Annotated in this window: 74 protein-coding genes, 2 tRNA genes and 1 other annotated feature (2 of these 77 only partly in view); of the genes, 2 read left to right on the top strand and 74 right to left on the bottom strand. The window is 32.9% G+C overall.

The window, feature by feature from the left end:
* From EBB51_RS12095 to ptsP, 4 genes are all read right to left on the bottom strand, one after another.
* Nucleotides 1–768, bottom strand: the 5' portion of a protein-coding gene (locus EBB51_RS12095; RefSeq protein ID WP_123054687.1) for an NAD(P)/FAD-dependent oxidoreductase. Its footprint begins 96 nt before the window's first position; 768 of the gene's 864 nt are visible here — the first part of the coding sequence; it begins with the start codon at nt 766–768; its stop codon lies off the left edge, out of view.
* 11 nt (nt 769–779) lie between these two features.
* Nucleotides 780–1097, bottom strand: coding sequence for a thioredoxin (trxA, locus tag EBB51_RS12100; RefSeq protein WP_123054688.1), 318 nt, complete (start codon nt 1095–1097; stop codon nt 780–782).
* 118 nt (nt 1098–1215) lie between these two features.
* A complete protein-coding gene (locus EBB51_RS12105; RefSeq protein WP_123054689.1) occupies nt 1216–2448 on the bottom strand; it encodes a tetratricopeptide repeat protein in 1233 nt (410 codons plus the stop codon).
* A 607-nt stretch (nt 2449–3055) separates the two neighbouring features.
* A complete protein-coding gene (gene ptsP / locus EBB51_RS12110; RefSeq protein ID WP_190285283.1) occupies nt 3056–4672 on the bottom strand; it encodes a phosphoenolpyruvate--protein phosphotransferase in 1617 nt (538 codons plus the stop codon).
* Between the two features lie 526 nt (nt 4673–5198).
* On the opposite strand from ptsP, the gene EBB51_RS12115 reads away from it, so the two are divergent.
* Nucleotides 5199–7223, top strand: coding sequence for a sigma 54-interacting transcriptional regulator (locus tag EBB51_RS12115; RefSeq protein WP_123054691.1), 2025 nt, complete (start codon nt 5199–5201; stop codon nt 7221–7223).
* A 221-nt stretch (nt 7224–7444) separates the two neighbouring features.
* Here the strand turns inward: EBB51_RS12115 and EBB51_RS12120 are convergent, their stop codons facing one another.
* The 69 genes from EBB51_RS12120 to EBB51_RS13720 all read right to left on the bottom strand — a co-directional run bounded on the left by EBB51_RS12120 (nt 7445) and on the right by EBB51_RS13720 (nt 56235).
* Nucleotides 7445–8164 (bottom strand): hypothetical protein, encoded by a 720-nt coding sequence (locus tag EBB51_RS12120; RefSeq protein ID WP_123054692.1) that lies wholly within the window; start codon nt 8162–8164, stop codon nt 7445–7447.
* 100 nt (nt 8165–8264) lie between these two features.
* Entirely contained in the window at nt 8265–8822 is a 558-nt protein-coding gene (locus EBB51_RS12125) for a Fe-S-containing hydro-lyase (protein WP_123054693.1), read from the bottom strand.
* A gap of 20 nt (nt 8823–8842) precedes the next feature.
* On the bottom strand, nt 8843–9685 hold the full coding sequence (locus tag EBB51_RS12130; protein ID WP_123054694.1) for a fumarate hydratase: 843 nt from the start codon (nt 9683–9685) through the stop codon (nt 8843–8845).
* A 158-nt stretch (nt 9686–9843) separates the two neighbouring features.
* Nucleotides 9844–10803, bottom strand: coding sequence for a GntR family transcriptional regulator (locus EBB51_RS12135; protein ID WP_190285368.1), 960 nt, complete (start codon nt 10801–10803; stop codon nt 9844–9846).
* A 107-nt stretch (nt 10804–10910) separates the two neighbouring features.
* A complete protein-coding gene (gene cwlD / locus EBB51_RS12140; RefSeq protein WP_123054696.1) occupies nt 10911–11621 on the bottom strand; it encodes an N-acetylmuramoyl-L-alanine amidase CwlD in 711 nt (236 codons plus the stop codon).
* A 110-nt stretch (nt 11622–11731) separates the two neighbouring features.
* Nucleotides 11732–12124, bottom strand: a complete 393-nt coding sequence (rpsI, locus tag EBB51_RS12145; RefSeq protein WP_123054697.1) for a 30S ribosomal protein S9 — start codon at nt 12122–12124, stop codon at nt 11732–11734.
* 27 nt (nt 12125–12151) lie between these two features.
* Entirely contained in the window at nt 12152–12586 is a 435-nt protein-coding gene (gene rplM, locus EBB51_RS12150) for a 50S ribosomal protein L13 (RefSeq protein ID WP_123054698.1), read from the bottom strand.
* A 155-nt stretch (nt 12587–12741) separates the two neighbouring features.
* On the bottom strand, nt 12742–13476 hold the full coding sequence (gene truA, locus EBB51_RS12155; protein WP_123054699.1) for a tRNA pseudouridine(38-40) synthase TruA: 735 nt from the start codon (nt 13474–13476) through the stop codon (nt 12742–12744).
* Nucleotides 13476–14282 carry an energy-coupling factor transporter transmembrane component T gene (locus EBB51_RS12160; protein WP_123054700.1) on the bottom strand — a complete coding sequence of 269 codons (807 nt, stop codon included), beginning with the start codon at nt 14280–14282 and terminating at the stop codon, nt 13476–13478. The genes truA and EBB51_RS12160 overlap by 1 nt, the downstream gene beginning before the upstream one ends.
* A complete protein-coding gene (locus EBB51_RS12165; RefSeq protein ID WP_123054701.1) occupies nt 14275–15147 on the bottom strand; it encodes an energy-coupling factor transporter ATPase in 873 nt (290 codons plus the stop codon). The genes EBB51_RS12160 and EBB51_RS12165 overlap by 8 nt, the downstream gene beginning before the upstream one ends.
* On the bottom strand, nt 15132–15977 hold the full coding sequence (locus EBB51_RS12170; protein WP_123054702.1) for an energy-coupling factor transporter ATPase: 846 nt from the start codon (nt 15975–15977) through the stop codon (nt 15132–15134). The genes EBB51_RS12165 and EBB51_RS12170 overlap by 16 nt, the downstream gene beginning before the upstream one ends.
* Nucleotides 15978–16122: 145 nt before the next feature.
* A complete protein-coding gene (gene rplQ / locus EBB51_RS12175) occupies nt 16123–16464 on the bottom strand; it encodes a 50S ribosomal protein L17 (RefSeq protein WP_123054703.1) in 342 nt (113 codons plus the stop codon).
* Between the two features lie 51 nt (nt 16465–16515).
* Nucleotides 16516–17463 (bottom strand): DNA-directed RNA polymerase subunit alpha, encoded by a 948-nt coding sequence (locus tag EBB51_RS12180; protein ID WP_123054704.1) that lies wholly within the window; start codon nt 17461–17463, stop codon nt 16516–16518.
* Between the two features lie 60 nt (nt 17464–17523).
* Entirely contained in the window at nt 17524–18144 is a 621-nt protein-coding gene (gene rpsD, locus EBB51_RS12185; RefSeq protein WP_123054705.1) for a 30S ribosomal protein S4, read from the bottom strand.
* Between the two features lie 20 nt (nt 18145–18164).
* Entirely contained in the window at nt 18165–18563 is a 399-nt protein-coding gene (gene rpsK / locus EBB51_RS12190; RefSeq protein WP_123054706.1) for a 30S ribosomal protein S11, read from the bottom strand.
* A 23-nt stretch (nt 18564–18586) separates the two neighbouring features.
* Nucleotides 18587–18958 carry a 30S ribosomal protein S13 gene (gene rpsM, locus EBB51_RS12195; RefSeq protein WP_123054707.1) on the bottom strand — a complete coding sequence of 124 codons (372 nt, stop codon included), beginning with the start codon at nt 18956–18958 and terminating at the stop codon, nt 18587–18589.
* A 118-nt stretch (nt 18959–19076) separates the two neighbouring features.
* Entirely contained in the window at nt 19077–19190 is a 114-nt protein-coding gene (gene rpmJ, locus EBB51_RS12200; protein WP_007062395.1) for a 50S ribosomal protein L36, read from the bottom strand.
* 16 nt (nt 19191–19206) lie between these two features.
* Entirely contained in the window at nt 19207–19425 is a 219-nt protein-coding gene (gene infA / locus EBB51_RS12205) for a translation initiation factor IF-1 (protein WP_119969985.1), read from the bottom strand.
* Between the two features lie 7 nt (nt 19426–19432).
* Nucleotides 19433–19720, bottom strand: coding sequence for a KOW domain-containing RNA-binding protein (locus tag EBB51_RS12210; RefSeq protein ID WP_123054708.1), 288 nt, complete (start codon nt 19718–19720; stop codon nt 19433–19435).
* A complete protein-coding gene (locus EBB51_RS13715) occupies nt 19693–19845 on the bottom strand; it encodes a hypothetical protein (protein WP_190285284.1) in 153 nt (50 codons plus the stop codon). Before EBB51_RS13715 ends, EBB51_RS12210 begins: the two co-directional genes overlap by 28 nt.
* A complete protein-coding gene (locus EBB51_RS12215; RefSeq protein ID WP_123054709.1) occupies nt 19845–20495 on the bottom strand; it encodes an adenylate kinase in 651 nt (216 codons plus the stop codon). The genes EBB51_RS13715 and EBB51_RS12215 overlap by 1 nt, the downstream gene beginning before the upstream one ends.
* A 19-nt stretch (nt 20496–20514) precedes the next feature.
* On the bottom strand, nt 20515–21801 hold the full coding sequence (gene secY / locus EBB51_RS12220) for a preprotein translocase subunit SecY (protein ID WP_123054710.1): 1287 nt from the start codon (nt 21799–21801) through the stop codon (nt 20515–20517).
* A complete protein-coding gene (rplO, locus tag EBB51_RS12225) occupies nt 21802–22242 on the bottom strand; it encodes a 50S ribosomal protein L15 (RefSeq protein ID WP_123054711.1) in 441 nt (146 codons plus the stop codon).
* A gap of 23 nt (nt 22243–22265) precedes the next feature.
* Nucleotides 22266–22445 carry a 50S ribosomal protein L30 gene (gene rpmD / locus EBB51_RS12230; RefSeq protein WP_123054712.1) on the bottom strand — a complete coding sequence of 60 codons (180 nt, stop codon included), beginning with the start codon at nt 22443–22445 and terminating at the stop codon, nt 22266–22268.
* Between the two features lie 14 nt (nt 22446–22459).
* A complete protein-coding gene (gene rpsE / locus EBB51_RS12235; protein ID WP_123054713.1) occupies nt 22460–22957 on the bottom strand; it encodes a 30S ribosomal protein S5 in 498 nt (165 codons plus the stop codon).
* A gap of 16 nt (nt 22958–22973) precedes the next feature.
* Entirely contained in the window at nt 22974–23333 is a 360-nt protein-coding gene (gene rplR / locus EBB51_RS12240; RefSeq protein ID WP_123054714.1) for a 50S ribosomal protein L18, read from the bottom strand.
* Between the two features lie 20 nt (nt 23334–23353).
* On the bottom strand, nt 23354–23896 hold the full coding sequence (gene rplF / locus EBB51_RS12245; RefSeq protein ID WP_123054715.1) for a 50S ribosomal protein L6: 543 nt from the start codon (nt 23894–23896) through the stop codon (nt 23354–23356).
* Nucleotides 23897–23921: 25 nt separating this feature from the next.
* Entirely contained in the window at nt 23922–24320 is a 399-nt protein-coding gene (gene rpsH / locus EBB51_RS12250; RefSeq protein WP_123054716.1) for a 30S ribosomal protein S8, read from the bottom strand.
* A gap of 31 nt (nt 24321–24351) precedes the next feature.
* Nucleotides 24352–24537 carry a type Z 30S ribosomal protein S14 gene (locus EBB51_RS12255; RefSeq protein ID WP_123054717.1) on the bottom strand — a complete coding sequence of 62 codons (186 nt, stop codon included), beginning with the start codon at nt 24535–24537 and terminating at the stop codon, nt 24352–24354.
* A gap of 12 nt (nt 24538–24549) precedes the next feature.
* Nucleotides 24550–25095: a 50S ribosomal protein L5 gene (rplE, locus tag EBB51_RS12260; RefSeq protein WP_123054718.1), complete on the bottom strand. Its 546-nt coding sequence runs from the start codon at nt 25093–25095 to the stop codon at nt 24550–24552.
* Nucleotides 25096–25117: 22 nt separating this feature from the next.
* The gene (gene rplX, locus EBB51_RS12265) at nt 25118–25435 is read right to left on the bottom strand and encodes a 50S ribosomal protein L24 (protein WP_123055071.1); all 318 of its coding nucleotides are present in this window, start codon (nt 25433–25435) and stop codon (nt 25118–25120) included.
* 24 nt (nt 25436–25459) lie between these two features.
* Complete coding sequence (gene rplN, locus EBB51_RS12270; RefSeq protein WP_123054719.1) at nt 25460–25828, bottom strand: 50S ribosomal protein L14; 369 nt, start codon at nt 25826–25828, stop codon at nt 25460–25462.
* A 31-nt stretch (nt 25829–25859) separates the two neighbouring features.
* Complete coding sequence (gene rpsQ, locus EBB51_RS12275; protein WP_123054720.1) at nt 25860–26114, bottom strand: 30S ribosomal protein S17; 255 nt, start codon at nt 26112–26114, stop codon at nt 25860–25862.
* A gap of 25 nt (nt 26115–26139) precedes the next feature.
* Nucleotides 26140–26352: a 50S ribosomal protein L29 gene (gene rpmC, locus EBB51_RS12280; RefSeq protein WP_123054721.1), complete on the bottom strand. Its 213-nt coding sequence runs from the start codon at nt 26350–26352 to the stop codon at nt 26140–26142.
* Nucleotides 26342–26785: a 50S ribosomal protein L16 gene (rplP, locus tag EBB51_RS12285; protein WP_123054722.1), complete on the bottom strand. Its 444-nt coding sequence runs from the start codon at nt 26783–26785 to the stop codon at nt 26342–26344. The genes rpmC and rplP overlap by 11 nt, the downstream gene beginning before the upstream one ends.
* Nucleotides 26786–26802: 17 nt before the next feature.
* Nucleotides 26803–27474 (bottom strand): 30S ribosomal protein S3, encoded by a 672-nt coding sequence (gene rpsC / locus EBB51_RS12290; RefSeq protein ID WP_123054723.1) that lies wholly within the window; start codon nt 27472–27474, stop codon nt 26803–26805.
* Between the two features lie 17 nt (nt 27475–27491).
* Nucleotides 27492–27827 (bottom strand): 50S ribosomal protein L22, encoded by a 336-nt coding sequence (gene rplV / locus EBB51_RS12295; protein ID WP_123054724.1) that lies wholly within the window; start codon nt 27825–27827, stop codon nt 27492–27494.
* A gap of 22 nt (nt 27828–27849) precedes the next feature.
* Nucleotides 27850–28134, bottom strand: a complete 285-nt coding sequence (rpsS, locus tag EBB51_RS12300; protein WP_123054725.1) for a 30S ribosomal protein S19 — start codon at nt 28132–28134, stop codon at nt 27850–27852.
* A gap of 77 nt (nt 28135–28211) precedes the next feature.
* Entirely contained in the window at nt 28212–29045 is an 834-nt protein-coding gene (gene rplB / locus EBB51_RS12305; RefSeq protein ID WP_123054726.1) for a 50S ribosomal protein L2, read from the bottom strand.
* Between the two features lie 60 nt (nt 29046–29105).
* A complete protein-coding gene (gene rplW, locus EBB51_RS12310; RefSeq protein WP_123054727.1) occupies nt 29106–29399 on the bottom strand; it encodes a 50S ribosomal protein L23 in 294 nt (97 codons plus the stop codon).
* Nucleotides 29399–30019: a 50S ribosomal protein L4 gene (gene rplD / locus EBB51_RS12315; RefSeq protein ID WP_123054728.1), complete on the bottom strand. Its 621-nt coding sequence runs from the start codon at nt 30017–30019 to the stop codon at nt 29399–29401. The genes rplW and rplD overlap by 1 nt, the downstream gene beginning before the upstream one ends.
* 25 nt (nt 30020–30044) lie before the next feature.
* Nucleotides 30045–30674: a 50S ribosomal protein L3 gene (rplC, locus tag EBB51_RS12320; RefSeq protein WP_123054729.1), complete on the bottom strand. Its 630-nt coding sequence runs from the start codon at nt 30672–30674 to the stop codon at nt 30045–30047.
* An 88-nt stretch (nt 30675–30762) separates the two neighbouring features.
* Nucleotides 30763–31071, bottom strand: coding sequence for a 30S ribosomal protein S10 (rpsJ, locus tag EBB51_RS12325; protein WP_123054730.1), 309 nt, complete (start codon nt 31069–31071; stop codon nt 30763–30765).
* A gap of 371 nt (nt 31072–31442) precedes the next feature.
* Nucleotides 31443–32636, bottom strand: coding sequence for an elongation factor Tu (gene tuf, locus EBB51_RS12330; protein ID WP_123054731.1), 1194 nt, complete (start codon nt 32634–32636; stop codon nt 31443–31445).
* 51 nt (nt 32637–32687) lie between these two features.
* A complete protein-coding gene (fusA, locus tag EBB51_RS12335; RefSeq protein WP_123054732.1) occupies nt 32688–34757 on the bottom strand; it encodes an elongation factor G in 2070 nt (689 codons plus the stop codon).
* A gap of 83 nt (nt 34758–34840) precedes the next feature.
* Nucleotides 34841–35311 (bottom strand): 30S ribosomal protein S7, encoded by a 471-nt coding sequence (gene rpsG / locus EBB51_RS12340; protein WP_123054733.1) that lies wholly within the window; start codon nt 35309–35311, stop codon nt 34841–34843.
* Between the two features lie 156 nt (nt 35312–35467).
* Entirely contained in the window at nt 35468–35845 is a 378-nt protein-coding gene (rpsL, locus tag EBB51_RS12345; protein ID WP_123054734.1) for a 30S ribosomal protein S12, read from the bottom strand.
* A gap of 104 nt (nt 35846–35949) precedes the next feature.
* Nucleotides 35950–36189: a ribosomal L7Ae/L30e/S12e/Gadd45 family protein gene (locus EBB51_RS12350; RefSeq protein ID WP_123054735.1), complete on the bottom strand. Its 240-nt coding sequence runs from the start codon at nt 36187–36189 to the stop codon at nt 35950–35952.
* A 108-nt stretch (nt 36190–36297) separates the two neighbouring features.
* Nucleotides 36298–39834, bottom strand: a complete 3537-nt coding sequence (gene rpoC, locus EBB51_RS12355; RefSeq protein ID WP_123054736.1) for a DNA-directed RNA polymerase subunit beta' — start codon at nt 39832–39834, stop codon at nt 36298–36300.
* A 17-nt stretch (nt 39835–39851) separates the two neighbouring features.
* Nucleotides 39852–43562, bottom strand: coding sequence for a DNA-directed RNA polymerase subunit beta (gene rpoB, locus EBB51_RS12360; protein ID WP_123054737.1), 3711 nt, complete (start codon nt 43560–43562; stop codon nt 39852–39854).
* 331 nt (nt 43563–43893) lie between these two features.
* Nucleotides 43894–44262 (bottom strand): 50S ribosomal protein L7/L12, encoded by a 369-nt coding sequence (rplL, locus tag EBB51_RS12365; protein ID WP_123054738.1) that lies wholly within the window; start codon nt 44260–44262, stop codon nt 43894–43896.
* Nucleotides 44263–44304: 42 nt separating this feature from the next.
* Nucleotides 44305–44805, bottom strand: a complete 501-nt coding sequence (gene rplJ, locus EBB51_RS12370; RefSeq protein ID WP_123054739.1) for a 50S ribosomal protein L10 — start codon at nt 44803–44805, stop codon at nt 44305–44307.
* A gap of 34 nt (nt 44806–44839) precedes the next feature.
* Nucleotides 44840–44974, bottom strand: a sequence feature (ribosomal protein L10 leader region).
* A gap of 34 nt (nt 44975–45008) precedes the next feature.
* Entirely contained in the window at nt 45009–45698 is a 690-nt protein-coding gene (rplA, locus tag EBB51_RS12375; RefSeq protein ID WP_123054740.1) for a 50S ribosomal protein L1, read from the bottom strand.
* Between the two features lie 55 nt (nt 45699–45753).
* Entirely contained in the window at nt 45754–46179 is a 426-nt protein-coding gene (gene rplK, locus EBB51_RS12380; protein WP_123054741.1) for a 50S ribosomal protein L11, read from the bottom strand.
* A gap of 69 nt (nt 46180–46248) precedes the next feature.
* Complete coding sequence (nusG, locus tag EBB51_RS12385; RefSeq protein WP_190285286.1) at nt 46249–46770, bottom strand: transcription termination/antitermination protein NusG; 522 nt, start codon at nt 46768–46770, stop codon at nt 46249–46251.
* Between the two features lie 48 nt (nt 46771–46818).
* Nucleotides 46819–47049 (bottom strand): preprotein translocase subunit SecE, encoded by a 231-nt coding sequence (gene secE, locus EBB51_RS12390; protein WP_123054743.1) that lies wholly within the window; start codon nt 47047–47049, stop codon nt 46819–46821.
* A gap of 41 nt (nt 47050–47090) precedes the next feature.
* Nucleotides 47091–47240, bottom strand: a complete 150-nt coding sequence (rpmG, locus tag EBB51_RS12395; protein ID WP_119969949.1) for a 50S ribosomal protein L33 — start codon at nt 47238–47240, stop codon at nt 47091–47093.
* 316 nt (nt 47241–47556) lie between these two features.
* Nucleotides 47557–48750, bottom strand: a complete 1194-nt coding sequence (gene tuf / locus EBB51_RS12400; RefSeq protein WP_123054731.1) for an elongation factor Tu — start codon at nt 48748–48750, stop codon at nt 47557–47559.
* Nucleotides 48751–48823: 73 nt separating this feature from the next.
* A tRNA-Thr gene (locus EBB51_RS12405) sits at nt 48824–48899 on the bottom strand.
* Nucleotides 48900–48904: 5 nt separating this feature from the next.
* Nucleotides 48905–48979, bottom strand: a tRNA-Gly gene (locus EBB51_RS12410).
* A gap of 68 nt (nt 48980–49047) precedes the next feature.
* Entirely contained in the window at nt 49048–49692 is a 645-nt protein-coding gene (sigH, locus tag EBB51_RS12415; protein ID WP_123054744.1) for an RNA polymerase sporulation sigma factor SigH, read from the bottom strand.
* Nucleotides 49693–49768: 76 nt separating this feature from the next.
* A complete protein-coding gene (locus tag EBB51_RS12420) occupies nt 49769–50281 on the bottom strand; it encodes an NYN domain-containing protein (protein WP_123054745.1) in 513 nt (170 codons plus the stop codon).
* A 16-nt stretch (nt 50282–50297) separates the two neighbouring features.
* Nucleotides 50298–51023 (bottom strand): 23S rRNA (guanosine(2251)-2'-O)-methyltransferase RlmB, encoded by a 726-nt coding sequence (gene rlmB / locus EBB51_RS12425; protein WP_243103952.1) that lies wholly within the window; start codon nt 51021–51023, stop codon nt 50298–50300.
* 72 nt (nt 51024–51095) lie between these two features.
* Nucleotides 51096–51839: an FAD-dependent thymidylate synthase gene (gene thyX, locus EBB51_RS12430; RefSeq protein WP_123054747.1), complete on the bottom strand. Its 744-nt coding sequence runs from the start codon at nt 51837–51839 to the stop codon at nt 51096–51098.
* Nucleotides 51836–52264 carry a Mini-ribonuclease 3 gene (locus EBB51_RS12435; RefSeq protein WP_123054748.1) on the bottom strand — a complete coding sequence of 143 codons (429 nt, stop codon included), beginning with the start codon at nt 52262–52264 and terminating at the stop codon, nt 51836–51838. The genes thyX and EBB51_RS12435 overlap by 4 nt, the downstream gene beginning before the upstream one ends.
* Nucleotides 52265–52323: 59 nt before the next feature.
* A complete protein-coding gene (cysS, locus tag EBB51_RS12440; protein ID WP_123054749.1) occupies nt 52324–53721 on the bottom strand; it encodes a cysteine--tRNA ligase in 1398 nt (465 codons plus the stop codon).
* Nucleotides 53722–54109: 388 nt separating this feature from the next.
* Nucleotides 54110–54805 carry a 2-C-methyl-D-erythritol 4-phosphate cytidylyltransferase gene (gene ispD, locus EBB51_RS12445; RefSeq protein ID WP_123054750.1) on the bottom strand — a complete coding sequence of 232 codons (696 nt, stop codon included), beginning with the start codon at nt 54803–54805 and terminating at the stop codon, nt 54110–54112.
* 1 nt (nt 54806) lies between these two features.
* On the bottom strand, nt 54807–55913 hold the full coding sequence (locus EBB51_RS12450) for a PIN/TRAM domain-containing protein (protein ID WP_123054751.1): 1107 nt from the start codon (nt 55911–55913) through the stop codon (nt 54807–54809).
* Between the two features lie 181 nt (nt 55914–56094).
* Entirely contained in the window at nt 56095–56235 is a 141-nt protein-coding gene (locus EBB51_RS13720) for a hypothetical protein (RefSeq protein WP_190285287.1), read from the bottom strand.
* A 147-nt stretch (nt 56236–56382) separates the two neighbouring features.
* On the opposite strand from EBB51_RS13720, the gene EBB51_RS12455 reads away from it, so the two are divergent.
* The gene (locus tag EBB51_RS12455) at nt 56383–56796 is read left to right on the top strand and encodes a DUF1573 domain-containing protein (RefSeq protein ID WP_123054752.1); all 414 of its coding nucleotides are present in this window, start codon (nt 56383–56385) and stop codon (nt 56794–56796) included.
* A gap of 53 nt (nt 56797–56849) precedes the next feature.
* Here EBB51_RS12455 and disA read toward each other — a convergent pair whose 3' ends face one another.
* A protein-coding gene (gene disA, locus EBB51_RS12460; RefSeq protein ID WP_123054753.1) for a DNA integrity scanning diadenylate cyclase DisA crosses the window boundary here: on the bottom strand, nt 56850–56909 show its end. 999 nt of this gene lie beyond the right edge of the window; the window shows 60 of its 1059 coding nt (coding positions 1000–1059); its start codon lies off the right edge, out of view; it ends in the stop codon at nt 56850–56852.

Below are 56909 nucleotides of genomic sequence, written 5' to 3' on the forward strand. Positions count from 1 at the left end.
ATCGCCAGCAGCATAACAACCTCTTATACTAGTCTTCATATTTATGTCTACTTTTATGTGCCCTTTGTCGAGTTCTATTCCAGGAACAAGCTGGCCGGGAGATATACTGTCCTTCAATACAAAAATTCCATCTGTAATTATTTCTTTATTTTTTAATACAAGTTTTTCTACTTTATCTTTTCCAACTATCTCAAGCGGCATATCTAAAACTACTTCTATATTATCTTTTAAGCTATAATCTGCTTTATACCTTGGTATATAATATAACTTTGATGCTAGTTCACTTACAAAGTTTGCTTCTTGTTCTGCTTCCCTATTATACCCTATAATTGTTACAACTTTTCCTTTATACAGCGGTGCGTCGCAGGTTGCACAATATCCTACGCCTTTACCTAGAAGCTCTTGTTCACCTTTTAATGGACTCGTTTGTTCTATACCAGCTGCTATTATAACAGCCTTGGATTCATAGTTTTTTTGATTTACTGAGATTGTAAAATAGTCTCCCATGGCATATACGGCATTAACTCTTTCATATATAATATTTATATTCATGGCATCTATATGACCTTGAAACTCATTTTTTAAGTCCCTTCCCTTAATGTTATAAAATCCAAGATAATTTTTAATAAGTGGGGCTTTATTAAGTTTATGACTTAAATCTCTATTTCCAAATACTAAAATATTCTTATTTCTAATCTTTGCATTTACAGCTGCAGATAATCCAGCAGCTCCACTTCCAACTATAGCTATATCATATCTATTACTCACTATTTTCACCTCTAGATATAGTTTTCTATAACACCTTTTATTGCTTCTTTTGGTCTAAATCCAACAAGAGTTTTTGCTGGTTTTCCATCTTTAAATATAATAACTGTAGGTATACTTGCTACCTTGTATTCCATTGATGAAACTGGGTTTTCATCTACATTAAGCTTATAAAATTTAGCCTTTTCACCTATTTCACTTGAAATTTCATCAATGACAGGTCCAAGCATTTTGCATGGTCCGCACCAAGGTGCCCAAAAATCTACTACTACAGGAGATGCCTCTTTTTTAATAACTTTTGAAAAATCAGTATCTTTTATTTCACTTACCATAATTTGTTACCTCCTTATACCCTTATGGGGTATCTTTATATTTTTTATTTTATAATACTTAATGTATTCAGTCAATAGTTTTTAATACATTGCACTTTACACCCCTGGGGTGTAAAAATTACCAATTTATTATTGATTGAATTAAGGAGTTATTGTACATGGATGAAGAATAGTTATCTGCAAGTTTATTTGCATATGTTTTCGCTTTTGTTTTATCTATATCCTTATATATAACTGCTAAATTATATAATACTGTTTCTTCATAATCTCCACTTGGAAAGTTTTGATCATACTTTTCAAAGTACTTTATTGCATTTTCAACATCTTTTGAAGAATTATAACTAAGACCAAGCATATATATTATATGTGAATACAAATAACTTTGTGAGCCAAATTGATATGCTTTAAGTAAGCTATCATTTGCCTTAGAGTAATCTTTATTATTTATAAAATTACATCCATTTGTATAAAAGTATTGTACACCTTCATCGCTTGATAACATTTGTTCTGCACTTGAAATAAGTGCTTTATCATTTACTGATAAACTCTTATCCTTCCATTTAATAACGCAATCGTACATTGCATCAAAATTTTTATTATCAATATACGTATTTAAGCTCTCTTTTGGAAAAGTCTCCTGTTTTTTTGACACAGCAGTTTTCTTTTTTTCTGGAGTACTTTTCTTTATATTAGAGGCACTGCTTGAACTTTTATTATTACTTAGCTTTGCCATGTTTCTGTTTGTAAAACTTTTTACCGCAAAAAAAACTAACGCAAGCAAAATAATTATAAGCATAAAAATTCCAGCTGCCATACCTGCTCTTTTTAAGCTGTGCTTTTTTTCTACAACTCCATATTCTACAAGCATTTTCATATTATTTTTAGCTGTAGAATTATTTTTATCCAGCCTAAATACTTTATCTATACATTCTTGTGCTTTAGTATATTCTGCTTTCTTTATATAGCATATGGTCTTATAATTATTTACATTTATATAATTATAGTCACTTTCTGAACACACTTTAAGAAGCTCAAGTGCTTCATTTATTTTTAAGTTTTTTACTAAATTTACAGCATTCATATACCTTTCAAGATTGAGCTCATCTTTTTTACTATCTTCCAGATACTTTTTGGCAACCTTATCCTTGTTTACATGAGAATTTAACTTCCAAGTTTTTTGTGCACGATCAAGATCTCCATTTAGATAATACAGTAAGCCTTTTAAGTTTAAAGCAGCAATATTTCTAACATCGAGGCTTGTACTTTTGTCACACAAGCTAATTGCATTATAGATATAACCATGATTATATATTTTTAAAGCTTTTGCATACAGCCTTTTAGACCTATCCATGAGTATTTCTCCTTAGTTATTTTATTTTAACACTACTATTATATAACAATTAATCCTCACTTAACAAACTTAGATACAATTCGGCAGCTTATAATATGCGAAAAATACAAAGCATTTTTTTATAGGACGGGATTCAAAGTATAAAGGACAAAGGACAGAGGACAGAGAGGGTTGATTTTTTGCTAACGCAAAAGAATCTTTAAATTTATATAAATTAGCAATGTTTCGCTTTAGCGAAACGAGTTATCAAAAATTAAATTAGTTTTCTGACGTAAGGAAGAAAACTTACCTTCTCTGTCCTATGTCCTCTATTTTTTTGTTCTCTCAAAAATATTGCACTGCAGTTAGCTAAAAAAATAAGAGATTTTGATTATCTTAATATAAGTTAATCAAAATCTCTTATATCTATAATAAATTTATATAAGGCTTAAGTGAACTCACCCCCACTTACTTCGTTGAAGCGGCGGCTTCGTATTCAATACTCCCAACAGAGCAAGTTTACCTACGCTCCAAAGGCAGCACTAACCTTGAACAGTGCCAATTTGAGTTCTTAGCGAGAACCCACCGCACTAGGCGATTGTAATTGTTCTGAACATACCGATGTACATTAATTTTGCATTATAAGTTGTTTTGCTTTAAGTATCGAAGACGCACTCATTGAGAATTCATCTAATCCATACTTTACAAGTGTAGGCACAGATTTTTCATCACCTGCCATTTCTCCACACATTCCGCACCATTTTCCTTCTTTATGTGCAGCTTCTATAGTCATCTTTATAAGTCTAAGTACTGCTGGGTGCATTGGGTTGTAAAGATATGATACTCTCTCATTCATCCTATCTGCTGCTAAAGTATATTGTATTAAGTCATTAGTTCCTATACTAAAGAAATCAACATATTTTGCAAGCTCATCTGCATAAACAGCTGCTGCAGGTATTTCAACCATTATGCCGGTTTCTAAATTCTCGTTAAATGCTTTTCCTTCTTTTTTAAGTTCTCCCATGCACTCTTTTAGAACTTCTTTAGCTTGAAGGAATTCTTCTAATGAAGATATCATAGGAAACATTATCTTTAGATTTCCAAAAGCTGATGCTCTAAGTAATGCTCTTAATTGAACTTTAAATATATCTTTTCTATCAAGGCAAAGTCTTATAGCTCTATATCCTAAGAATGGATTCATTTCCTGAGGTAATGGAAGATATGGAAGCTTTTTATCTCCCCCTATATCCAAAGTTCTTATAACTACAGGTTTTCCATTCATTTTTTCAACTACATATTTATATGATTCAAACTGCTCATCTTCTCCAGGCATATCTTCTCTATCCATGTATAGGAATTCTGTTCTAAAGAGACCTACTCCATCTCCACCATTTTCTATAACTTGATTTATATCTTCTGCTTTTCCTATATTTCCTGAAACTTCTACTCTCTTGCCTGCTTTTGTAACAGTTTTAGTTTCTATAAGTTTTTTCAGTTCTTCTTTTTCTTCCATGTATTTTTGCTTTTTAATCTCATACTCTTTTATAGTATCCTCATCTGGATTTACTATTGCAATTCCCTCTACTCCGTCTACAATTACTGTATCTCCATTTTTAACTTCTTTTGTTATATCATTAAGTCCTACTACTGCTGGTATCTCTAAAGTTCTTGCCATAATAGCACTGTGGGAAGTTCTTCCTCCTATATTTGTAAGGAAAGCTGTTACTTTGCTCTTATCTAACTGTGCAGTATCGGATGGAGTTAAGTCATTTGCAACTATTACTGTATTTTCCTCTATATTATCAGATAACACAGAAACCTTTCCAGCAAGGTTAGCCATTATCCTCTTTCCAACATCTTTTACATCTGCTCCTCTTTCTCTCATGTACTCATCTTCCATTGCTGCAAATATACCTTCATACATTTTAACTACATCGTTAAGAGCCTTTTCTGCATTCACCTTATTTGATTCAATTCCTGATTCTACAGCTCCAGCAAATTCTGGATCACCTAAAAGCATCATATGACTTTCAAAAACTGCTGCTTTATCTGCTCCAACTTCTTTTTCAGCTTTTTCTTTTATCTTAATCAACTGCTCTTTTGAACTTTTAAGAGCTTTTTTGAATCTTTCTTTTTCAAGATTAACATCGTCTATTTTTCTTTCTTCAACTTTTATCTCCGCATCTTCTTTTATTAAGACTTTACCTATTGAATATCCTTTTGATGCTGCTATACCTTTTTTCATTATTAATCCTCCCTAATACATTACTATAAATATATACTAGCAAATTTCATGCCAACTTATATTTAATTTTTCCTTTATTTTAATTTAAAATACATAAAAATAGCATCATATGCCTAAATACTTATGTTAAGTGGATAGTCCTTTCAAAAGTATGGCTGCAATTTTACTTTGAAAACTCCTGTGTTCAGCCAACCTTATAAGCTATAAATTGATAATTTTTATCAACTTATAGCTTATAAGATTTAAATATTTGAAGTTTGACTTGATATAAATTGTCCTTGTACATAAATATTGACAGTTATTTTAAATTTTACATGTCTATAATTACATTATACCTCAAATTTTATGGTTTTGTTAATAAAAATTACTCAAATAAGCAGTATAATGATGTGTGCACTTACGCTTTTTTATGGTATATTATAATTATTGATAAATTTTATCATAATGTGATTTAATTTTGATAAAATTTATCAATAATTATGTATAAAATTGTAGAATAAACGTTAATTCAGGAGATCGATAATTTATGTATAAGAATAGTATAAACATACCTATAAATGGAGGTATACACACAAGAATAGCTGCAATCATAGTTAATAAGGCTGAACAATTAAAAAATGAATTTGGAGTAAATTTATATATAAGAAATCTTCCATCTGCGGAACCTCTTGCAATAAGTATGCTTGCACTGCTTTCACTTAAAATAAAAAAGGATGACATTATAGAAATTTCCTGCAAAGAAGATTCTATGGATGGTCAAAATGCTGTACTCAAGTTATGTAACTTTATAACAATTGATATGGCAAATACTCAAAATAATTCGACTTTATCTAAAATAGATGACATAATGGAGCAAAAGACCATAGCATACGAACAAATTGTTAAAAACATTCCTGTAGGAATAATTGTGATAGATGCTAATGGTTATATTACTACAATGAATGATTATACTTTAAAGATGATAGACAAAAAACTAAATAATGTAATTGGAATGTATGTAAAGGATGTTATTCCAACTTCTTATTTACCAAATATAACTGTGTCTAAAAAACGTGTTTTTGGACAAACACAGTATATAAATAATCATTTAGTAATTACAAATAGATCCCCTATATTTTATAATGATAAGGTAATTGGTGCTCTTGGAATTTTTCAGGATATATCCGAAGTTGCTGCTATGAAAGAAGTTAATGAGAGGTTTAAAAAAATATTAGAAGCATCACATGATTTGATATGTTTTGTAGATGACAGGAGAATTATAAATTATGTAAATCCAGCTTACGAAAAACACTTTGGAATCGATCACAATGATCTAGTTGGAAAAGACCTTTTAGAAGTATCACCAAATGGTTTCACAATGAAGGTCTTTAATTCTAAAAAACCAATAGAAAACATAGTTTACACAAAAGGCAATTCAAATATAGTATCCACTGTAGAACCTATTTTCATTGATAGTACATTTAATGGAGTTATTTCAATTTCTAAAACTGAAAATGAATTAAAGGATTTGATGAAAAAACTTGAAAAGTCCCAAGAAGAATTAAATTATTACAAGGAAGAACTTAAAAGGCAAACTGTCTCAATTAAATCATTTAGTTCAATAATAGGATGCAGCAGCTCACTTAAGGAATGTATCTTTATGGCAGATAAGGCTTCTCAGTCAACTTCAACTGTACTTATACGCGGCGAAAGTGGTACTGGTAAGGAACTTATAGCAAAGGCAATACATGATAACAGCAGCAGACGCGGCAAGCCATTTGTAAGGGTAAACTGTGCAGCAATACCACAAAATCTATTTGAAAGTGAATTATTTGGATATGAAAAAGGTGCATTTACTGGTGCTTTTAAAAACAAACCTGGAAAATTTAATATTGCCAACAAAGGTACTATATTCTTAGATGAAATAGGAGACATGCCTATTTCAATGCAAGTAAAATTACTAAGGGTTCTCCAGGAAAAGGAGTTTGAAAGTGTTGGCGGAGTTACACCTCAAAAGGTAGATGTTAGAATAATAGCTGCTACTAATAGGAACTTAGAGGAAATGATAAAAGAAGGCAGCTTCCGTGAAGATTTATATTACAGATTGAACGTACTCACTATAATGCTTCCACCGCTTAGGAATAGAAAAGATGATATAAATCTTTTAGTCGAACACTTTATGAAGAAAATAAGTAAAAAACTAAATAAGAATGTATCTCATATAGATAAAAAGTGTCTCTCTTACCTTCAGGAATACCACTGGCCGGGCAATATACGGGAACTTGAAAACATAATTGAAAGAGCTATAAATATGTGTGATAATTCTACTATCACTGAAAATGATCTGCCTTTTTATATAAAAAATGATGACAGTGAAACAAATAATTTAATAAATTTAAGAAATAATGAACTAATGCCTCTCGAAGAATATGAAAAGGAATTAATCTTAACGGCAGTGAAAAAATATAAGAGCTATAATAAGGCTGGAAAAGTCCTTGGAATAACTCATAGAACTGTTGCACTAAGATGTAAAAAATATAACATTGACATAAATAAGTTAAAACAAAGTTAATCCGCATTATAAAAAATGCTAAGCATTTTTTAGAGGACATAGGACAAAGAACAATTGACAGAGAAGGAGGATTTTTCTCCACTAAGCTTACGAAAAATCTTTAATTAAATTCTGATAACTCGTTTCGCTGAAGCGAAACATTGCCAACTTATATAAATTTAAAGATTCTTTTGTGTTAGCAAAAAATCAACCTTCATTGTCCTCTGTCCCATGTCCTCTGTCTATTTTATCAAGTCTTGAAATTCTTTTGAGTTTTTTACCGGGTCAAAGTCTGGTTCTTCGGCAGCAATTTGTTTTATATCAGAAGACATATTAATAGCAATTTTTAAATACTTCACCGTATTTTGTACGTCTCCTCTTCTTCCATATATGCTTGCTTTTCCATAATAACTCCATACATAATTTTCAACTTGAAGTGCTTTATCATACCATTCAAGGGCATCATCATAATGTGCATAAAGTTCATATGCAAGGGCCTTATTAAATCTAGCATATCCAAAGTCAGGTTTAATTTGGAGTGCCTTATCTATATTTTTCATACCTTCATAATAGTTATTACTGTAACAAAGCGCTATCCCTTTTATATTGTATGCCTTATAAAAATCAGGTTTATCTTTTATAATTTCATCTGCTTTTTTTATACATTCGCTGTAATTTTTATCACTAAAATCTTTATAACTTTGATTATACTTATCTTCATATACATCATTTTGTTTACTGGTTTTTTCACTATTTTTAGAACTTATTTGTTCTTTATTACTTGAACTTTTCTTGTCTGCCTTTTCCAGCATCTTATTTTGTGTATTTAAATTATAATTATTTACTGACTCTTTAACTGCTATTCCAATTACCACAAGGGACAATATACAAAATATTATTATTTTTTTCTTAAACGACAATTTTCCAAGCAGTTTAAATTTGCCTTTATCATCCCTTTTCATCTACTGACCTCCCCCTTTTAAAGTCATGTGTTATATATTATCCACATATACACTCTAAAGTTATACACATATAAACAAGACTGTGGATATAAAAATATAGTTATAATTTTGATTTAAGATAATTTTCCTGTCCTATTTCATATAAGTTGTTTCCAACACTATCTATTACAACCACGACTGGTAAATCTTTTACTTTTAACTTTCTTATTGCTTCTGATCCCAAATCTTCATATGCAATTACTTCAGCTTCTTCTACTGACTTTGCCATAAGAGCAGCGGCTCCTCCTATTGCAGCAAAATACACTGCTTTATTTTTCTTCATTGATTCTATAACTTCTTTTGATCTAACACCTTTTCCTATCATTCCCTTTAATCCTGCATCAAGAAGTCTCGGTGCATATGGGTCCATTCTGTAGCTAGTAGTTGGACCTGCTGATCCTATTACCATGCCTGGCTTTGGTGGAGTTGGTCCCACATAGTATATTATTTGATCTTTTACATCTATAGGAAGTTCTAATCCCTTATCCATAAGTTCTACGAGCCTTTTATGTGCAGCATCTCTTGCAGTATATATTATTCCAGATATTAAAACACTATCACCAGCTTTTAAAGATTTAACTTCATCTTCTGTAAAAGGAGTTTTTATATGTTTTTCCATTTGTACTGCCTCCAAATTTTTTATAATATTGCTTCTTTATGACGCGTTACATGACAATTTATATTTACAGCTGCAGGAAGTCCTGCTATATGAGTAGGATAAGTTTCAATATTAACTGCAATGGCTGTAGTTTTACCTCCAAATCCTTGAGGTCCTATTCCAAGCTCATTTATTTTATTTAAAAGTTCTTCTTCTAAATTTGAATAAAATTTATCTGGATTTCTCTTGTCAAGCGGTCTTATAAGAGCCTTCTTTGCTAAGTTTGCAGCTTTATCAAAACTTCCGCCTATTCCAACTCCAACTACAATTGGAGGACATGGATTTGGTCCTGCTTCTTTTACTACCTTTAAAACAAACTTTTTTACACCTTCTAGACCATCGGCTGGTTTAAGCATCTTTATTTGGCTCATATTTTCAGAACCAAATCCTTTTGGTGCAACTGTAATCTTTAACTTATCACCTGGGACTATATTGTAGTATATGATTGCAGGTGTATTGTCCTTTGTATTCACTCTATTTATAGGGTCACATACGACAGACTTTCTCAAGTATCCTTCGGTATACCCTCTCCTAACACCTTCATTTATAGCTTCTTCTAAATTTCCTCCAACTATATGTACTTCCTGTCCAATTTCTACAAAAACACATGCCATCCCAGTATCTTGACACATTGGCATCTTTTCTTTTTCTGCTGTGTCTACATTTTCTAATATTTTATCAAGTATTCCTTTTGCCATAGGCCAGCTTTCACTTTTTTGAGCTTCTACTATCTTATCTTTTACATCTTTTGAAAGATAATAATTCGAATCTATACACAACTTTTTTACAGTTTTTATTATATCAAGTACATTTATATCTTTCATATACAGTTTCTCCCCTTTTACATCTATTTTAAAATGTATAAAAGGCAGTTTTATAAAACTGCCTTTTATACATCAAGTATACACTATTTTTGAGCTAATGTTTGATTTTTTTTCATTATATACAAATATGCAGTACATACAAATGTCTTATAATAGAACTATTTGTTTTCTACCATTTTTGATTTAAGTGTTTTTATAGAGTTATCATCTAAACTGTATAAAAACTTCATTATTTGCTTATCAGGAGTTAAACTTCGTACTACATCATCATATCTTCCAGGTGAAACTATCAGTACATCTGAATTATTTATAATTTTTTTGAGTTCATTTTTATCCCAAGTATTACTGTACTGAATATTGATATTCCCAAGACCAGCTTTTTCAAGAGCACCTCTTGCCTTGAACATAAATTCCTGAGACATACATACAAATCCAAATCGTGTGTCTTCAGGATATCTTGCTATTTTTACTATAGTCTCTAAATCAACATTTATAGCAACACCTATAACTTCTTTTTTAAAAGGCTTAAGTATTCTAGCAACCTCATTTACATGATTAAATGTGGCTATTATAACTTGGCTTTTCCTTATAAGTTCTTCTGTTTCCTTTTTTATATTTTTAATATCCTGCAGCGTAAGTGGAATTACATTCATATCGGTACTATCCATTAATTCTTTACTAAACATTCTGGACTGCTCCATGTTGCATTCTATATATAGTGCCGTTATTTTTTTCATAAAATCTCTTTTTTCTCTTACCCTTTGATTAACTATTTCTAAAAATTCATCAGCATCTATTCCTGCTTCTAGTGCTTCTTCAAATCCAAGATCAATAAATTTACCGATCTTTTCTCTTATGTTTTGTACCTTCCAGGGATTTGCATCTTCAGCTACAAATGTACCTCTCCCTTGGTAAGATTTTAATACTCCCTCTTGTTCCAGCTCATTATAAGCTGTACTTACAGTATTTCTACTTACCTTCAGTTTTTCTGAAAGATCACGCTCAGTTGGCATCTTATCTCCAACCTTCAAGGTATCACCTTTTATCAAACCCATTATTTGTTTTTTTACTTGTAAGTAAAGAGGAATCCCACTTTCTTTATTAACTTTAATCTGTATAGAAATAACCTCTCACCCCTTGCCTTTATTGGACCAATGGATTAATCCATATATAGTTAAATGTTATCACAAGTTACGTACAACTTCAAGTATACAATAAACTCCATCTACTGCTTTGACTTACAGTATTGATTTATAGAATTACACAAACATTTAGCTATGCTAGTTTGGTATGCATCTGTTTTTAATTTTTGTTCTTCTGATGGATTTGATAAAAATCCACATTCTATAAGTACAGACGGCATATCATCATTACATCTAAGTACTTTATATGAGTCAAGTGCAGGTTTTTGCTCTCTATTATTATTGGGATCTATGTCTTTCTTTAAGTTTCCTTGAATTACAGAAGCAAGCTCCTGACTTTGCGGATTTTTAGAATACCAAACTTGTGCACCTGAATACTTTGACTCTGGGAACATATTAAGGTGTATACTCATAAATATATCGCAGCTGCTGTCCTTTTTCATTTTACACCTATTATTTAAATCTTCAACTTTCTTCTGTTTTACAGTTTTATTTTCGCCGTATAACCCCATATCTTTTTCTCTGGTCATAACTACGTTATATCCACTGCTTATAAGCATATCTTTAAGTTTTTTACTTATATTTAAGTTGATATCCTTTTCACATGTGCCATTTCGAGACTGTGCTCCTCCGTCAATACCTCCATGACCTGGATCTATGAGTATTGTTATAGTCTTTTCATTTTGAATTTTGTTAACAGGAAGTGATAAATTAAAATTAGCATAAAATATTGAAGTTAATCCAACTGAAATAACTACTAAAACAGATATTAATCTTTTATTTGTAAGTTTCATGTTCATATTCCTCCTATAATTTTAAAGTAACTTCACACATATTTTATGCTTAAAGCAAATTTTTAATAAAAAAAAGAGAGGAAATTCCTCTCTTTTTATCAAGCTTCTTACTATCTCTTTGAGAATTGTGGAGCTTTTCTTGCTTTTTTAAGACCATATTTCTTTCTTTCTTTCATTCTTGGGTCTCTTGTCAAGAATCCTGCTTTTTTAAGTTCTGGTTTCAAGTTTTGATCAACTTTTAAAAGGGCTCTTGATATACCGTGTCTTATAGCTCCTGCCTGACCAGTGAATCCACCGCCGTGAACGTTAACTAAGACATCATATTTGCTCTTAGTTTCAGTTAATTCTAAAGGTTGGTTTACTACAACCCTTAAAGTTTCTAATCCAAAATAATCCTGAATATCTCTTTTATTTATTGTTACTTTACCTTCACCAGGTACAAGTCTTACTCTAGCTACTGAATTTTTTCTTCTTCCTGTTCCAAAATACTGTACTTTAGCCATTATTTATCCTCCTTCCAGCTCACTCTTCTAATATCTTAATTCTAAAACTTCTGGTTTTTGAGCTTGATGATCATGCTCTGTGCCTTTATATACTTTTAGTTTTTTAAGCATTTGTTTTCCTAATACACCTTCTGGAAGCATTCTTCTAACTGCTTCTTTAAATACAAATTCCGGTTTCTTAGCTAATGCTTCCCTATAAGGAGTCTCTTTTAATCCACCTGGATATAGTGAATGATGTCTTAACATCTTTTGATCTAATTTCTTTCCTGTTAAAACAACTTTTTCTGCATTAATTATTATAACGAAATCTCCTGTGTCAACATGTGGTGTAAATATAGGTTTATTTTTTCCTCTTAATATTGAAGCAACTTGGCTTGCTACTCTTCCCAGCGGCTTTCCAGCAGCATCAATAACATACCATTTTCTTTCAACTTCTTGCGGTTTTGCTATGTATGATTTCATCGTTTTACCTCCCTAATTATTCTATAAGAAATACTACTTCTATCTTTAAGACCCGGGGCTAGTGGATCTTACATACTTAAGATACAAACATTATATATTATAATACAATCTGCCGGGCGTGTCAATAAACTATATGCATAAAAGATAGTTATTTATTAATAAAATACTTCATCCAATACAAGACCAAGAGCTGGTGCTGACTTTCCAGCTTTACTTCTATCCTTTAGCTCAAGTATAGTCTTTACATAATCGACTTCAAATCTGCCGCACCCTACATCTAAGAGTGTTCCAACTATGATTCTAACCATATTATATAAAAATGCATTTCCGGTTACTGTAAATGTTATAAACTGCCCTTTTTTTTCTACATTGAGCCCTGTTATAGTTCTAATTGAATTATGTGGACTGCTCCCCTTGTTTTTAAATGCAGCAAAATCATGTGTTCCTATAAGATACTTGGCTGCCTTTTGCATTTTTGATATATCAAGCTTTCTATGATAATAATAAGCATAATTTCTACCTAAAGCCAAACGCTGATCTCCATTAAAAACAGTATATATATATCTTTTACCCTTACTGCAAAATCTAGCATGAAAATCAAGTGATACTTCTTCACATTCTTTAACTACAATATCTTGAGGCAAAAAATTATTTATTGCTCCTTTAAACTTATATTCTGGTATAACACTGTCTGTAAAAAAGTTGCACACATATGCCCTAGCATGGACTCCTGAATCCGTCCTGCTTGCCCCTATTACTTCGCAATGTTTATTTGTGAGCTTTTCTACTGCCTCTTCAACTCTTTGTTCAACAGTAACAGCATTTATCTGTCTTTGCCATCCTGCATAATTTGTGCCATCATATTCAATAGTAAGCTTTATATTTCTCATTACTTCCACATCCTACTCCATACGGAAATAGCAACTAATAGAGTAACACAAACTACTGCAGTAAAATCTTTATTTGAAAGTTTTAACTGCTTCATTCTAGTTCTACCTTCTCCGCCTCTATAGCATCTTGCTTCCATAGCCATTGCAAGTTCATCTGCTCGTCTAAATGAACTTATAAATAATGGTACAAGGATAGGAATTAAACTTTTTGCTCTATGTACTAGATTTCCAGATTCAAAGTCAGCTCCTCTTGCCATTTGTGCCTTCATTATTTTATCAGTTTCATCCATTAAAGTTGGTATAAATCTAAGTGCTATTGTCATCATCATTGCAAGTTCATGGGCTGGCACCCCTATTTTCTTAAATGGATTCAACAGCTTTTCAATTCCATCAGTCAATTCAATTGGTGAAGTTGTAAGCGTTAAAAGTGATGTTCCAATTATGAGGAATACAAGTCTTAAGACCATAAAAACTGCAATCGATACACCTTCTCTATATATAGTTATGAATTTCCAGTGATACAGCGGTGGATTAGTTCCACCAGTCATGAGCAAATTTAACAAAGCTGTTATCACAACTAAAATAAATATAGGCTTTAATCCTTTGTATATATAACTAAATGGGACTTTAGATATATATATAGCTGCAAATGTAAAAAAAATTATGAATACATATCCTTTAAAGTTATTAACTAAAAATAAATCAACTATATAAACTAAAGATATTAATATTTTAACCCTTGGATCTAACTTATGGACAAAAGAATTGCCTGGTACATACTGTCCTATCGTAATATCTTTAATCATTTTTAGCTCTCCCATCATTTTTTAATATCTTTAATATTTCCATTTTTGCCTGCTCAACAGTAAATATATTATCTGATATATTAAATCCTTTTTTTCTAAGCTTTCTTGCAAGGTAAGTTACTTGTGGTACGGCAAGCCCAACACTTTCCAAGGTATCAACTTCTTTAAATACCTTAGATGGTTCCCCGTCAAGTATACATTTTCCCTTGTTCATAACAATTATTCTATCTGCTACTTTTGCTACATCTTCCATGCTGTGAGACACAAGTATTATAGTCATATTGTATTCTTTATGTAACTTTTTTATCTGTCCTAAAATGCCATCTCTTCCTTTGGGATCAAGTCCTGCAGTTGGTTCGTCTAGAATGAGTACCTTAGGTTCCATAGCTGCTACTCCTGCTATAGCTACTCTACGTTTTTGACCGCCGCTTAGCTCAAATGGCGACTTATCTTTATACTTTTCATAGTTAAGTTCAACCATCTCCATAGCCTTTTTTACTCTTCTATCTATCTCATCATTACTTAAGCCCAAATTCTTAGGTCCAAAAGCAATGTCTTTTTCTATAGTTTCTTCAAAAAGCTGATACTCAGGATATTGAAATACAAGTCCTACTTTTTTTCTTATAAAGTTAAGATTTATATTCTTTTGAGTTATATCTGTACCATCTATTATTATTTTTCCTGAATGAGGTTTCAAAAGTCCATTTATGTGCTGAATAAGTGTAGACTTTCCTGAACCAGTATGCCCAATTAAAGCAACAAATTCTCCATCATTTATATTTAAATTTATATCATCAAGTGCCTTTTTTTCAAAGGGTGAACCCTTCATATATATATGAGTTAAATTTTCTATTTTAATTGACATAATTCATCCACCATCTCATCTATAGTTAATATATCTTTTCTTAAATTCACACCACTTTTTCTCAATTCATAGGATAATTCAGTAACTTGAGGTACATCTAATCCCAATTGTTTCATCTTTTCAACCTGACTAAATATATTCCTCGGAGTACCTTCCATAGCTACTTTTCCCTCATCAATAACTACTATTCTATCAGCTTCAGCAGCCTCTTCCATGTAATGAGTTATAAATATAATAGTTATACCATAATTTTTGTTTAGTTCTTTTATAGTATTCATTACTTCTTTTCTACCTGATGGATCCAACATGGCAGTTGATTCATCAAATATTATACATTCTGGCATCATAGCTAGTACTCCTGCTATTGCAACTCTCTGTTTTTGTCCTCCTGATAAGAGATGCGGTGCGTGTCTTCTATATTCGTACATATTAACCCTTTTTAAAGATTGATCTACTCTTTTCCTTATTTCTTCTGATGGAACCCCTAAATTTTCAGGTCCAAAAGCTACATCTTCTTCTACTATTGTTGCAACTATTTGATTATCTGGATTTTGAAAAACCATACCTGCTTTATTTCTGACTTTCCACACATTTTCCTCTTTAGATGTGTCCAATCCACCTACATACACCTTACCAGAAGAAGGTACTAAAAGCGCATTCATAAGCTTTGCTGCAGTTGATTTTCCTGATCCATTTCTCCCTAATACAACTAAAAATTCGCCCTTTTTTACTTCAAGTGTAACATTTTCAAGTGCCAATTTAGCTTCATCTTTATTATTACTCTGATACTTATATGATAGGTCTCTACATGTTATCATCTTTTCATCCATAGAAACACCCCACTAAATTAATATAAAGTATATACTAGTATAGTATAGCTCTATATATTAATAAGTAAATACTCAGCTCTATATATATTCATTATTTTCATTATAATAAAACAGGGATTAAGCTAGTTTACTTAATCCCTAAATTTTATACTAACTCTAGTATAACTAATTCTGCAGCGTCGCCTCTTCTTGGTCCCATTTTATACATTCTTGTATATCCGCCGTTTCTTTCAGCATATTTAGGAGCCACAGTATCAAATAAATTTTTAACAACTTCTTCTTCAGTTATAAAAGAAAGAACCTGTCTTCTAGCGTGAAGATCTCCTCTTTTTGCAAGAGTGATCATTTTTTCAGCTAAATTCTTTGTTTCTATTGCTCTAGTTTGAGTTGTTTGTATTTTACCATGCTTTAGAAAACTAGTAACAAGATTTCTAAGCATTGCTCTTCTCTGATCAGTTGGACGACCTAATTTACGTTGTCTTGCCATCTCTATACCTCCTTATCACTACACTATTCTTTAAGTATTACCTGCAGTACTTTATTCCTCACTTTGTTTTAGCGACAAACCTAATACTTCAAGCTTTTGTTGAACTTCTTCTAAGGACTTTTTACCAAGGTTTCTAACCTTCATCATATCATCCATAGTTCTCTCTGTTAACTCTTGAACAGTATTTATACCAGCTCTTTTTAAACAATTATAACTTCTAACAGAAAGGTCAAGTTCTTCAATAGTCATTTCTAAGACTTTCTCTTTTTTATCTTCTTCTTTTTCTACCATTATTTCAACATTATTAGCATGATCCGTTAAAGTCATGAATAATTTAAAATGTTCTATTAAAATCTTAGCTGACAAACTTATAGCTTCATCTGGCATTATTGTACCATTAGTCCATACCTCAAGAGATAACTTATCATAATCAGTGATTTGGCCAACCCTTGTATTTCCTACAACAAAGTTAACTCTTTTAATAGGAGTATATATCGAATCCACAGCTATAGTTCCTATAGGCATATCTTCCGATTTGTTTTTGTTTTGAGCAACATAGCCTCTACCTGTGTTAACCTGAATTTCCATATACAACTTACCATTGTCATCCAAAGTGGCTATATGTAAATCCTTATTGATTATTTCAACAGAACCATCTGTTTTTATATCTCCTGCAGTAACTTCACCAGGTCCTTGTTCATCTATATATATAGTTTTAGGACCTTCATCTGTCATCTTTAAAGCCAGACACTTGATATTCAATATTAGCTCAGCAACATCTTCTTTTACTCCAGGAACTGTAGAAAATTCATGGAGTACTCCATCTATCTTGATATTATTAGCAGCAACTCCAGGCAATGAGGAAAGAAGAATTCTCCTCAACGCATTACCAAGAGTAATACCATAGCCTCTTTCTAACGGTTCAACTACAAATTTACCATAAGTGCCATCTTCATTAGTTTCTACACATTCTATTTTGGGCTTTTCTATTTCTAACACGAATATAACCCTCCTCTATTTGATTTGTTAATATTTTGAGGGCAACTGATTCTATAGTAACTATTTACTATATAATTCTACTATTAATGTTTCATTAACAGGAACATCTATGTCTTCTCTTAAAGGCTCTCTAAGAATCTTTCCTTCAAAGTTTTCTGAACTTCCCTCTAACCATGCTGGTAAAGTCTTTGGATTTTCTGCAAATGTCTTAAATTTTTCTGTTGATTTACTTTTTTCTCTTACAGTTATAACATCATTGATTGATACTTGATAAGAAGGAATATCTACTTTCTTACCATTTACTAAGAAGTGTCCGTGATTTACCAATTGTCTTGATTCACTTCTTGAATTTCCAAATCCTAGTTTGAATACTACGTTATCAAGTCTCATTTCTAATAGTCTTAACAAGTTTTCACCTGTTATACCTCTAAGTTTTTCGGCTTTCGCATAGTAATTTCTAAATTGTCCTTCAAGTATTCCATATATTCTTCTAGCTTTTTGTTTTTCTCTTAATTGAACACCATAGTTAGACATTTTTTTTCTGCTTTGTCCGTGCTGTCCTGGTGCATATCCTCTTCTTGAAAATGCACATTTATCTGTATAACATCTATCTCCTTTTAGAAATAGTTTTAAACCTTCTCTTCTACAGAGTCTGCATGTTGATCCAGTATATCTTGCCATTAATCTTACACCTCCTTAAACTAAACTCTTCTTCTCTTTGGTGGTCTGCATCCGTTATGTGGTATAGGAGTAACATCCTTTATTAATGTAACTTCTAATCCAGCAGCTTGTAGTGATCTTATTGCAGCTTCTCTACCTGCTCCTGGTCCCTTTACATACACCTCTACACTTTTTAAACCATGTTCCATAGCTGTTTTTGCTGATGTTTCAGCAGCCATTTGCGCTGCAAATGGAGTACTTTTTCTTGATCCTCTAAAACCTAATCCGCCTGCACTAGCCCATGATAATGTATTTCCAAATGCATCAGTTATAGTAACAATTGAATTGTTAAAAGTTGATCTTATATGTGCACAGCCATGTTCAACATTTTTTCTTTCTTTTTTTCTTCTTGTCTTCTTAGTTTTTGATCCAGCTGCCATGTTTTTCCCTCCTTACACCAAAATTATTTTCTCTTTTTAGCTCCTATCATTTTCTTAGGACCTTTTCTTGTTCTTGCATTTGTCTTTGTTTTTTGTCCTCTTACTGGAAGACCTCTCCTATGTCTTATTCCTCTATAACAACCAATTTCCACTAATCTCTTAATATTAAGAGCTGTTTCTCTTCTTAAGTCACCTTCAACTTTTACGTATTTGTTTACGTAATCTCTTAATGTATTAACTTCTCCTTCGGTTAAATCCTTGACTCTTGTATCAGGATTAACTCCAGTTTCTTTAAGAATCTTATGAGAAGTTGATAATCCTATGCCATATATATATGTTAGACCTATTTCTATTCTTTTTTCTTTTGGTAGGTCAATACCTGCTATTCTTGCCATTAAAATTTACACCTCCTGAATATCTAATTGGTAAGGATTAATTAAATTTATTTATATATAAGGCTTCTAGTTAATAGAGTATTTACTCTATTACAGCCGCACCAGAAACTATATAAAATTAACCTTGCTTTTGTTTGTGTTTAGGATTTTCACAGATAACCATTACTCTTCCTTTTCTCTTTATGATTTTACATTTTTCACACATAGGCTTAACTGATGGTCTTACTTTCATAGCTAACCCTCCTTATTTACTTTGCTCTCCAAGTTATTCTTCCTCTTGTCAAATCATATGGAGATAACTCCACAGTAACTTTATCGCCTGGAAGAATCCTTATAAAGTTCATTCTCAATTTACCTGATATATGCGCTAATATTTTATGTCCGCTCTCTAATTTAACTTCAAACATTGCATTAGGTAATGCCTCTAAAACAGTACCCTGCATTTCTATAACATCATCTTTTGACATAAGGTAATCAAACCTCCTTATTATTGTCGTAAGACTGCAAAAATTCTCTTATCATAGCATTGCTGATTTTCTTTTCCGATACCAATAAATCCTTTATATCTTCTGCGATCAAACTCGTAAATCCTAAGTGCTTAATTTTCTTCTTCTTAGGTCTTTCTATAGTCCTAAGTTTTCCATCACATATATAAACATAATTATCATCTATAATATCAACTACTATAAAAAATTTATCAGAATCGCGTCCTGCTTTCGAATAAACTACTTTTCCTAAACAGCTATTACTTTGCAACAACATATCACCCCTATTAATTTAAGGTAAGTATTTCCGTAATGTGCTGATAAGTTTCCATCCTTTGTAACAACTGTCCACTTGTTAGGACTTGTCAGTTCTATTTCATCATCACTTTCGAGTATTATCATTATTTGACTGCTTTTAAAGCATCACATATTTCATCAAATACTTGATTTATTTCCTTTGTTCCTTCTACTTTAAGTAATGCATTTTGATTCTTGTAATAATCAACAAGCGGTTGAGTTTGTTGATTATAAACATCTAACCTTTCCTTAACAGTTGCTTCTGTGTCATCTTTTCTTTGTATTAAGTCACTATCACAAGCATCGCATTTACCCTCTACTTTAGGAGGATTAAATCTTATATGATAACTTGCACCGCATGATGGACAAACTCTTCTTCCAGTCATTCTCTCTAAGATGAATTTTTCTTCAACATCTATGAGCAGTGCTGCATCTATCTTATTATGATTTTCATTTAAGAATTCATCTAATGCTTCTGCTTGCTTAACTGTCCTTGGAAAACCATCTAATAGAAATCCTTCTTTGCAATCATTTTTGCTCAATCTATCCTTAACTATATCTATAGTAACTTGATCTGGTACTAACTGACCATTATCCATGTATCTTTTTGCTTCAACACCAAGTTTAGTCTTTTCAGAAATGTTTTTTCTAAAAATATCACCTGTAGATATATGTGGTATAGAGTACTTTTCACTAATTAATTTTGCTTGCGTGCCTTTTCCTGCTCCCGGAGGACCTAACAAAACTATTTTCAATTGTATCATCTCCAACACATTAATCCTTTAAGAATCCTTGGTAATGACGCATTACCAATTGTGACTTTAATTGCCTTATAGTTTCAAGTGCAACATTTACTATAATAAGTAAACCAGTACCGCCAAAATATATATCTTTAAAGTTGGTATACGTTGCTGCTAATATAGGTGCTATGGCTATTACTCCGGCAAAAGCACCACCTATTATTGAAACCTTAGCGAGAACCCTATCTATATAGGTGGCAGTTGGTTCCCCTGGTCTTATTCCAGGTATAAAACCTGAAGACTTATGCATGTTTTCAGCCATTTCATCAGGTTTAAACGTAACTTCCGTATAGAACCATGTAAAGAATATAGTCAATAAAAAGTACAATACTGCATATTGCCAAGTGCTTTCTTTAAATGGACTAAATGGACTCGCAGTTACAAACTTATAAAAAGCTGAATTTGGCCAAAACATACCTATCGTAATTGGAAATTGCATAACTGAAATTGCAAATATAATTCCAATAACAGCAGCACCATTAACATTTATTGGTATATTAGTAGATTGACCTTTATATAATCTACCGCCACTTGCCATCTTTCCTGCATATTGCACAGGAATTCTTCTCTCTGATAAGCTAGTAATTACAACTAGTACAAGTAATACAATCACTGCTAAAATAAATAATGTTGACTGTACAAAATCAACAGTTTCTGCCTTTTGTAATTGTGCTAACTGATAAAGCGTAGCTGGAAATCTAGAAATAATATTGAAAAAAATCAAAAGTGATACACCATTTCCTATTCCCTTGTCTGTTATTCTATCACCTAACCACATCAAGAAAGTTGAAGCAGTCGTTAAGGTAAGTATTATGACAAATATATTTAACTTACTTGATGGATTTTGGAGGGCATTTGCTCTACTTATTATAACATATGTACTAAATGCCTGAATTACTCCAAGTGGTATTGAAGCATATCTTGTATATTCCTGTATCCTTTTTCTTCCTTCTTCTCCTTCTTTAGAAAGCTGTTCCAATCTTGGAATTGCAACTTGAAGTAACTGAAATATGATGGAAGAATTTATGAATGGAACTACTCCCATTGCAAATATACTAAATCTACTAAATGCACCACCTGATATTAAATCATAAAATCCAAACAAAGATCCACTCTTAGTTAAGTTTGCAACCTTTGAAGTATCAATTCCAGGAACAGGAATATAATTTCCCATCCTGAAAATTGCTATCATAAGTAATGTAAATATCAATCTCTTTCTTAGTTCAGGAACTTTCCATGCATTACGCAAGGTTGATAGCACCTATATCACCTCAACTTTTCCTCCAGCTGCTTCTATTTTTTCTACAGCCGACTTTGAGAATTTTGCTGCTTTAACTGTTAGTTTCTTTTCTAATTCACCATTTCCAAGTATCTTAACTCCGTTTTTTGACTTATTTACGATACCTTTTGATAGTAATAATTCTGTTGTTACTTCTGTACCTTCATCAAATACATTTAATCTATCAACATTTATAACTGCAAACTCTTTGGCAAATAAGTTTTTAAATCCTCTCTTAGGAAGTCTTCTAAATAAAGGCATTTGACCTCCTTCGAAGCCTAATCTTACTCCGCCGCCGGATCTAGCTTTCTGTCCATTTTCACCTTTACCAGCATTTCTTCCCCATCCTGAACCAGTACCTCTACCTATTCTTTTTGGTGCTCTTCTTGATCCATTTGCCGGTTTTAACTCATGAAGTTTCATTTCTATCTTACACCTCCTCTAACTTACGCTTCTTCTACACTTAAAAGATAGCTAACTTTATTTATCATACCTCTGATTTGAGGAGTATCCTCATGTACAACTGTTTTTCTTATTTTTCTTAATCCTAGAGCATTAACAGTAGCAATATGATCTTTTTTCCTACCTATTAAACTCTTACATAAAGTTATTTTAATTTTAGCCAAGGTTCATTCCCCCCCTAACCTAAAATCTCTTCAACGGTTTTTCCTCTTAAGCTGGCAACTTGATCAGCTGTTCTTAATCTAGACAAACCGTTTAGAGTAGCGTTAACCATATTTCTTGGATTATTAGAACCTAAAGATTTAGCTCTAACATCTTTTAAACCTGCAAGTTCAAGTACAGCTCTAGCAGGACCTCCTGCTATAACTCCAGTACCTTCTGCAGACTTCTTTATAAGTACTTTTCCAGTACCAAAACAACCTTCTATATCATGTGGTACAGTTGTACCTACTATTGGAACTTCTATTAATTTCTTTTTAGCATCGTCTACTGCTTTTCTGATTGCTTCAGGTATTTCGATAGATTTACCAGTTCCTACCCCAATATGTCCGTTTTCGTCTCCAACAACTACAAGGGCACTAAATCTGAAATTTCTACCACCTTTAACAACCTTAGCAACTCTGTTTATAAATACAACTTTTTCTTTAAGATTTAAAGTGCTAGGATCGATTCTCATTTATTTCCCTCCTTTTTTAGAATTGTAAGCCGCTCTCTCTTGCACCTTCAGCAAGACTTTGTACTCTACCGTGATATACGTATCCGCCTCTATCGAAAACCACTTCTTTAATTCCTTTTTCTAAAGCCTTTTTTGCAATTAGCTCTCCAACTTTTTTTGCTGCCTCTTTATTATTTCCTGGTTCAGTAAATTCCTTACCTACAGTTGAAGCAGAAACTAAAGTTACTCCATTTATATCATCTATGATTTGAGCAGATATGTTCTTATCACTTCTGTAAACTGAAAGTCTTGGTCTTTCTGCTGTTCCAAAGATCTTCTTACGAACTCTTAGATGACGTCTTACTCTAGTCTTGTTTTTATCCTGTTTATTAAACATAGAGTACACACTCCTTTCTATTATTTCTTACCAGTTTTGCCTTCCTTACGCTTTATATATTCGCCTGCATACTTAATTCCTTTTCCTTTATAAGGTTCTGGTTTTCTCCATGTCCTTATGCCTGCTGCAACAGTACCAACTAATTCTTTATCTATGCCGCTTACTACAATTGTAGTTGTATTAGGTGTTGCATATGTTATGCCTGCAACTTCTTTAATTTCGATAGGATGTGAATATCCAAGATTCATAACTAATTTTTTGCCTTGTAATTGAGCTCTATAACCTACTCCAACTAGCTCTAAAGTTCTTTGGTATCCTTCAGTTACTCCAATTACCATATTATTTATTAATGATCTTGTTAATCCATGAAGTGCTCTTACACTTTTTTCATCGCTATCTCTTGTAACTACTACGGAATTATTTTCAACAGCTATTTTCATTTCTTTGTTCATAGTTTTTTCAAGTTGACCTTTTGGTCCTTTAACAGTAACAACGTTGTCTGGTGTTACTGTTAAAGTTACACCACTCGGTATAGCTATAGGAAGCCTTCCTATTCTTGACATAATTACACCTCCTGTTTTTTGTTATTTACCATATGTAACAAAGTACTTCTCCGCCTACTCCTAATTTTCTTGCTTCTTTATCTGTAACAATTCCTCTTGAAGTAGATATTATGGCTATTCCTAAACCATTTAATACTCTAGGAATTTCTTCTTTTCTACAATAAACTCTTAATCCTGGTTTTGATATTCTCTTAAGACCAGTTATAACTCTTTCTTTACCGCGGCCATATTTCATTGAAAGTCTTACCATGTTAACACAGCCATCTTTGTACTCCTCTAAATCTTTAATATATCCTTCTTGAAGCATTATATCTAAAATAGCCTTCTTTGTATTGGAAGAAGGTATCTCCACAGTTTCATGTTTAACTATATTTGCATTTCTTATACGTGTTAGTAAATCTGCAATCGGATCAGTCATTACCATTTATTGTGCCTCCTTTCGTAAAAATCTGTTATTACCAACTAGCTTTCCTGCATCCTGGTATTTCACCTTTGTATGCAAGCTCTCTAAAACAAATACGGCATATACCATATTTTTTTAATACAGAATGTGGTCTTCCACATATTCTACATCTTGTATAAGCTCTAGTTGAATACTTTGGTTCCTTTTTCCACTTTTCTATTAAAGCTTTACGTGCCACAATTTTCCCTCCTTATTTCTGAGTGAATGGCATTCCCAGGGATCTTAATAATTCCCTTGCCTCTTCATCAGTCTTTGCAGTAGTAACAAATATTATATCCATACCTCTTACTTTGTCAATCTTATCATATTCAATTTCAGGGAATATTAATTGTTCCTTAATTCCTAATGAATAGTTTCCTCTTCCATCAAAAGACTTATCTGAAACTCCTCTAAAGTCTCTAACTCTTGGTAGTGCAACATTCATTAATTTATCTGCAAATTCATACATTTTTTCTCTTCTTAATGTAACTTTGCAGCCTATTGGCATGTTTTCTCTGATTTTAAAGTTGGCAATTGATTTTTTTGCTCTAGTTAAAATTGGTTTTTGTCCTGTTATTGTTGCTAAGTCTGCTGCTGCTGCTTCTAAAGCTCTTACATTTTCCTTAGCTTCACTAACGCCCATATTTATAACTATTTTTTCTAACTTTGGTACTTCCATTATGTTTTTATATTCAAACTTGCTTGTCATAGCTGGAATTATCTCTTTATCATACTTTTCTTGTAATCTTACATTCATTGACTTGCCCTCCTTTCAAAGATTAGAATGTTTCTCCGCACTTTTTACATACTCTAACTTTGCTTCCATCTTCTAAAATCTTATGGCTTATTCTTGTAACAGATTTACATTTGTCACAATATAACATCACTTTTGAACTATAAATAGGAGCTTCCTTTTTAATTATTCCTCCCTGCATATTAGCTTTGTTTGGTTTCTGATGTTTTGATACTATGTTTACATCTTTAACAACAACTTTGCCTTTTTTAGGAATAACGCTAAGAACTTCACCTATTTTTCCTTTATCTTTACCAGAAATAACCATTACTTTGTCTTTTTTTCTTACATGTAACTTAATTATTGCCATTATAGCCACCTCCTTATTCTATAAAACTTCAGGTGCTAACGATAATATTTTTGTAAAATCCTTATCCCTTAGCTCTCTTGCTACTGGTCCAAAGATACGAGTTCCTTTTGGTTGTTTGTCATCTTTTATTATAACAGCGGCATTTTCATCAAATCTTATATATGAACCGTCTGTTCTTCTTAGACCTTTAACAGATCTTACTACAACTGCTTTAACAACTTCACCTTTTTTAACAACTCCGCCTGGTGTTGCACTTTTAACACTAGCAACTATAATATCACCAATGTTTCCCCATTTTCTTTTGGAACCACCTAATACTCTTATGCACATAATTTCCTTAGCACCAGAATTATCTGCAACTTTTAATACCGTCTGCTGCTGAATCATAGTGTATTATCCTCCTTTCAGCTCTTTGGAACTATTTAGCTTTTTCTACTATTTCTACAAGTCTCCATCTTTTATCTTTTGATAATGGTCTAGTTTCCATTATTAAAACTCTATCATTAAGTTTTGCTTCATTTTTTTCATCATGAGTTTTGAACTTAGTAGTTCTATTAATTGTTTTTCCATATAGCGGATGACGTACTTTTGTTTCAACAGCAACTACTATAGTTTTATCCATCTTATCAGATACAACTCTTCCTATTCTTGTCTTTCTATTAGCTCTTTCCACGAGATAACCTCCTTTCAAAGTTAAACTACTGTTCAAATGCCCTTAACTCTTCTTCTCTGAGGATGGTCTTAATTTGGGCTATGGACTTTTTTACTTCTCTTATTCTCATTGGGTTTTCCAATTGACCTGTAGCTAGCTGAAATCTTAAATTAAACAATTCTGATTTAAGATCGCCTAACTTTGCTTGTAAATCCTGGGCGCTGCTTTGTTTTAATTCTTGCAATTCTTTAGCCTTCATTGGTTTCACCACCCATTTCTTTAAAATCTTTCTTAGTTATAAACTTAGTTTTTATAGGTAGCTTATGTGATGCAAGTCTCATAGCTTCTCTTGCAACAACTTCACTAACACCTGCCATTTCGAATAGAACTCTTCCTGGCTTTACAACTGATACCCAATATTCTGGTGAACCTTTACCAGAACCCATACGAGTTTCAGCTGGCTTTTCAGTTACTGGCTTATCTGGGAAAATCTTTATCCAAAGTTTTCCTCCTCTTTTTACGTATCTATTTATAGCTACTCTGGCTGCTTCTATCTGATTATTAGTAATCCATCCACATTCAGTAGCTTGAAGTGCAAAATCACCATATGCTATGAAATTACCTCTTGTAGCCTTGCCTCTCATTCTACCACGTTGAACTTTACGATGCTTTACTCTTTTAGGCATTAACATTATGATGCTCCTCCTTTCTATGCTTCAACTTTTTCCTTGTTCTGTACAGCTTTCTTAGTAGGAAGAATTTCTCCTCTATAAACCCATACTTTAACTCCTATTTTTCCATAGGTAGTATTTGCTTCATCAAATCCGTAATCTATATCTGCTCTTAATGTCTGCAGTGGAATTGTTCCTTCATGATACTGCTCATTTCTTGCAATTTCTGCTCCTCCAAGTCTTCCTGAACATGAAGTTTTAACTCCTTTAACTCCGTGCCTCATTGCCCTTTGAATTGTCTGCTTCATTGCTCTTCTAAAAGAAATTCTCTTTTCAAGCTGTCTAGCTATATTTTCAGCCATAAGCTGAGCATCAGCTTCTGCACTCTTAACTTCTACTATATTTATCAATATATTTTTATTGCTTATTAATTTTTGAAGACTTGCTTTTAATGCATTAATTCCCTGGCCACCTTTTCCGATAACCATACCAGGTTTTGCAGTAAATATGTTTAACTTTATTCTTTTTGCAGCTCTTTCAATTTGTATTTTTGAAACTCCAGCTGCAGAAGTCTTAGCCTTTACAAATTCTCTAATCTTGTTGTCTTCTACTAAATTATCTGCGAATTTTTTACCATCTGCATACCATTTAGCATCCCAGTCTTTTATTACCCCAACTCTTAGACCGTGTGGATGTACTTTCTGTCCCATCAAATTCCCTCCTTTATTTAATCTCTTTCCTTAACAATCACTGTTATATGACTGCTTCTCTTTTTTATTCTAAAAGCTCTGCCTTGAGCATGTGGTCTAAATCTCTTTAATGTTGGACCTTGGCAAGCATATGCCTCAGCAACATATAAGCTATCTACATCTAAACTTAAATTATTCTCTGCATTTGCAACAGCTGATTTTAATACCTTGTTTACCACCTCAGCTGCACTTTTTGGAGTATATTTTAATATAGCAAAAGCTTCATTTACATCTTTACCTCTTATTAAATCAAGAACAACTCCTACTTTCATTGAGGACATTCTCACATATTTAGCTATAGCCTTAGCTTCCATCGTATATTACCTCCTTCCCAGGTTATTTTACAGAAGATGTCTTTTCAGTTTTATCTGCGTGTCCTTTGAATGTTCTAGTTAAAACAAATTCTCCTAATTTATGTCCTACCATATCCTCTGATATATATACAGGCACATGTTTTCTTCCATCATGTACTGCAATTGTATGACCTATCATTTGTGGAAATATAGTTGAACTTCTTGACCAAGTCTTTACAACCTTCTTCTGACCGCTTTTATTCATTTCATTTATTTTCTTTAAAAGTCCTTCATGGACAAAAGGTCCTTTTTTAACTGATCTACTCACTTATGTTGGCCTCCCTTCAAATAATGTAATTAATAGTTAAGTGAAGAGAATTCAAAATTCTCTTCATACTATTATTTCTACTTATCATTTCTTCTCTTAACAATAAATCCATCTGAATATTTCTTATGTTTTCTAGTCTTATATCCAAGTGCTGGTTTACCCCATGGAGTAAGTGGACCTGGGTGTCCAACAGGCGCCTTACCTTCACCACCACCGTGTGGATGGTCATTAGGGTTCATGACAGAACCTCTAACTGTTGGTCTAACTCCAAGGTGTCTCTTTCTTCCTGCTTTACCTAGGTTTACAATCTCGTGTGTTAGATTTGAAACTGTTCCGATAGTTGCTCTGCATTCTATTCTAACATATCTCATTTCTCCACTTGGTAATCTTAATGTAGCATAATTTCCTTCTTTAGCCATAAGTTGTGCTGAACTTCCTGCAGATCTAACAAGTTGAGCTCCTTTGCCTGCTGACAGCTCTATATTGTGAATTGTTGTACCAACTGGTATGTTTCTTATTGGGAGACAATTTCCTACCTTTATATCCGCATCTGGTCCTGATACTAAAACATCTCCAACTTTTAAGCCATTTGGAGCTATAATGTATCTCTTCTCCCCATCAGTATATACTACAAGTGCTATGTAAGCTGATCTATTTGGATCATATTCTATTGTAGCTACTTTTGCTGGTATACCATCTTTTGTTCTCTTAAAATCTATAACTCTATATTTTTGTTTTGCACCGCCGCCAATATGACGAACAGTTATTTTTCCATTTGCATTCCTACCACCTGTTCTTTTTAATGCAACAAGAAGAGATCTTTCAGGTACACTTGTAGTTATTTCCTCAAATGTACTAACTGTCATCTGTCTTCTTGAAGCGGTTGTAGGCTTAAATCCTTTAATTGCCATGGTGTTCCCTCCTTCTTCTAGCTTATCTGGTTTCTAACCAATACCCTGCTTTTTATTAAATTACATTCCTTCAAAGAACTCTATGCCCTTACTATCTGGTGTCAATTTAACAATTGCCTTTTTATAATCTGGTCTCTTTCCTAAATGTACACCTACTCTTTTATTCTTACCTATGTATCTTGCAGTTTTAACTTCTTGTACTTTTACTCCAAATACATCTTCTACCGCTTTTTTTACCATAGATTTATTAGCATGTATATCAACTACAAAGGTGTATTTCCTATCACTCATTGAGGCCATACTTTTTTCAGTTACAATTGGTCTTCTTATGATATCATAATTAGTTAATTTCATTATGCATACACCTCCTCAATTTGTGATACAGCTTCTTTAGTAATTATAAGTTTATCATATTTTAATAGGTCATAAACATTTATGTTGTTTACTGGTAATACTGATATACCCTGTATATTTCTTGCTGATCTATATACATTCTGATTTGATTCTTTTGTAATTATTAAAGTTTTCTTAGCACCAAATACATTAAGTAATTTTACCATTTCTTTAGTCTTTGGAACTTCTAATTCTAAATTATCTAAAACAACTAATTCTTGTTCCTGTACTTTACTTGTAAGAGCTGATTTCATAGCAACTCTTCTCATTGACTTTGGAACTGAAATTCTGTAATCTCTTGGCTTTACAGCAAAAACAATACCACCATGAATCCACTGTGGAGCTCTTATTGAACCCTGTCTTGCTCTACCAGTACCTTTTTGTCTCCAAGGTTTGATTCCGCCTCCAGATACTTCTGCTCTGGTTTTAGCTGATTGAGTTCCTTGTCTTTTATTTGCAAGTAGTGCAACTACTACTTGATGTACTGCATATTGATTAACTTCAACTCCAAATACCTTATCTGAAAGTTGAACATCTCCAATTTTTTGACCTTCTTTGTTAAATAATCCTACTGTAGGCATTCTGCATCCTCCTTTCTACCAAAGCTTAGGCTTTAACTGTATTTTTTATTACTACAAATCCTTTATTAGGTCCCGGTACTCCGCCTTTTATTAAGATAATATTTTTTTCCGGCATAACTTTTGCAACTTGTATATTTAATACTGTTGTATTTACATGACCCATGTGTCCTGGCATTCTCTTACTTTTAAATGTTCTTGATGGATCTGATGCTGCTCCCATTGATCCAACTGCTCTATGGAATTTAGAACCGTGAGACATAGGACCTCTGTGTGCATTCCATCTCTTTATTGTACCTTGGAATCCCTTACCTTTTGAAACTCCTGATACATCTACTTTTTCTCCAGCTTCGAATACATCAGCTTTTATTTCCTGACCAACTTCGTAGCTATCTATATCTTCAACTTTAAATTCTCTTACAAACTTCTTAAGACCAGCACCTGCTTTTGCAAAGTGTCCTTTCATTGGTTTGTTTAAGAGTTTTTCCCTTACATCTGCAAATCCAACTTGCACAGCATTGTAACCATCTTTTTCTACAGTTTTCTTTTGAACAACTAAGCAAGGACCTGCTTCGATTACTGTAACAGGAACTATTTTACCATTTTCGTCAAATATCTGAGTCATACCAAGTTTTTTTCCTAGTATACCTTTTTTCATACTTTACACCTCCTCAACATATTAGCGGATCGCACTAATAATGCGATCATAATAGTCAGTAATAGTCTCAAATCTATTACAAATATAATTATAATTTTATTTCAATGTCAACACCTGCTGGTAAATCAAGCCTCATCAATGCATCAACAGTTTTTGGTGAAGGACTTATTATATCTATTAATCTTTTATGAGTCCTTATTTCAAACTGCTCTCTTGAATCTTTATATTTGTGTGGAGCTCTCAATATTGTTACAACATCTTTTTCTGTTGGCAGTGGAACTGGACCTGCTACCTTAGCTCCTGTAGTTTTTGCAGTTTCTACAATTTTTTCTGACGATTGATCCAAGATATTATGATCAAAAGCCTTTAACCTTATTCTAATTTTTTGCTTTGCCATATTATTCCCTCCTTTTCATGCACGCTTGCTTCTTACGTACAACAGCGGATTGGTTCTGTAAACTGTTCCGGGTGTTTCATCGTTACCCTCAAAAAAATACCTTTTACAGAATAACCGTCGTTAGGTTCAAGACCTTAACATACTCAGCCAAGAATTACCCGGAAGCCCGGCAACCTCTTGCCTCATCGCTGTTATCACATTACAACTTCTTAATTATACACTAATTTTTTATTTTTGACAAGTAATTTTTATCATTGTAAATGATTTATGTAAAAATTATATATAATTAAAAAAGGAGCAGGATATCTCCTCCCCTTTTTTAACATAAACTCTTTGCTAGCTAACGAGTTAAATTTACATTTATAGGTTAATTACTCAACTATCTTGGTAACAACACCTGAACCTACTGTTCTTCCGCCTTCTCTTATTGCAAATCTTAATCCTTCATCCATTGCTACTGGTGTTATTAAATCTACATCCATGTCGATGTGATCTCCTGGCATTACCATTTCTGTTCCTTCTGGTAATTTTATTGATCCTGTTACATCTGTTGTTCTGAAATAAAATTGCGGTCTGTATCCATTGAAGAATGGTGTATGTCTTCCGCCTTCTTCTTTCTTAAGTACATATACCTGACCTACAAATTTCTTGTGAGGATGTACTGTACCTGGTTTTGCAAGTACCTGACCTCTCTCTATATCTTCTCTTTGTATTCCTCTTAATAATGCTCCGATATTATCCCCTGCCATTGCCTGGTCTAATGTCTTCCTGAACATTTCTACTCCTGTTACTACTGTCTTCGTCTTTTCTTCCTTAAGTCCTACTAATTCTACTTCGTCTCCAACTTTTAATACTCCACTTTCTACTCTTCCTGTTGCTACTGTTCCTCTTCCTGTTATTGTCATTACATCTTCTACTGGCATTAAGAATGGTTTATCTGTTGCTCTTTGTGGTGTTGGTATATAGCTGTCTACTGCATCCATTAACTCATGTATGCATTTTGTTGCTTCTGGATCATCTGGGTTCTCTAGTACTTTTAATGCACTTCCTACTATTATTGGAATGTCATCTCCTGGGAAGTTGTATTCACTTAATAATTCTCTTACTTCCATTTCTACTAATTCTATTAATTCTGGGTCATCTACTTGGTCTGCTTTATTTAAGAATACTACTATGTAGTCAACTCCAACTCTTGATGCTAGCAGTATATGTTCTCTTGTTTGCGGCATTGGACCATCTGCTGCACTTACTACTAGGATTGCTCCATCCATTTGTGCTGCTCCTGTTATCATGTTCTTTACATAGTCAGCATGTCCTGGACAGTCTACGTGTGCATAATGTCTTTTATCTGTTTCATATTCTACGTGTGATGTGTTTATTGTGATTCCTCTTTCTTTTTCTTCTGGTGCTTTATCTATTTCATCATACTTTGTTGCTGATGCTTTTCCTTCTTTGGATAGTACCATTGTTATTGCTGCTGTAAGTGTTGTCTTACCATGATCTACGTGTCCTATTGTTCCTATGTTTACATGCGGCTTATTTCTTTCAAATTTTTCTTTTGCCATTTTTTTATTCCTCCTAATAACTTAATTGTTCTATATTGAACTAACTTATTATTATTTATTCCTATCTCCAGTAATCTTTTCCTGTATACTCTTTGGAACTTCTTCATAATGATCAAATGCCATTGAGTAAACTCCTCTACCTTGAGTTCTTGATCTCAATACAGTTGCATAACCAAACATCTCTGAAAGTGGAACAAATGCTCTAATTACTTGTGCACCTGATCTTGGTTCCATTCCCTCTATTCTACCTCTTCTAGAGTTAATGTCTCCCATTACATCTCCCATGTATTCTTCTGGTGTTGTAACTTCAACCTTCTCAACAGGCTCAAGCAAAGCTGGATCTGCTTTACCCATAGCATTTTTGAATGCCATTGAAGCAGCAATTTTAAATGCCATTTCTGATGAATCGACATCATGATATGATCCATCAAATAATTTAACTTTGAAGTTAATAACAGGATATCCTGCTACTATACCACTCTTAGACGCTTCTTGTATACCATTATCAATTGGTTGAATATATTCTTTTGGAATAGCTCCACCAACGATGGCATTTTCAAATGAGTATCCTTCTTCTGTTGGAATCATTTCTATCCAACAATCACCATATTGACCGTGTCCGCCGGATTGTCTAACAAATTTACCTTCAGCTTTAACTGTTTTTCTAATTGTCTCTTTATATGCAACCTGTGGTTCACCAACGTTACATTCTACTTTAAATTCCCTCTGAAGTCTATCAACAATTATCTCTAAGTGAAGTTCTCCCATACCAGCTATAATTGTTTGACCTGTCTCTTGATCTGTCCATGTCTTAAATGTTGGATCTTCTTCTGCAAGCTTTGCTAAAGCTATACCCATCTTTTCTTGGCTTGCTTTTGTCTTAGGCTCAATAGCTATATCTATAACTGGTTCAGGAAATTCCATACTTTCAAGTACAATTGGATGTTCTTCATCACAAAGTGTATTACCTGTTGTAGTTTCTTTTAATCCAACTATTGCTCCCAATTCACCTGCTCTAAGTTCTTCTACTTCTTGTCTGTGATTTGAATGCATTTTAACTAGTCTTCCTATTCTTTCCCTCTTGCCTTTTGTTGAGTTATATACATATGTACCACTCTTCATTATTCCAGAATAAACTCTAGTGAAAGCTAGTTTTCCTACAAATGGATCAGTAGCAATTTTGAATGCTAAAGCTGATAATGGTTCATCATCTGATGCTGGTCTCTCTGTTGGTTCACCAGTTTCAGGAATTGTTCCTTTTATTGGTGGTATATCTAATGGTGATGGCATATAAGCAATAACTGCATCTATCATTGGTTGAACACCTTTATTTTTGTATGATGATCCGCAAACAACTGGAACCATTTCATTTGCTATTGTAGCTTTTCTAAGTGTTGCTTTGATTTCTTCTTCTGTTAACTCTTCTCCATCAAGATATTTCATCATTAATTCTTCATCTTGTTCAGCTACTGCTTCTATTAATGCTGTTCTATATTCAGCTGCCTTATCCTTTAAATCATCTGGAATTGCAACTTCATCCATAACAGTTCCAAGGTCGTCTTCATATATAATAGCTTCATTTTTAATAAGATCTACTATTCCTTTGAATTTATCTTCTGCACCTATTGGAATTTGAATTGGAACTGCATTACAATGTAATCTATCTCTTAACATGTTCACGCACATGTAAAAATCTGCACCTGTTGAGTCCATTTTATTTACGTATACCATTCTAGGTACTGAATAATTATCTGCCTGTCTCCATACAGTTTCAGTCTGTGGTTCAACACCACCCTTTGCATCTAATACTGTAACTGCTCCGTCTAGAACTCTAAGTGATCTTTCAACTTCTACTGTGAAATCCACGTGTCCTGGTGTATCTATTATGTTTATTACATGGTCTTTCCACATACAAGTAGTTGCTGCAGAAGTTATTGTTATACCTCTTTCTTGTTCCTGAACCATCCAGTCCATTGTTGCTTGACCTTCATGAACTTCTCCTATTTTATGAGTTTTTCCTGTATAAAAAAGTATACGTTCAGTAGTAGTAGTTTTTCCGGCATCAATGTGTGCCATTATTCCAATATTACGGAATTTTTCTAATGGATATTCTCTTTCCACTTAAATTTCCTCCTCTTAAAGTAAAATTTAGGATTTAAAATTTGACAAAACTGTTTTGGGATAAACCAAAACAGTTTTGAATATTAATATCTATAATGTGCAAAAGCTTTATTAGCTTCAGCCATTTTATGAGTATCTTCTCTCTTCTTTACAGCTGCACCTGTGTTATTAGCTGCATCCATAAGCTCAGAAGCGAGTCTTTCTCTCATATATTTTTCTCCCCTTTTAGCTGATGCTCCAAGAATCCATCTGATTCCTAAAGTCTGTCTTCTATCAGGTCTTACTTCTATTGGTACTTGATATGTAGCACCACCTATTCTCCTTGCTTTTACTTCAAGTAATGGCATTACATTATTCATTGCTGCCTCAAATACTTCCATTGGCTCTTTATCAGTCTTCTGTTTAATTATTTCGAAAGCACCGTAGCATATTTTTTGTGCTACTCCTTTTTTACCGTCCTCCATTATGTTGTTTATTAACTTAGCAACAACTTTACTATTGTACATTGGGTCCGGTAATACATCTCTCTTAGGTATATATCCTTTTCTTGGCACTTTTCTTCCCTCCTTAACATTTTAAATTTAAGTTCATCGGTACTCGATAATCATACGAATATAATATACAATTACCGTAAAGTGCTTTGTACTCCTGCAAAAATCTATATAAATGCTGAAGACATAGCACTATTTTCAACTTAAATTACCAAAACATTATTTTTGTTTTGGTTTTTTTGCACCATATTTTGATCTTGATTGTAATCTGTTAGCCACTCCTGCTGCATCTAGGGCACCTCTAACTATATGATATCTAACACCTGGAAGATCCTTAACTCTTCCTCCTCTTATAAGAACAACACTATGTTCTTGTAAGTTGTGTCCTACTCCAGGTATGTAAGCAGTAACTTCAAAACCATTTGTTAATCTAACCCTTGCAATTTTTCTTAAAGCTGAGTTAGGCTTCTTTGGTGTTGCAGTCTTTACTACTGTACAAACTCCTCTTTTTTGAGGACATTCTTTTAGTGCTGGTGCTGTTGATTTAGCACTTGTTGTCTTTCTACCTTTTCTTACTAATTGGCTAATAGTTGGCATAGCTACACCTCCTCATCGAATGTTATGCATCAAAATTTATATTAGATGTATAACTAATAATAAACTTTATATTAAATTAATGATATAAACTTAAACTACTATTGTTACTTTAAAATAACAACTGTTGATGCACCTACATCTATAGCACATAAATGTCCTAATTCCTTCATTGTAGGTACATATATGATCTTCAGGGAGTTTTCTTCAGCTAAATTAATAACCGGACTTACTAACTTTTCATCGGCATCTTTAGCTATATAAATAGTATCTGCTTTACAACTTTTTATAGCTTTAATTGTCTGTTTTATACCAATTACTTTATTGCCTTCAAGTCTTGAAACCATAAATCTTTCCCCCTTACAATATTGCAGGGTCAGAGTTTTACACTTTGCCCTGCAGTAAAACACACAGGTGTATTTTATCATTTTCAAACTACTATGTCAATAAGTTATTTAAGCATGTATTTCATCACTTAATCGTTTTGCTTCTTCTTCACCGTCAGTATTAATCTTTATTGATCTATACCTTGTCATTCCCGTACCTGCAGGTATCAATTTTCCTATAATTACATTTTCTTTTAATCCTAGAAGTGGATCTACTTTACCTTTTATAGCTGCATCAGTAAGTACTCTTGTAGTTTCTTGGAAAGATGCTGCCGATAAGAAGGAATCTGTGGCAAGTGCTGCTTTAGTTATTCCAAGCAGTGCAACTCTACCTTCTGCAGGGGTCTTACCTTCTGCTTCAGCTTTTTTATTTGCATCTTCAAAGTCAAACATATCTATCATAGTTCCTGGAAGTAATTCGGTATCTCCTGGGTCTTCAATCTTTATCTTTCTAGTCATCTGTCTTATTACTACTTCAAGATGCTTATCATTTATATCAACACCCTGCAGTCTATAAACTTTCTGAACTTCTGATAAAAGATAGTTTTTAACTCCTTGAACTCCCTTTATCCTCAAAATATCATGTGGATTAACAGATCCTTCTGTTACTTCATCTCCGGCATTTATTTCATCACCATTAGATACTTTAAGTCTTGAACCAAATGGTATATCATATGTGACTTCTTCACCACTTTGAGTAACAACTATAACAGTTCTCTTTTTCTTGGTTTCTTCCATCTTTACTGTACCTGAAACTTCACTTACAATAGCAAGACCTTTTGGTTTTCTTGCTTCAAATAATTCCTCAACTCTTGGAAGACCTTGAGTTATATCTGATCCAGCAACACCACCTGTGTGGAATGTTCTCATTGTAAGCTGGGTACCAGGCTCTCCAATACTTTGGGCTGCTATTATTCCAACTGACTCACCTATGTTTATCTTCTGAGCCGTAGCCATATTCATTCCATAGCATTTTGCACAAACACCATGTTTTGCCTTACATGTAAATACTGATCTTATCTTTACCTTTTTCAAGCCAGATTTTTCTACCTTTTCAGCAAGCTTCATATCCATATAAGTATCTTTAGGAACTATAACTTCTCCAGTATTTGGATCTATCATATCTTCTGCAGAGTATCTTCCTGTAAGTCTCTCTGATAAACTTTCTATTACTTCATTTCCTTCTTTTATTTCTGAAACTTCAAATCCATTATGAGTTCCACAATCTTCTTCTCTTACTATAACATCCTGACTTACATCAACAAGTCTTCTTGTTAAGTATCCAGAATCGGCTGTCTTTAACGCAGTATCGGCATTACCTTTTCTAGCTCCATGAGTAGATATAAAGTACTCCAATACATCAAGACCTTCTCTAAAGGATGATCTTATAGGAAGTTCGATAATTTTACCTGATGGATTAGCCATAAGACCTCTCATACCTGCTAATTGTTTTATCTGACTCTTTGAACCTCTGGCTCCAGAGTCTGCCATCATGAATATAGGATTGAACTTATCGAGATTTTCCATTAAGGCATCTGCTACATCCTCAGTTGTTTTGGTCCACTTTTCTATAACCCTCTCATATCTTTCGTCTTCTGATATAAAGCCCCTTCTATACATCTTTTCAATCTTGTCGACAGCTGCATCTGCATCTGCAAGCAAAGTTTTCTTAGCTTCTGGGACAACCATATCTGAAGTAGAAACTGTTATAGCACCTATAGTTGAATAATGGTATCCTTTTGCTTTTATCTTATCAAGCATTATAGATGTCTGAGTTGCACCATGTTTCATATAACATTTATTTATAACTTCGCCTAAGTTTTTCTTAGTAACAAGAAAATCTATTTCTAATTTAAATTCATTTTCAGGTTTACTTCTATCTATAAAACCTAAATCCTGAGGAATTGATTCGTTAAATATAATCTTACCTGGAGTTGTTTGTATTATTCCAGTAACCTTTTCCCCATCTTTAATCTTAGTCAACCTTACTTTAATCTTTGCATGTATATCTATCTGCTTTAATTGATAAGCCATAATTACTTCATCTGGAGATGAGAATATTCTTCCCTCACCTTTTACGTTATCCTTATCTGTTGTCAAATAATAAGAACCCAATACCATATCCTGTGTAGGAACTACAACTGGCTTACCATCTGATGGTTTAAGTATGTTATGTGCAGCAAGCATTAAAAATCTAGCTTCAGATTGAGCTTCAACAGATAGTGGAACATGGACTGCCATTTGGTCACCATCAAAATCAGCATTATATGCTGTACATGCAAGTGGATGTAATTTTATTGCCCTACCTTCTACAAGTACTGGTTGAAATGCCTGTATTCCAAGTCTATGAAGCGTAGGGGCACGATTTAATAGTACTGGATGATCTTCTATAACTTCTTCTAATACATCCCAAACTTGCGGCTGAACTCTTTCTACCATTCTCTTTGCACTTTTTATGTTATGAGATAAACCACTCTCCACTAATTTCTTCATTACAAAAGGTTTAAATAGTTCAAGTGCCATTTCCTTTGGAAGTCCGCATTGATACATTCTAAGTTCTGGTCCAACAACTATAACTGAACGTCCTGAGTAGTCAACACGTTTTCCAAGTAAGTTTTGTCTAAACCTTCCTTGTTTACCCTTAAGCATATCTGATAGTGATTTTAAAGGTCTATTTCCAGGTCCAGTTACTGCTCTTCCTCTTCTTCCATTATCTATAAGAGCATCAACTGCTTCTTGGAGCATTCTCTTTTCATTCCTAACTATTATATCTGGTGCTCCTAAATCTAATAATTTTTTAAGTCTATTATTTCTGTTTATAACTCTTCTATATAGATCATTTAAATCTGATGTTGCAAACCTTCCACCATCAAGCTGAACCATAGGTCTTAAGTCAGGCGGGATTACAGGTATAACATCTATAACCATCCACTCAGGTCTATTTCCAGACTTTTTAAATGATTCTACAACTTCATATCTTCTTATTATTCTTACTTTCTTTTGTCCTGTACTTGTTTTTAAATTCTTCTTAAGTTCATCTGATAGTTGATCAAGATCTATTTCTTCTAATAGTTTCTTGATTGGTTCAGCACCCATACCTGCTGTAAAACTATCATCACCATACTTATCTACTGCTTCTCTATACTCTTTTTCATTTAAAAGTTGTTTTTTTAGAAGTGGTGTTTCCTTAGGATTCAAAACAACATATGAAGCAAAATATAATACTTTCTCCAGCGACCTAGGTGACATATCTAAAATCAGTCCCATACGTGATGGTATACCTTTAAAGTACCATATATGGGATACAGGGGCAGCAAGCTCTATATGCCCCATTCTCTCACGTCTAACTTTAGCTTTTGTAACCTCAACACCACACCTGTCACAAACTATACCTTTATACCTTATTCTCTTATACTTTCCGCAGTGACATTCCCAGTCTTTTATAGGTCCAAAAATTCGCTCACAAAACAAGCCATCTCTTTCAGGTTTTAGGGTTCTATAATTTATTGTTTCAGGTTTTTTTACTTCACCTCTTGACCATTCTCTTATCTTTTCAGGTGAAGCTAGCCCTATTTGTAATGCATCAAAATTATTCAATTCAAACAAGGGTACATCCTCCCTTCCTAATGTTCGTCATTAAAATCATCTATTTCTAAATTATTTTGAAGATCATCTAAGGATAAATCATCATAATCAAGTTCTAATTCATCGTCTTTTTTTTCAGATTCTGTGTACTCATCTGCTGGTGGAGTTTCTGGAGCAGATTCATTGGAATCTTCATTTCCTTCAATATTTACACCTAAATCTTCAGTATCGTCTTCAACGGATTCTTTAAGTTTAACTTCTTCATTGTCATCATTTAATACTTTAACATCAAGACATAATGCTTGAAGTTCTTTTATAAGAACCTTGAATGATTCAGGCACTCCTGGTTCAGGTATATTTTCTCCTTTTACAATTGCCTCGTAAGTTTTAACTCTTCCTACTACATCATCGGATTTAACTGTTAATACTTCCTGAAGTGTATGAGCTGCACCATATGCTTCTAGTGCCCATACTTCCATTTCTCCAAATCTCTGTCCTCCAAATTGAGCTTTACCTCCTAATGGCTGTTGAGTAACTAATGAATATGGTCCTGTTGACCTAGCATGTATTTTATCATCAACTAGATGTGCAAGTTTTAATATATACATATATCCTACAGTTACACGGCTGTCAAAAGGTTCTCCAGTTCTTCCATCATATAATACGGTCTTACCATCTTCTTCATATCCTGCTTTTTTAAGACATTCAACTATATCTTCTTCAGTAGCTCCATCAAATACTGGTGTTGCTATATGCCATCCCATTTCTGCAGCTGCCCATCCTAGATGTACTTCAAGAACCTGACCTATGTTCATACGTGAAGGTACTCCTAGAGGATTTAAGCATATCTGAAGCGGTCTTCCATCTGGTAAGAAAGGCATATCTTCTTCTGGAAGTACTCTTGAAATAACACCCTTATTTCCATGTCTTCCTGCCATTTTATCTCCAACAGATATCTTTCTCTTCTGTGCTATATAACATCTAACAAGTTTATTTACACCTGGAGGAAGTTCATCTCCATTTTCTCTTGTAAATACTTTTACATCTACAATTATTCCTGATTCTCCATGTGGAACCCTAAGTGAAGTATCTCTTACTTCTCTGGCTTTTTCACCAAATATAGCTCTTAATAATCTTTCTTCAGCTGTAAGTTCAGTTTCTCCCTTTGGAGTAACTTTTCCAACAAGTATATCGCCTGCTCTAACTTCTGCACCGATTCTTATTATTCCTCTATCGTCTATATCCTTTAAAGCATCTTCTCCGACATTCGGTATGTCCCTTGTTATCTCTTCAGGTCCCAACTTAGTGTCTCTTGCTTCTGCTTCATATTCTTCTATGTGAATTGATGTAAATACATCATTTTTAACTAAGTCTTCAGAAATTAACATGGCATCTTCATAGTTATAACCTTCCCATGTTATGAAGCCCATTCTTATATTCTTTCCTAATGCTATTTCTCCAAGATCGGTAGATGGTCCATCAGCAAGCACAGTACCTTTATCTACCTTTTCTCCTTTAGTAACTATAGGTCTTTGATTTATACATGTACCCTGGTTTGATCTCTTGAATTTAAGGAGTCTATAAGTATCTATTCCTCCATCTGAATCCCTTTTAACTCTTATTTCATTAGCACATACGTAAATAACTGTTCCTGCATTTCTAGACTTAGGCAATACACCCGAATCAACTGCTGCTTTCAATTCTATTCCTGTACCAACAATTGGAGTTTGAGGCTTTAATAGCGGTACTGCCTGACGCTGCATGTTAGATCCCATAAGTGCACGGCTGGCATCATCATTTTCAAGGAACGGTATCATTGCAGTAGCAACAGAAACTATCTGTCTTGCAGAAACATCCATAAGATCAACATCTTGACGAGGTACTACAATAACATCTTCCTTATCTCTTACTGTTACTTTGCTATCTAAGAAGCGTCCATTTTCATCTAAAGGTTCATTAGCTTTAGCTATTACATATTCATCTTCTTCATCAGCAGTCATATAAACTATTTCATCTTTTACTATTCCAGTTTCCTTATCAACTACCCTATATGGTGCTTCTATAAATCCATACTCATTTACTTTTGCATAAGCAGCTAATGAATTTATAAGTCCTATGTTTGGTCCTTCTGGAGTCTCTATAGGACACATTCTTCCATAATGTGAATGATGAACATCTCTAACTTCAAATCCTGCTCTCTCTCTTGAAAGTCCACCTGGTCCTAAAGCAGATAACCTTCTCTTGTGAGTTAATTCCGATAAAGGATTGGTCTGATCCATAAATTGTGAGAGCTGTGAACTGCCAAAAAACTCTTTAATAGATGCTGCTACTGGTCTTATATTTATCAAAGCTTGAGGTGTTATTACCTCTTGATCTTGAATAGTCATTCTTTCCTTGACTACTCTTTCCATTCTTGAAAGACCTATTCTAAATTGGTTTTGAAGCAGTTCGCCAACAGATCTAAGTCTTCTATTTCCAAGGTGATCAATATCATCAGTATGACCAACATCATATGCCAAGCCCAATTCATAACTTATAGTTGCATATATATCGTCTCTTATAATGTGCTTTGGTATCAGAGAATGCATATTATTTCTTATTTGATTTTTTATACTCTTTTCATCATTATAATTATCCAATATCTCTTTTAAAGCTGGATAATAAACGAGTTCCTTTATATTTAAATCAGTAATGTCAAAATTGACAAACTTATGTATGTCAACAAAATGATTTCCTATAACTCTAACTATTCTATCTTCTAGCTCTATATCTACTACGTTGATACCACAATTCTGTATTTGAATTGCTTTTTCCCTACTTATTTTTTCACCTTTTTGAACAATTATTTCGCCTGTTTGCGGATTTACAATATCATCAGCTGATATTCTATTCATTATTCTAAGGTATAGGGATAATTTTTTATTAAATTTATATCTTCCTACTCTAGACAAATCATATCTCTTTGCATCAAAAAATAGAGATTCTATAAGTGACTGTGCGCTATCAACAGTAGGAGGTTCTCCTGGTCTTAATCTCTTGTATATTTCAAGTAATGCCTCTTCACGAGTCTTTGTATTATCTTTTTCTATAGTTGATTTTAGTCTTTCATCTTCTCCAAAGAAATCAACTATTTCAGCATCTGTTCCATAACCCATTGCCCTTATTAAGATGGTTATAGGTAATTTTCTTGTCTTGTCTATTCTTACATATATTATGTCATTAGAATCTGTTTCATACTCAAGCCATGCACCTCTATTTGGTATAACTGTTGATGAAAAAAGTTTTTTACCTGTTTTATCAATTGTCATATCATAGTATACACCTGGCGATCTAACTAGCTGACTTACAATTACCCTCTCGGCTCCATTTATAATGAAAGTTCCTTGTTCAGTCATAAGAGGGAAATCTCCCATAAATACTTCTTGTTCTTTAACTTCACCAGTTTCTTTGTTAAGTAACCTGACTTTTACTCTTAGTGGTACTGCATAAGTCGAATCTCTCTCTTTACACTCTTCGACAGAATATTTAATGTTATCCATATCCAATTTATATCCAACAAATTCTAGATTTAAATTTGCTGTATAATCTTGAATAGGATTTATGTCATCAAATACCTCGTGCAAACCTTCCTTTAGAAACCACTTATAAGAATTTAGCTGAACCTCGATTAAGTTTGGCATTTTTGCCACTTCATTAAGCCTGGAAAAGCTCATTCTTGTTCTTTTACCAACTTGGACAGGATGTACCATTGACTTTCACCCCTTGCATAAACTAAAAATAACCAAAAACACATGCTTAAAAATGTATTTCTGGGTTAATTTCACTGCTATCAAATTATTATAACCTATTTTGCATAATTAATACAATTTTAAATTTAAATAATTATAAATTTTATAATAAATCAATGCAATTAATTATTCTATCACAAAACAATTGTATTGTCAATATAATTTAAAAATAATCATATTAAAATACTGTTATAATTTCATACTAATATTTAAACAAATTCATACTATATTTTATTTTATATTTTAAAAAAGAGGCACTTTTTTTTAAAGTGTCTCTTAATTTTAAAAGTTATTATTTTAATTCAACAGCAGCTCCAACTTCTGTAAGTTTTGCTTTCATAGCTTCTGCTTCATCTTTTGCTACAGCTTCTTTTAATGTCTTAGGAGCTCCATCAACTAATGCTTTAGCATCTTTTAATCCTAATCCAGTTATCTCTCTAACTGCTTTTATAACTTTGATTTTTTCTGATCCAATGCTTGTTAATACTACATCAAATTCAGTCTTTTCTTCAGCAGCACCTGCAGCACCTGCGCCTGCACCTGCAACTGCAGCTGGAGCAGCAGCGCTTACTCCAAATTCTTCTTCACATGCTTTTACTAATTCATTTAATTCTAAAACGCTCATGTCTTTTATAGCTTGAATTATTTCTTCTTTATTCATTTATTGGCACCTCCAAAATTTCCTTTTTTTAAACATACATGATTATGCTTCTTGAGATTCTTTTTGTTCTTTTATAGCATTTAATAAGTAAACAGCTTTTGATAATGGAGCCTTGAAGCTTCCAAGAAGTTTTGCAATAAGAACTTCTTTTGGTGGAATCTTTGCAAGTTGCATAATTTTATCTTGATCAAAGATTTCTCCTTGAACTACTCCACCTTTTAATTCTAATTTTTTATGATCTTTTGCAAAATCGTTAAGAATTCTTGCTGGTGCAGTTGGATCATCATATCCAAGTGCTATTGATACTGGTCCTTTAAGAATATCAGCTAATCCGTCGTATCCTAATTCCTTTGCAGCTAGTGTAACCAAAGTATTTTTATAAACCTTGTATTCTACACCAGATTCTCTTAAATTTTTTCTAAGTGCAGTGTCTTCTTCAACAGTTAGACCTTGATATTTAGAAAGAACTATGCACTGAGCTTTTTCCATTTTTTCTTTTATTTCTAAAACCTTTGCTTCTTTTAATTCTCTGTTTTTTCCCACTGTGTGTCCACCTCCTCACAGTTTAAACTGTATTTATGGAAAATTTAAAGTCCCTCCATAAACATGAAGAGACCAACATTTCAAAATATATGTCTATTGGAATCCTCGGTAGGTTGGTAATCCTTTATGCTTTCGCACCTACTGTCTATGGAATATTTATTAAACTGTTAAGATTATATACAAATCTATAACATATGTCAATATTATTCTAAAACTTTTACTGGATTTATTTTTATTCCAGGTCCCATTGTACTTGAAACTACAACTGATTTCAAATATTGACCTTTAGCAGCTGCCGGTTTAGCTTTAACTACAGCTTCCATCAAGGCACGGAAATTTTCTTCTAATTTTTTAACATCAAAAGATTTCTTTCCTATCATAACGTGAATTATAGAAGTTTTATCAACTCTATACTCAACTTTACCAGCTTTGATTTCGCTTATTGCCTTAGCAACGTCAAAAGTAACTGTACCGGATTTTGGATTTGGCATTAATCCTTTAGGTCCTAAAACTCTACCTAATCTACCAACAACACCCATCATGTCTGGAGTTGCAACTACTACATCAAAATCAAACCAATTTTCCTTTTGAATTTTCTGTACGTATTCTTCAGCTCCTACATAATCAGCTCCTGCTTCTTCAGCTTCTTTTGCTTTGTCGCCTTTTGCAAAAACTAAAACTCTTACTTTCTTACCAGTTCCATGAGGAAGTACAACTGCTCCTCTAACTTGTTGGTCTGCATGTCTTGGATCTACACCAAGTCTTAAAGCTAATTCTATAGTTTCATCAAATTTAGCTTTTGATGTTTTTAATACAAGCTCCATAGCTTCTGATGGAGTGTATAATACATTTTTGTCAATTAATTTAATGCTCTCTTTGTAATTCTTTCCCATCTTTCAATCCTCCTTGTGGTTTTAACGGTCTTAAGCCTCCCACTACTTTTAAAAACTACTCTTCTACAGTTATTCCCATGCTTCTTGCTGTTCCTGCTATCATTTTCATAGCAGTTTCAACTGAAGCAGCATTTAAATCCTGCATCTTTGTTTCAGCTATTTGTTTTAACTGATCTTTAGTTACCTTAGCAACTTTTTCTTTATTGGGAACACCAGAACCACTTTCTATTCCTACTGCCTTTTTAAGTAATACTGCTGCTGGCGGAGTCTTTAGTATAAAACTAAAAGATCTATCCTGATATACAGTTATTACTACTGGTATTATTAAACCAGCTTGACTAGCAGTCTTAGCATTAAATTCTTTACAGAATCCCATAATGTTTACACCATGTTGACCAAGTGCTGGACCAACTGGTGGTGCTGGAGTTGCTTTTCCTGCAGCAAGTTGAAGTTTGATCATTCCTACTACTTTTTTAGCCATGTTTTACACCTCCTATAAGTGGTATATGGACTTTTTGTCCTTCCACTTTTGTAAGACTAAAGTCTTAGATTAATCTAATTTTTCTATTTGATTAAAATCAAGTTCAACAGGAGTTTCCCTGCCAAACATATTAACTGAAGCTTTAACTTTTCTTTTTTCGCTGTTTATCTCTTGAATAACAGCTGGAAAATTCTCAAGCGGACCCGACTTGACTTTAACATTTTCACCAACTTCTAAATCTATATCAACAATTTTTTCCTTTATGCCCATAGATTCAACTTCTTCTTCTGTAAGCGGTACAGGTTTTGATCCTGGTCCAACAAACCCTGTGACTCCTCTGGTATTTCTAACAACATACCAAGAATCATCTGTCATTATCATGTGTATTAAAACATATCCTGGGAATATCTTCTTTTGTGTAATCTTCTTTTTGCCATCTTTTACTTCTACTTGTTCTTCTATAGGAACTTGAATATTATCTATACAGTCATAAAGTTCCCTATTTTCTATGATCTTTTCAAGATTAGCTTTTACTTTATTCTCATAACCAGAATATGTATGAACTACATACCATCTAGCTTTATCTGCCATAATACAAGGAACGGGAATTAATTTCCCTTCCTCCCTCCTTCTTTAATCTTATTTAAAGACAATTTTAAATAAATTATTAAATCCAAAATCTAACAAACCTACAATTATAATACAAACAATACAAAATGCCATAACCGTAATTGTGGCTTTCTTTACTCTTTCCTTAGATGCCCAAGTTATTCTTCTGTGTTCTGTTAATAATTCCTTTAAAAAGCCAATAAAACCACTTCCGGACGCTACTGAATTTTCAACTTTTTTAACATTATTTTTTACAGTCATTTTGTTCACATCCTCTAAACTTTATTTATGACTCTAAAAAGTTATTTTGTTTCTTTATGTAATGTATGTTTATGGCAAAATGGGCAATATTTCTTCATTTCCAATCTATCTGGATCATTCTTCTTATTTTTCATTGTATTGTAGTTTCTCTGTTTACAATCTGTACAAGCTAATGTTACTTTTGTTCTCATTTCTTACACCTCCTGAAAACTACATATATATATAAATATATAACTTTAATATTTTAATTTCTCATAATTATGCATCACTTAGATAATTTATCACAAGTCAGCCTATATGTCAATAAAATTATGCTTTAACATCATATACAATTAGTGAACTTACCCTACCCACAAAGGGAATGGGGCTTCCTGCTTCTTCAACCTCGCAGCCTACTATATTCACAGGCTTAATTCCAATAGTTCCTACCGTATTTATCTACAGGCTTGCGCCGCCTTTATAAATTTTTAAAAGGACTAGGTCTAGAAACCCAGTCCTATGATTTAATTACTCAACTATCTTGGTAACAACACCTGAACCTACTGTTCTTCCGCCTTCTCTTATTGCAAATCTTAATCCTTCATCCATTGCTACTGGTGTTATTAAATCTACATCCATGTCGATGTGATCTCCTGGCATTACCATTTCTGTTCCTTCTGGTAATTTTATTGATCCTGTTACATCTGTTGTTCTGAAATAAAATTGCGGTCTGTATCCATTGAAGAATGGTGTATGTCTTCCGCCTTCTTCTTTCTTAAGTACATATACCTGACCTACAAATTTCTTGTGAGGATGTACTGTACCTGGTTTTGCAAGTACCTGACCTCTCTCTATATCTTCTCTTTGTATTCCTCTTAATAATGCTCCGATATTATCCCCTGCCATTGCCTGGTCTAATGTCTTCCTGAACATTTCTACTCCTGTTACTACTGTCTTCGTCTTTTCTTCCTTAAGTCCTACTAATTCTACTTCGTCTCCAACTTTTAATACTCCACTTTCTACTCTTCCTGTTGCTACTGTTCCTCTTCCTGTTATTGTCATTACATCTTCTACTGGCATTAAGAATGGTTTATCTGTTGCTCTTTGTGGTGTTGGTATATAGCTGTCTACTGCATCCATTAACTCATGTATGCATTTTGTTGCTTCTGGATCATCTGGGTTCTCTAGTACTTTTAATGCACTTCCTACTATTATTGGAATGTCATCTCCTGGGAAGTTGTATTCACTTAATAATTCTCTTACTTCCATTTCTACTAATTCTATTAATTCTGGGTCATCTACTTGGTCTGCTTTATTTAAGAATACTACTATGTAGTCAACTCCAACTCTTGATGCTAGCAGTATATGTTCTCTTGTTTGCGGCATTGGACCATCTGCTGCACTTACTACTAGGATTGCTCCATCCATTTGTGCTGCTCCTGTTATCATGTTCTTTACATAGTCAGCATGTCCTGGACAGTCTACGTGTGCATAATGTCTTTTATCTGTTTCATATTCTACGTGTGATGTGTTTATTGTGATTCCTCTTTCTTTTTCTTCTGGTGCTTTATCTATTTCATCATACTTTGTTGCTGATGCTTTTCCTTCTTTGGATAGTACCATTGTTATTGCTGCTGTAAGTGTTGTCTTACCATGATCTACGTGTCCTATTGTTCCTATGTTTACATGCGGCTTATTTCTTTCAAATTTTTCTTTTGCCATTTTTTTATTCCTCCTCGTTTATTAACTTTTGATTTAAGTAAACTCGCCCTGGTGTTTTGTAAATTTATCTTACTGGAGCCCATGACCGGGATTGAACCGGTGACCTCCACCTTACCAAGGTGACGCTCTGCCAACTGAGCTACATGGGCAATTTTGGAGCAGGAAACGGGACTCGAACCCGCGACAGCCAACTTGGGAAGCTGGTGTTCTACCACTGAACTACTCCTGCCCATAATAGTTTAAAACTTATACCGATTATCAATTTTAATACAAGTATATTTTTTTGTCAATATACAATTATTTATCATTTAGACATTTTTCCAATTTTCTTTTAACTCTTTGGAGTGCATTATCTATAGATTTGGCATGTCTATCCAGATCACAAGCAATTTCTTGATAGGATTTCCCATCAAGATACGACACTAATACTTCCATTTCCAAGTTAGATAATACTTCACCAATCTCAGCATGTATATGATTTATTTCTTCTTTACTTATAATTAATTCTTCAGGATCAGCTACTTTTGCTTCAGATAATACATCTAAAAGCGTTCTATCTGATTCATCATCATATATAGGTTTATTTAAAGATATATAAGTATTTAAAGGAATATGTTTTTGGCGTGTAGCTGTCTTAATTGCAGTGATAATCTGTCTTGTAACACAAAGTTCAGCAAAAGCCTTAAAAGAAGATAATTTATCAGTTTTAAAGTCTCTTATTGCCTTATATAACCCTATCATTCCTTCTTGATATATGTCCTCTTTGTCTGCTCCAATTAAAAAATAAGATTTTGCTTTTGCCTTTACAAAATTCTCATATTTATTAATTAGATACTCCTGAGACTTAGTATCCCCCTTTTTGGCTTTTATGACAACTTCCTCATCTACTTTATCTTCTCCAAAGGAGGAAATTTTTTTACTAGCGCAACCCCTTCTGTCCAAGGTATCCCCTCCAAATTAAGAATATATCATATAATATTGATTATACATTACAAGTAAATTCACAGTCAATAGATTTTCAATTACTTCTGCGAATTTTTTCAAGTTTTTCCAAAATATCCTGTTTGATTGAATCTGTTAATTCAAACTTTTTCTTTGAATATCCCTTACTTATTCTCTTCTGTATTTTATTTTGTGTTGCTTGTACCTCACGATAAAACTCTATTGACGACATTCTAATAGCACCGCGTCCAAAGATTACCTGCTGTTCCAAAGAATCCGATGTTACAACACTTACTTCTGTGATGCGTCCTATTTTATTCACTGTTTTTTCAATAAAGCTATCTGCTGTTTCACCTTCTTTAGTAAATACAACTATAACATTATTGTTAATTCTTTCTTTCTTTTCTATACTTCCAATTACCATATGTGCATCAAAAACTATAAAAATTTTATAATTTTTATACGCTGCATAATTGCTCAATATTTCTATAAGTTTACTTCTTGAAGCCTCATAATTATATTCCTTTATTTTATTCAATTCTGGCCAGCTATTTATTACATTATACCCATCTACAAAAACATTTTTCACTTTCCATCACATTGCCCTATTTTATTCTCTGTTTTAAAACTTCATACATCAGTATGCCGCCTGCAACAGAAGCATTTAAAGAAGATATTTTGCCAACCATGGGTATCTTTACAAGTACGTCGCACTTATATTTTGTGAGCTTAGATATACCTTTTCCTTCACTTCCTATAATCAAAGCTAATCGTCCATTAAGCTTTGAATCAAAGCAGTAACTTTCGCCTCTCATATCTGCTCCATATACCCATATACCATGTTTCTTTAGCTCATCTATTACATTATTGATATTAGAGACTTTTGCTATTTTCATGTGCTCTACAGCACCTGCTGACGTTTTATACACGGTAGGTGTTACTCCAACATTTCTTCTTTTGGGTATTATAATCCCATGTACTCCACATGTCTCAGCTGTCCTAATTATAGATCCAAAATTATGAGGGTCTTCTATCTGATCTAAAATTACTATAAATTCCTCTTCTCCTTTTTCCTTTGCAAATTGCAGTATATCTTCTACACTGCAGTATTCATAAGGAGTAACCTGTGCTATAACACCTTGATGTGAACCCGTTTGTGATAGTCGATCTAACTTTTTCCTATCAACACGTTTTACTACTATTCTCTTTTCTTTGGCTAACTTCAATATCGTATTTACAGATCCAGAAATTTCTCCGTTTGCAATAAATATCTGTTCTATAGTTTTATTTGATTTTAATGTCTCAATAACTGCATTTCTTCCTTCAATAATATCTTCTCTAAATAAGTCAGTATCTGTTTCTACGGATCTATTTCCATCTCTAAATAGCTTTTTCTTCTGCAATTAATCACCTTCTTTATACTTAGCTCTAACTTCCTCAATTTTACCACATGTCATATTGCCTTCAGGGCAAGGTCCGTTTACACAAGATGGACCGCAGTATTTAAATAGTACTGGTGCTGCCTTTTTAACCTCAGTTAACATTTCATAAGCCAACTGCCTTATTTCCCACTGCGCCCTGTTACAACATCTGTGTTTAAAGAAATTAAATAAACTCCTTGCATTCATTGTAACTACAATTTTAGTTTCACAGGCATTTGGGAAAACATACCTTGCATCTTCTATTGATTTTTTTTCAGCATCTCTAGGATTCATTCCTTGTTCAATATACTTTTTATTCAAAATTTCTGATAAATCAGCGTACGATTTTTTTATATTATTCATAGTATTTATAAATATAGTCTTTGCATCCTTATCTTTCTCTATTTCAGGAGGTACTATGTATTTGAATTCATTTAATTTAACGTATCTTTGACTTTGCTGCGAATACGATGCTATTCTATGCCTAACTAATTGATGTGTAAGACTCCTTGAAACTCCTTCAATTCCAAATGTAAATGAAACATGCTCAACTACCGATTCATGACCATATGACATCAATTTATCTAAAAATTTAGTTATTTTTTCTTGAGTTAGACTTTCTTCAATTTCATCTATTCCAACAGGACTATAACACAATTTTGCCGCTTCTGCCACTACCTTTTCAGGATTGGGTGTGTATTCAATCAATTTAACTTTTAAAGTCATTTTTTATCCTCCATCATCTTTAAATCTATTATAAGCTTCAGTAGGTAATTTAATCTTTCTTCTTCATTTGTCAAATATAGAAATCCTATAAGAGTTTCAAATCCAGTTGCGTATCTATATTCTCGAACATCAGCATTTTTAGGAACTGTACCAGACTTAGAATTTCTTCCGCGTTTGAAAATACATAATTCTTCTTCCGTAAGTTCCTGCTCTATATTTTTTATAAATTCACTTTGTGCATGTGCTTTAACAAATTCTATAGCTTTTACATGGAGCTTGTGAACTGACATATTCCTATTTTTTTCAACCAGATATGTCCTTATAAATACCTCATATACTGCATCCCCAATAAATGCAAGTACCAGCGGATTTAAGTTTTTTACATCTTTTTTTACGAATTTATTTTTTAACAAGGTAAAATCCATTTAATTTCTCCAATCTGCATATTATTTATCTTATCACCTACTTAAATAATATTTAACATTTATAGTTTTTTCCATCTAACTCCGTTTGATGTATCTTCAAGTATTATACCTTGGGTTTTTAATTCATCCCTTATTTTATCTGAGAGAGCCCAATTTTTATCTTTCCTAGCTTCTTCTCTCTTTTCTATTAATTCCTTTATTTGATCTTCAAGATTACCTTTTTTAGATTTTTGAAGTATTCCCAATGGCGCCCCTAATTCTCTTATTAAGTCCAGGCAATATTTTATAAGTTTCTTAGAAGAACCTATATTTACATTTGTATTTACGTCCTTAATTAAATCAAATATTACAGATATAGCATCAGCAGTATTGAAATCATCATCCATCTTTTCTATATACTTTTCTTTGTATTTACTTAATAATTCTATATATTTATTTTCATCCTCTGTTAGATCTTCTAAAATTACTTTGTCATACAAACTTTCTAAATTTGTAATTGAATTATATAGTCTGTCTAGTGCCGACTTTGTTGAATCTAAAAGCTCAATACTAAAGTTAATCTGAGTTCTATAGTGCCCAGAGAGCATAAACAATCTTAAAACATCAGCATCATACTTCTCTAATATCTCTCTTGCAGTAAAAAAGTTATTAAGAGATTTTGACATCTTTTGATTATTTATATTTACAAATGCAGAATGCATCCAGTAGTTTGCAAATGTTTTACCCGTTCTAGCTTCACTTTGGGCTATTTCATTTTCGTGGTGCGGAAATACTAAGTCAGCTCCTCCTGCATGTATATCTATCGTTTCTCCAAGTAAATTATAAGCCATGCATGAGCATTCTATGTGCCATCCAGGTCTTCCCATACCCCATGGACTCTTCCATGCTGGTTCTCCTTCTTTTTGGTTTTTCCATACTGCAAAATCCATAGGATCTTTTTTTCTATCATCCACATCTATTCTAGCTCCTGATTGAAGCTCATCTAAATTTTGTCCTGAAAGTTTACCATATCCCTTAAATTTTTTAGTACTAAAATATACATCTCCATCTACCTCATAAGCATATCCAGCATCTATAAGGTCAGATACAAACTCTATTATTTGATCTATATATTCAGTTGCTCTAGGATTTACTGTTGCCCTCTCTATGTTGAGAGCATCTGCATCCTTATAATATTCTTTTATAAATTTATCTCCTAGTTCCCTTACTGTTATATTTTCTTCATTCGCTCTTTTTATCATCTTATCATCTATATCAGTAAAGTTTTGAACAAATTTAACCTTGTATCCCCTGTATTCTAGATATCTTCTTACAGTATCAAATACTACAAATGTTCTCGCATTACCTATATGAAAAAAATTATATACAGTTGGGCCGCATACATACATTGCTACTTGCCCTTTTTTTAAGGGAACAAACTCTTCTTTTTTTCTAGTCATTGTATTAAAAACTTTCATCAGTATTTCCCCCTATTTTCACGTATAATATTTTTACACATGCTATATTTAATTAAATAATTCTATTAAACATTTTAACATATTATTATAACTTATTTAACCCTATTTTAAATATAAAAACAGAGAACATAGGACAGAGGACAATTGACAGAGAAGATATAATTTCAAAATAAAACTGGAAACCCTTTATTAAGTTTTTTGGAGAAGGTGGTAAGTATAACTACCTTTATGATCTATCGGTCTGCGGGCTTACCAGTCCTCCAAGTAAGTGTAAAAAAATACAGTTCCAGTAAAAATAAAATTTTCACTGAAACTTAAGTTCTAAATCTCTGTAAATTTAAAGATTCTTTTGCGTTAGCAAAAAATCCTCCTTCACTGTCCTATGTTTTTATTTACGTTTTCTAATTATACTATCTGCCGTAATTAAATCTTCCGGCGTAGTAATTTTTATATTATCATAACTTCCACTGTACAAATAAACTTTATTCCCATAGTATTCAACTACAGCCGTATCATCTGTAAACTTAACCCTATGAAGCTTTAACTTCCTATGACACTTAAGTATCAAATTATAATCAAAGCACTGAGGTGTTTGTACACAAAAAAGTTTACTTCTGTCAATAGTATCCACAGAAAAACCGGTCTTGTCTATTATCTTTATAGTATCCTTAGGTGGAACTCCACAGGCACATGATCCATACTTTTCTGCATATTTTATACCATTTTCTATAACGCTGTCTTCTATAAACGGTCTTGCGCCATCATGAATTAAAACTATGTTACATTCATGATTTGGCACTGCATTAAGACCATTTAAAACAGAATCCTGCCTTTCATCTCCACCTTTAACTACATCTACTACTTTCTCTATTTTAAATTTTTCTATGACGTTTTTCCTACAATAATTTATTTTATCTTCTCCACACACTAGAATCATTCCATCAATAAATTTATTTTTGGAAAGCTTATGTAATGAATAATACAAAACTGGTTTATCATCTATATTTAAAAACTGTTTATTGATACTACTTTTCATTCTTGTGCCTTTTCCAGCTGCTAAAATAATCGCATAATTTTTTTTCATACTATACATCATCCTTTTGTCTAGCAAATATCATTCTTCCAGCTGCTGTTTGTAATACGGAAGTAACTACTACATCTTTTGTTTGTCCTATATATTTCTTACCTCCCTCAACAACTATCATTGTACCATCATCCAAATATGCTACTCCCTGTCCAGATTCTTTACCATCTTTCACTATTTGTATTTTCATTTCTTCTCCAGGCAGTACCACAGGTTTTACAGCATTGGCTAATTCATTTATGTTCAAAACAGGAACCCCTTGAAACTCTGCTACTTTATTTAAGTTATAGTCATTAGTTATAACCTTCCCATTTAAAACTTGAGCTAACTTTAAAAGCTTACTATCTACCTCTGGTATGTTAGGGAAATCTTTCTCGTAAATTTTAACATCTATATTCAGTTCCTTTTGTATTTTATTAAGCACGTCTAATCCTCTTCTACCCCTATTACGCTTAAGCCCATCAGATGAATCTGCTATATGTCTAAGTTCTGCTAAAACAAAATTAGGTATTACTAAAGTACCTTCAACAAATCCAGTTTGACATATATCAAATATTCTTCCATCTATTATGACCGAGGTATCTAAAACTTTTGGATCACCCTTATATTTAACTTTAGTTTTTTTATCTTTTTCTTTAGGAGTATTTCTTCTTAATGTTATATTTGAAACTAATGTTGCTAGCTCGTCTCTTCTTTTAATTGCAATATTGGCTCCAAGAACAGCCATAAGTATTGCTACAAGTACAGCTAAAACTGCACCTATTACTGGAATTCTAGCCAAAAGATCTACAAACAAGGCTGAAATAATAAGTCCAAGTATTGCTCCTGCTGTTCCAAACAACATTTCTGTTGCTGGTAACCTTTGTAAACTCTTTTCTATATAATCCATAGTCTTTATTATAATAAAATTAATCCAAGGGGATATCAAAAATAATATAATTCCAAATGCTGCAGTACACAAAAGTAAAAATAATGCTGTTCTTATAGGACTATTGCTAAAGTATCCAAGTTTGTCAAAATAGCTTGTATGAATTATCATTTCACCCATAAAGTATCCTAATATTAAACCTATAATTGTAAAAAGGCCTTTTAAAACTTTTTTAAGCAACAGCCTCACCTCCTCTATCCTAATTATTAACAATTTTTGTATTTTTAAATCTATTAATACCTAATATATATTAATAAATTAAATTTTTCAATAAAACTGCAACTATTTAATAAATTATTTACCTAATTGTCTTATTTTAATCATTGTTTCCTCAAATTTGGTATTTAATACAAGTTGAATTTCACTTGCAAGCATACTTTGAGCTTCCAATAATATTTTTATTTCTCAATTTTAAATCACTACTGCAGTAACTTTCTGCACCTTCTATGATACTTGCTCCATATCTGGGTATAAATACACCTTCCTTATTTTTATTTAACATAATAGTCCCCCTATTAATAAACACATTCTTGATTTATTATATAAATTGAATTTGAAATTTGTACTATGCTTTGTTGACAAAATTATCTGGGGAAAATTATAATTAACTTATAATATTAACTTAAATCTTTATAAGGAGTTGAACCTCATGAAAGATGTAATTTTTGATAACTTTCAAAATTCAGTAAATGAATCATTACTCAGACATAGGAGTATTATCGATATAATGACTAAATTTCAAGAATCCAATGGAAGAATTAATAGGGCAATTGCCAAGTCTGTCACAAGTTGCGGGTGCATAAAGATAAATGCAGATAAACAGCACTTGCCAATTGAGAAAATTGAGAAAGATGATATAGATATAAATGATATTAAAAAATGTCTAAAATCTCACGTAAATGGCAAGCTTTGCGATAACTGCAGAGATATAATAGGGCAGGAAATAGGTAATAATTTATTTTACCTTGCATCTCTTTGTAATATTTTAGACTTAAACTTATTTGACATTATACTTAAGGAATATGATAAGATGAATACTCTTGGAAAATATACTTTTAGGTAAAACTTTTCAAGGTCAAATTAGCACAAATTAATAATTTGTGCTAATTTAAGACTTTATTTATCAATCATTATTTGTTCTCTCAAACGTCTTAAACCATTTTTTATAGCCCTTGC

Origin of the sequence: Clostridium sp. JN-1 (assembly GCF_003718715.1) — a bacterium.
Classification (GTDB): Bacteria; Bacillota; Clostridia; order Clostridiales; family Clostridiaceae; genus Clostridium_AV.

What these genes read in the sequence shown, in the direction of transcription:
- trxA (WP_123054688.1), bottom strand. Translation starts at nt 1,097, where the DNA reads ATGGTAAGTGAAATAAAAGATACTGATTTTTCAAAAGTTATTAAAAAA.
- EBB51_RS12105 (WP_123054689.1), bottom strand. Translation starts at nt 2,448, where the DNA reads ATGGATAGGTCTAAAAGGCTGTATGCAAAAGCTTTAAAAATATATAAT.
- ptsP (WP_190285283.1), bottom strand. Translation starts at nt 4,672, where the DNA reads ATGAAAAAAGGTATAGCAGCATCAAAAGGATATTCAATAGGTAAAGTC.
- EBB51_RS12115 (WP_123054691.1), top strand. Translation starts at nt 5,199, where the DNA reads ATGTATAAGAATAGTATAAACATACCTATAAATGGAGGTATACACACA.
- EBB51_RS12120 (WP_123054692.1), bottom strand. Translation starts at nt 8,164, where the DNA reads ATGAAAAGGGATGATAAAGGCAAATTTAAACTGCTTGGAAAATTGTCG.
- EBB51_RS12125 (WP_123054693.1), bottom strand. Translation starts at nt 8,822, where the DNA reads ATGGAAAAACATATAAAAACTCCTTTTACAGAAGATGAAGTTAAATCT.
- EBB51_RS12130 (WP_123054694.1), bottom strand. Translation starts at nt 9,685, where the DNA reads ATGAAAGATATAAATGTACTTGATATAATAAAAACTGTAAAAAAGTTG.
- cwlD (WP_123054696.1), bottom strand. Translation starts at nt 11,621, where the DNA reads ATGAAACTTACAAATAAAAGATTAATATCTGTTTTAGTAGTTATTTCA.
- rpsI (WP_123054697.1), bottom strand. Translation starts at nt 12,124, where the DNA reads ATGGCTAAAGTACAGTATTTTGGAACAGGAAGAAGAAAAAATTCAGTA.
- rplM (WP_123054698.1), bottom strand. Translation starts at nt 12,586, where the DNA reads ATGAAATCATACATAGCAAAACCGCAAGAAGTTGAAAGAAAATGGTAT.
- truA (WP_123054699.1), bottom strand. Translation starts at nt 13,476, where the DNA reads ATGAGAAATATAAAGCTTACTATTGAATATGATGGCACAAATTATGCA.
- EBB51_RS12160 (WP_123054700.1), bottom strand. Translation starts at nt 14,282, where the DNA reads ATGATTAAAGATATTACGATAGGACAGTATGTACCAGGCAATTCTTTT.
- EBB51_RS12165 (WP_123054701.1), bottom strand. Translation starts at nt 15,147, where the DNA reads ATGTCAATTAAAATAGAAAATTTAACTCATATATATATGAAGGGTTCA.
- EBB51_RS12170 (WP_123054702.1), bottom strand. Translation starts at nt 15,977, where the DNA reads ATGGATGAAAAGATGATAACATGTAGAGACCTATCATATAAGTATCAG.
- rplQ (WP_123054703.1), bottom strand. Translation starts at nt 16,464, where the DNA reads ATGGCAAGACAACGTAAATTAGGTCGTCCAACTGATCAGAGAAGAGCA.
- rpsD (WP_123054705.1), bottom strand. Translation starts at nt 18,144, where the DNA reads ATGGCAAGATATACTGGATCAACATGCAGACTCTGTAGAAGAGAAGGT.
- rpsK (WP_123054706.1), bottom strand. Translation starts at nt 18,563, where the DNA reads ATGGCAGCTGGATCAAAAACTAAGAAGACAAGAAGAAAAAAAGAAAGA.
- rpsM (WP_123054707.1), bottom strand. Translation starts at nt 18,958, where the DNA reads ATGGCAAGAATAGCAGGTATTGACCTACCAAAAGAAAAAAGAATAGAA.
- rpmJ (WP_007062395.1), bottom strand. Translation starts at nt 19,190, where the DNA reads ATGAAAGTAAGACCATCAGTTAAGCCTATGTGTGAAAAATGTAAAATC.
- infA (WP_119969985.1), bottom strand. Translation starts at nt 19,425, where the DNA reads ATGTCAAAAGATGATGTTATAGAAATGCAGGGTACTGTTTTAGAGGCA.
- EBB51_RS12210 (WP_123054708.1), bottom strand. Translation starts at nt 19,720, where the DNA reads ATGTTGTTGCAAAGTAATAGCTGTTTAGGAAAAGTAGTTTATTCGAAA.
- EBB51_RS13715 (WP_190285284.1), bottom strand. Translation starts at nt 19,845, where the DNA reads ATGATAATACTCGAAAGTGATGATGAAATAGAACTGACAAGTCCTAAC.
- rplO (WP_123054711.1), bottom strand. Translation starts at nt 22,242, where the DNA reads ATGAAACTTCATGAGTTAAAACCGGCAAATGGATCAAGAAGAGCACCA.
- rpsE (WP_123054713.1), bottom strand. Translation starts at nt 22,957, where the DNA reads ATGAGAATCGATCCTAGCACTTTAAATCTTAAAGAAAAAGTTGTATTT.
- rplR (WP_123054714.1), bottom strand. Translation starts at nt 23,333, where the DNA reads ATGTTTAATAAACAGGATAAAAACAAGACTAGAGTAAGACGTCATCTA.
- rplF (WP_123054715.1), bottom strand. Translation starts at nt 23,896, where the DNA reads ATGTCAAGAATAGGAAGGCTTCCTATAGCTATACCGAGTGGTGTAACT.
- rpsH (WP_123054716.1), bottom strand. Translation starts at nt 24,320, where the DNA reads ATGGTAATGACTGATCCGATTGCAGATTTACTAACACGTATAAGAAAT.
- rplE (WP_123054718.1), bottom strand. Translation starts at nt 25,095, where the DNA reads ATGAATGTAAGATTACAAGAAAAGTATGATAAAGAGATAATTCCAGCT.
- rplN (WP_123054719.1), bottom strand. Translation starts at nt 25,828, where the DNA reads ATGATTCAGCAGCAGACGGTATTAAAAGTTGCAGATAATTCTGGTGCT.
- rpmC (WP_123054721.1), bottom strand. Translation starts at nt 26,352, where the DNA reads ATGAAGGCTAAAGAATTGCAAGAATTAAAACAAAGCAGCGCCCAGGAT.
- rplP (WP_123054722.1), bottom strand. Translation starts at nt 26,785, where the DNA reads ATGTTAATGCCTAAAAGAGTAAAGCATCGTAAAGTTCAACGTGGTAGA.
- rpsC (WP_123054723.1), bottom strand. Translation starts at nt 27,474, where the DNA reads ATGGGACAGAAAGTACATCCACACGGTCTAAGAGTTGGGGTAATAAAA.
- rplV (WP_123054724.1), bottom strand. Translation starts at nt 27,827, where the DNA reads ATGGAAGCTAAGGCTATAGCTAAATATGTGAGAATGTCCTCAATGAAA.
- rplB (WP_123054726.1), bottom strand. Translation starts at nt 29,045, where the DNA reads ATGGCAATTAAAGGATTTAAGCCTACAACCGCTTCAAGAAGACAGATG.
- rplW (WP_123054727.1), bottom strand. Translation starts at nt 29,399, where the DNA reads ATGAAATTAACTAATTATGATATCATAAGAAGACCAATTGTAACTGAA.
- rplD (WP_123054728.1), bottom strand. Translation starts at nt 30,019, where the DNA reads ATGCCTACAGTAGGATTATTTAACAAAGAAGGTCAAAAAATTGGAGAT.
- rplC (WP_123054729.1), bottom strand. Translation starts at nt 30,674, where the DNA reads ATGAAAAAAGGTATACTAGGAAAAAAACTTGGTATGACTCAGATATTT.
- rpsJ (WP_123054730.1), bottom strand. Translation starts at nt 31,071, where the DNA reads ATGGCAAAGCAAAAAATTAGAATAAGGTTAAAGGCTTTTGATCATAAT.
- tuf (WP_123054731.1), bottom strand. Translation starts at nt 32,636, where the DNA reads ATGGCAAAAGAAAAATTTGAAAGAAATAAGCCGCATGTAAACATAGGA.
- rpsL (WP_123054734.1), bottom strand. Translation starts at nt 35,845, where the DNA reads ATGCCAACTATTAGCCAATTAGTAAGAAAAGGTAGAAAGACAACAAGT.
- EBB51_RS12350 (WP_123054735.1), bottom strand. Translation starts at nt 36,189, where the DNA reads ATGGTTTCAAGACTTGAAGGCAATAAAGTAATTGGTATAAAACAGACA.
- rpoB (WP_123054737.1), bottom strand. Translation starts at nt 43,562, where the DNA reads ATGGTACATCCTGTCCAAGTTGGTAAAAGAACAAGAATGAGCTTTTCC.
- rplL (WP_123054738.1), bottom strand. Translation starts at nt 44,262, where the DNA reads ATGAATAAAGAAGAAATAATTCAAGCTATAAAAGACATGAGCGTTTTA.
- rplA (WP_123054740.1), bottom strand. Translation starts at nt 45,698, where the DNA reads ATGGGAAAGAATTACAAAGAGAGCATTAAATTAATTGACAAAAATGTA.
- rplK (WP_123054741.1), bottom strand. Translation starts at nt 46,179, where the DNA reads ATGGCTAAAAAAGTAGTAGGAATGATCAAACTTCAACTTGCTGCAGGA.
- nusG (WP_190285286.1), bottom strand. Translation starts at nt 46,770, where the DNA reads ATGGCAGATAAAGCTAGATGGTATGTAGTTCATACATATTCTGGTTAT.
- secE (WP_123054743.1), bottom strand. Translation starts at nt 47,049, where the DNA reads ATGACTGTAAAAAATAATGTTAAAAAAGTTGAAAATTCAGTAGCGTCC.
- rpmG (WP_119969949.1), bottom strand. Translation starts at nt 47,240, where the DNA reads ATGAGAACAAAAGTAACATTAGCTTGTACAGATTGTAAACAGAGAAAC.
- tuf (WP_123054731.1), bottom strand. Translation starts at nt 48,750, where the DNA reads ATGGCAAAAGAAAAATTTGAAAGAAATAAGCCGCATGTAAACATAGGA.
- thyX (WP_123054747.1), bottom strand. Translation starts at nt 51,839, where the DNA reads ATGACTTTAAAAGTTAAATTGATTGAATACACACCCAATCCTGAAAAG.
- EBB51_RS12435 (WP_123054748.1), bottom strand. Translation starts at nt 52,264, where the DNA reads ATGGATTTTACCTTGTTAAAAAATAAATTCGTAAAAAAAGATGTAAAA.
- cysS (WP_123054749.1), bottom strand. Translation starts at nt 53,721, where the DNA reads ATGAAAGTTTTTAATACAATGACTAGAAAAAAAGAAGAGTTTGTTCCC.
- ispD (WP_123054750.1), bottom strand. Translation starts at nt 54,805, where the DNA reads ATGAAAAAAAATTATGCGATTATTTTAGCAGCTGGAAAAGGCACAAGA.
- EBB51_RS13720 (WP_190285287.1), bottom strand. Translation starts at nt 56,235, where the DNA reads ATGTTAAATAAAAATAAGGAAGGTGTATTTATACCCAGATATGGAGCA.
- EBB51_RS12455 (WP_123054752.1), top strand. Translation starts at nt 56,383, where the DNA reads ATGAAAGATGTAATTTTTGATAACTTTCAAAATTCAGTAAATGAATCA.